Annotated in this window: 53 protein-coding genes and 1 pseudogene (1 of these 54 cut by a window edge); 10 read left to right on the top strand and 44 right to left on the bottom strand. The window is 71.2% G+C overall.

The features are described 5' to 3' along the window. The 14 genes and pseudogenes from K7G59_RS26735 to K7G59_RS26670 form a co-directional block, all read right to left on the bottom strand. Positions 1-1,576: the 5' portion of a YifB family Mg chelatase-like AAA ATPase gene (locus tag K7G59_RS26735; protein WP_225838549.1), read on the bottom strand. 44 nt of this gene lie to the left of the window's left edge; the window shows 1,576 of its 1,620 coding nt (coding positions 1-1,576); the start codon lies at positions 1,574-1,576; its stop codon lies off the left edge, out of view. Then, entirely contained in the window at positions 1,577-1,942 is a 366-nt protein-coding gene (locus tag K7G59_RS26730; protein ID WP_263976806.1) for a YraN family protein, read from the bottom strand. An 88-nt stretch (positions 1,943-2,030) separates the two neighbouring features. Then, on the bottom strand, positions 2,031-2,339 hold the full coding sequence (locus K7G59_RS26725) for a DUF2469 domain-containing protein (RefSeq protein ID WP_003965949.1): 309 nt from the start codon (positions 2,337-2,339) through the stop codon (positions 2,031-2,033). 75 nt (positions 2,340-2,414) lie between these two features. After that, the gene (locus K7G59_RS26720) at positions 2,415-2,939 is read right to left on the bottom strand and encodes an NUDIX hydrolase (RefSeq protein ID WP_225838545.1); all 525 of its coding nucleotides are present in this window, start codon (positions 2,937-2,939) and stop codon (positions 2,415-2,417) included. Then, positions 2,929-3,654 (bottom strand): signal peptidase I, encoded by a 726-nt coding sequence (gene lepB, locus K7G59_RS26715; RefSeq protein WP_225838543.1) that lies wholly within the window; start codon positions 3,652-3,654, stop codon positions 2,929-2,931. The genes K7G59_RS26720 and lepB (K7G59_RS26715) overlap by 11 nt, the downstream gene beginning before the upstream one ends. 141 nt (positions 3,655-3,795) lie before the next feature. Continuing rightward, complete coding sequence (gene lepB, locus K7G59_RS26710) at positions 3,796-4,824, bottom strand: signal peptidase I (protein WP_374114284.1); 1,029 nt, start codon at positions 4,822-4,824, stop codon at positions 3,796-3,798. Then, positions 4,730-5,803, bottom strand: a pseudogene (gene lepB / locus K7G59_RS26705) (signal peptidase I); the annotation flags it as partial. The pseudogene lepB (K7G59_RS26705) and the gene lepB (K7G59_RS26710), both read right to left, overlap by 95 nt. Further along, positions 5,796-6,497 carry a signal peptidase I gene (gene lepB, locus K7G59_RS26700; RefSeq protein ID WP_225838538.1) on the bottom strand — a complete coding sequence of 234 codons (702 nt, stop codon included), beginning with the start codon at positions 6,495-6,497 and terminating at the stop codon, positions 5,796-5,798. The gene lepB (K7G59_RS26700) and the pseudogene lepB (K7G59_RS26705), both read right to left, overlap by 8 nt. A gap of 45 nt (positions 6,498-6,542) precedes the next feature. Next, positions 6,543-6,893, bottom strand: a complete 351-nt coding sequence (gene rplS, locus K7G59_RS26695; RefSeq protein WP_055704359.1) for a 50S ribosomal protein L19 — start codon at positions 6,891-6,893, stop codon at positions 6,543-6,545. Positions 6,894-7,028: 135 nt separating this feature from the next. Beyond that, a complete protein-coding gene (gene trmD, locus K7G59_RS26690; protein ID WP_225838537.1) occupies positions 7,029-7,862 on the bottom strand; it encodes a tRNA (guanosine(37)-N1)-methyltransferase TrmD in 834 nt (277 codons plus the stop codon). After that, positions 7,862-8,449 (bottom strand): ribosome maturation factor RimM, encoded by a 588-nt coding sequence (rimM, locus tag K7G59_RS26685; protein WP_225838536.1) that lies wholly within the window; start codon positions 8,447-8,449, stop codon positions 7,862-7,864. Before rimM ends, trmD begins: the two co-directional genes overlap by 1 nt. Positions 8,450-8,564: 115 nt before the next feature. After that, positions 8,565-8,804, bottom strand: coding sequence for an RNA-binding protein (locus tag K7G59_RS26680; protein ID WP_003973401.1), 240 nt, complete (start codon positions 8,802-8,804; stop codon positions 8,565-8,567). 5 nt (positions 8,805-8,809) lie between these two features. Next, positions 8,810-9,229 (bottom strand): 30S ribosomal protein S16, encoded by a 420-nt coding sequence (rpsP, locus tag K7G59_RS26675; protein WP_225838535.1) that lies wholly within the window; start codon positions 9,227-9,229, stop codon positions 8,810-8,812. Between the two features lie 286 nt (positions 9,230-9,515). Next, positions 9,516-10,115, bottom strand: a complete 600-nt coding sequence (locus K7G59_RS26670; protein ID WP_225838534.1) for a hypothetical protein — start codon at positions 10,113-10,115, stop codon at positions 9,516-9,518. A gap of 461 nt (positions 10,116-10,576) precedes the next feature. On the opposite strand from K7G59_RS26670, the gene K7G59_RS26665 reads away from it, so the two are divergent. Continuing rightward, positions 10,577-11,488 carry a cyclopropane-fatty-acyl-phospholipid synthase family protein gene (locus K7G59_RS26665; RefSeq protein ID WP_225838533.1) on the top strand — a complete coding sequence of 304 codons (912 nt, stop codon included), beginning with the start codon at positions 10,577-10,579 and terminating at the stop codon, positions 11,486-11,488. Here K7G59_RS26665 and ftsH read toward each other — a convergent pair. The 6 genes from ftsH to K7G59_RS26635 form a co-directional block, all read right to left on the bottom strand. Next, complete coding sequence (gene ftsH / locus K7G59_RS26660) at positions 11,485-13,422, bottom strand: ATP-dependent zinc metalloprotease FtsH (protein WP_225838532.1); 1,938 nt, start codon at positions 13,420-13,422, stop codon at positions 11,485-11,487. The genes K7G59_RS26665 and ftsH overlap by 4 nt on opposite strands. 110 nt (positions 13,423-13,532) lie before the next feature. After that, positions 13,533-15,083 (bottom strand): signal recognition particle protein, encoded by a 1,551-nt coding sequence (gene ffh, locus K7G59_RS26655; protein ID WP_225838530.1) that lies wholly within the window; start codon positions 15,081-15,083, stop codon positions 13,533-13,535. A 106-nt stretch (positions 15,084-15,189) separates the two neighbouring features. After that, complete coding sequence (locus tag K7G59_RS26650; protein ID WP_225838528.1) at positions 15,190-17,700, bottom strand: [protein-PII] uridylyltransferase; 2,511 nt, start codon at positions 17,698-17,700, stop codon at positions 15,190-15,192. Positions 17,701-17,762: 62 nt separating this feature from the next. Then, complete coding sequence (locus K7G59_RS26645; RefSeq protein ID WP_086730248.1) at positions 17,763-18,101, bottom strand: P-II family nitrogen regulator; 339 nt, start codon at positions 18,099-18,101, stop codon at positions 17,763-17,765. Beyond that, on the bottom strand, positions 18,098-19,441 hold the full coding sequence (locus K7G59_RS26640) for an ammonium transporter (protein ID WP_225838526.1): 1,344 nt from the start codon (positions 19,439-19,441) through the stop codon (positions 18,098-18,100). The genes K7G59_RS26645 and K7G59_RS26640 overlap by 4 nt, the downstream gene beginning before the upstream one ends. A 344-nt stretch (positions 19,442-19,785) precedes the next feature. Next, complete coding sequence (locus tag K7G59_RS26635; protein ID WP_225838524.1) at positions 19,786-21,264, bottom strand: hypothetical protein; 1,479 nt, start codon at positions 21,262-21,264, stop codon at positions 19,786-19,788. A 458-nt stretch (positions 21,265-21,722) separates the two neighbouring features. On the opposite strand from K7G59_RS26635, the gene K7G59_RS26630 reads away from it, so the two are divergent. After that, positions 21,723-22,385, top strand: coding sequence for a bifunctional DNA primase/polymerase (locus K7G59_RS26630; protein ID WP_225838522.1), 663 nt, complete (start codon positions 21,723-21,725; stop codon positions 22,383-22,385). Positions 22,386-22,529: 144 nt separating this feature from the next. Here K7G59_RS26630 and ftsY read toward each other — a convergent pair whose 3' ends face one another. From ftsY to K7G59_RS26605, 5 genes are all read right to left on the bottom strand, one after another. Continuing rightward, positions 22,530-23,747 (bottom strand): signal recognition particle-docking protein FtsY, encoded by a 1,218-nt coding sequence (ftsY, locus tag K7G59_RS26625; RefSeq protein ID WP_225838520.1) that lies wholly within the window; start codon positions 23,745-23,747, stop codon positions 22,530-22,532. 296 nt (positions 23,748-24,043) lie between these two features. Continuing rightward, on the bottom strand, positions 24,044-25,462 hold the full coding sequence (locus K7G59_RS26620; RefSeq protein WP_225838518.1) for a sugar porter family MFS transporter: 1,419 nt from the start codon (positions 25,460-25,462) through the stop codon (positions 24,044-24,046). Between the two features lie 214 nt (positions 25,463-25,676). Next, entirely contained in the window at positions 25,677-29,231 is a 3,555-nt protein-coding gene (gene smc / locus K7G59_RS26615) for a chromosome segregation protein SMC (RefSeq protein WP_225838516.1), read from the bottom strand. A gap of 250 nt (positions 29,232-29,481) precedes the next feature. Then, complete coding sequence (locus K7G59_RS26610) at positions 29,482-29,685, bottom strand: hypothetical protein (protein ID WP_023546484.1); 204 nt, start codon at positions 29,683-29,685, stop codon at positions 29,482-29,484. 381 nt (positions 29,686-30,066) lie between these two features. Continuing rightward, positions 30,067-30,348, bottom strand: coding sequence for an acylphosphatase (locus tag K7G59_RS26605; protein ID WP_225838514.1), 282 nt, complete (start codon positions 30,346-30,348; stop codon positions 30,067-30,069). Between the two features lie 222 nt (positions 30,349-30,570). Between K7G59_RS26605 and K7G59_RS26600 the strand changes: the two genes are divergently transcribed. Beyond that, on the top strand, positions 30,571-31,812 hold the full coding sequence (locus K7G59_RS26600) for a CAP domain-containing protein (protein WP_225838513.1): 1,242 nt from the start codon (positions 30,571-30,573) through the stop codon (positions 31,810-31,812). Between the two features lie 33 nt (positions 31,813-31,845). Here the strand turns inward: K7G59_RS26600 and K7G59_RS26595 are convergent, their stop codons facing one another. Beyond that, on the bottom strand, positions 31,846-32,430 hold the full coding sequence (locus K7G59_RS26595) for a flavodoxin family protein (protein ID WP_225838511.1): 585 nt from the start codon (positions 32,428-32,430) through the stop codon (positions 31,846-31,848). Between the two features lie 124 nt (positions 32,431-32,554). Between K7G59_RS26595 and K7G59_RS26590 the strand changes: the two genes are divergently transcribed. Further along, a complete protein-coding gene (locus K7G59_RS26590) occupies positions 32,555-32,950 on the top strand; it encodes a helix-turn-helix domain-containing protein (protein WP_225838510.1) in 396 nt (131 codons plus the stop codon). Here K7G59_RS26590 and mutM read toward each other — a convergent pair. From mutM to K7G59_RS26545, 9 genes are all read right to left on the bottom strand, one after another. Continuing rightward, positions 32,923-33,783, bottom strand: a complete 861-nt coding sequence (mutM, locus tag K7G59_RS26585) for a bifunctional DNA-formamidopyrimidine glycosylase/DNA-(apurinic or apyrimidinic site) lyase (protein ID WP_225838508.1) — start codon at positions 33,781-33,783, stop codon at positions 32,923-32,925. The genes K7G59_RS26590 and mutM overlap by 28 nt on opposite strands. Positions 33,784-33,863: 80 nt before the next feature. Next, the gene (gene rnc / locus K7G59_RS26580) at positions 33,864-34,676 is read right to left on the bottom strand and encodes a ribonuclease III (RefSeq protein WP_374114283.1); all 813 of its coding nucleotides are present in this window, start codon (positions 34,674-34,676) and stop codon (positions 33,864-33,866) included. An 8-nt stretch (positions 34,677-34,684) separates the two neighbouring features. Then, a complete protein-coding gene (gene rpmF / locus K7G59_RS26575) occupies positions 34,685-34,858 on the bottom strand; it encodes a 50S ribosomal protein L32 (RefSeq protein WP_003951102.1) in 174 nt (57 codons plus the stop codon). Positions 34,859-34,860: 2 nt separating this feature from the next. Continuing rightward, positions 34,861-35,505 (bottom strand): DUF177 domain-containing protein, encoded by a 645-nt coding sequence (locus K7G59_RS26570; protein ID WP_225838504.1) that lies wholly within the window; start codon positions 35,503-35,505, stop codon positions 34,861-34,863. Positions 35,506-35,641: 136 nt separating this feature from the next. Then, positions 35,642-36,751 (bottom strand): cell division initiation protein, encoded by a 1,110-nt coding sequence (locus K7G59_RS26565; protein WP_225838502.1) that lies wholly within the window; start codon positions 36,749-36,751, stop codon positions 35,642-35,644. 57 nt (positions 36,752-36,808) lie between these two features. After that, positions 36,809-37,288, bottom strand: coding sequence for a pantetheine-phosphate adenylyltransferase (gene coaD, locus K7G59_RS26560; protein WP_225838656.1), 480 nt, complete (start codon positions 37,286-37,288; stop codon positions 36,809-36,811). Positions 37,289-37,314: 26 nt separating this feature from the next. After that, a complete protein-coding gene (gene rsmD / locus K7G59_RS26555; RefSeq protein WP_225838499.1) occupies positions 37,315-37,902 on the bottom strand; it encodes a 16S rRNA (guanine(966)-N(2))-methyltransferase RsmD in 588 nt (195 codons plus the stop codon). 112 nt (positions 37,903-38,014) lie between these two features. Continuing rightward, a complete protein-coding gene (locus tag K7G59_RS26550; RefSeq protein WP_225838496.1) occupies positions 38,015-41,239 on the bottom strand; it encodes a helicase-related protein in 3,225 nt (1,074 codons plus the stop codon). A gap of 897 nt (positions 41,240-42,136) precedes the next feature. Continuing rightward, positions 42,137-43,888 carry a DAK2 domain-containing protein gene (locus K7G59_RS26545; protein ID WP_225838494.1) on the bottom strand — a complete coding sequence of 584 codons (1,752 nt, stop codon included), beginning with the start codon at positions 43,886-43,888 and terminating at the stop codon, positions 42,137-42,139. Between the two features lie 258 nt (positions 43,889-44,146). On the opposite strand from K7G59_RS26545, the gene rpmB reads away from it, so the two are divergent. Next, the gene (gene rpmB, locus K7G59_RS26540; protein ID WP_003993230.1) at positions 44,147-44,332 is read left to right on the top strand and encodes a 50S ribosomal protein L28; all 186 of its coding nucleotides are present in this window, start codon (positions 44,147-44,149) and stop codon (positions 44,330-44,332) included. A gap of 138 nt (positions 44,333-44,470) precedes the next feature. On the opposite strand, the gene thiD is transcribed toward rpmB, so the two are convergent. Continuing rightward, entirely contained in the window at positions 44,471-45,256 is a 786-nt protein-coding gene (thiD, locus tag K7G59_RS26535; protein WP_225838492.1) for a bifunctional hydroxymethylpyrimidine kinase/phosphomethylpyrimidine kinase, read from the bottom strand. Continuing rightward, positions 45,253-46,218, bottom strand: coding sequence for a thiamine-phosphate kinase (locus K7G59_RS26530; RefSeq protein WP_225838490.1), 966 nt, complete (start codon positions 46,216-46,218; stop codon positions 45,253-45,255). Before K7G59_RS26530 ends, thiD begins: the two co-directional genes overlap by 4 nt. 252 nt (positions 46,219-46,470) lie before the next feature. On the opposite strand from K7G59_RS26530, the gene K7G59_RS26525 reads away from it, so the two are divergent. Continuing rightward, positions 46,471-46,704 (top strand): Lrp/AsnC family transcriptional regulator, encoded by a 234-nt coding sequence (locus tag K7G59_RS26525; protein WP_003997603.1) that lies wholly within the window; start codon positions 46,471-46,473, stop codon positions 46,702-46,704. A 20-nt stretch (positions 46,705-46,724) separates the two neighbouring features. Beyond that, positions 46,725-47,243: a DUF3515 domain-containing protein gene (locus K7G59_RS26520; protein WP_225838488.1), complete on the top strand. Its 519-nt coding sequence runs from the start codon at positions 46,725-46,727 to the stop codon at positions 47,241-47,243. Positions 47,244-47,262: 19 nt separating this feature from the next. On the opposite strand, the gene K7G59_RS26515 is transcribed toward K7G59_RS26520, so the two are convergent. The 3 genes from K7G59_RS26515 to K7G59_RS26505 form a co-directional block, all read right to left on the bottom strand. After that, positions 47,263-48,420, bottom strand: a complete 1,158-nt coding sequence (locus K7G59_RS26515; RefSeq protein WP_225838486.1) for a D-alanine--D-alanine ligase family protein — start codon at positions 48,418-48,420, stop codon at positions 47,263-47,265. Positions 48,421-48,500: 80 nt separating this feature from the next. Further along, entirely contained in the window at positions 48,501-49,511 is a 1,011-nt protein-coding gene (locus K7G59_RS26510) for an NAD(P)H-dependent glycerol-3-phosphate dehydrogenase (protein ID WP_225838483.1), read from the bottom strand. Continuing rightward, positions 49,508-50,278 carry a 1-acyl-sn-glycerol-3-phosphate acyltransferase gene (locus tag K7G59_RS26505; protein WP_225838480.1) on the bottom strand — a complete coding sequence of 257 codons (771 nt, stop codon included), beginning with the start codon at positions 50,276-50,278 and terminating at the stop codon, positions 49,508-49,510. The genes K7G59_RS26510 and K7G59_RS26505 overlap by 4 nt, the downstream gene beginning before the upstream one ends. A 187-nt stretch (positions 50,279-50,465) precedes the next feature. Here K7G59_RS26505 and cofC point away from each other — a divergent pair, with 187 nt between their 5' ends. Both cofC and K7G59_RS26495 read left to right on the top strand, forming a co-directional pair. Next, positions 50,466-51,104, top strand: a complete 639-nt coding sequence (cofC, locus tag K7G59_RS26500; RefSeq protein WP_225838478.1) for a 2-phospho-L-lactate guanylyltransferase — start codon at positions 50,466-50,468, stop codon at positions 51,102-51,104. A 161-nt stretch (positions 51,105-51,265) separates the two neighbouring features. Then, the gene (locus K7G59_RS26495) at positions 51,266-51,493 is read left to right on the top strand and encodes a hypothetical protein (protein ID WP_225838476.1); all 228 of its coding nucleotides are present in this window, start codon (positions 51,266-51,268) and stop codon (positions 51,491-51,493) included. A gap of 70 nt (positions 51,494-51,563) precedes the next feature. On the opposite strand, the gene K7G59_RS26490 is transcribed toward K7G59_RS26495, so the two are convergent. From K7G59_RS26490 to leuC, 4 genes are all read right to left on the bottom strand, one after another. Then, positions 51,564-52,205, bottom strand: a complete 642-nt coding sequence (locus K7G59_RS26490; protein WP_225838473.1) for an HU family DNA-binding protein — start codon at positions 52,203-52,205, stop codon at positions 51,564-51,566. 136 nt (positions 52,206-52,341) lie between these two features. Beyond that, positions 52,342-52,572 (bottom strand): hypothetical protein, encoded by a 231-nt coding sequence (locus K7G59_RS26485; RefSeq protein WP_225838470.1) that lies wholly within the window; start codon positions 52,570-52,572, stop codon positions 52,342-52,344. 263 nt (positions 52,573-52,835) lie between these two features. Beyond that, positions 52,836-53,429 (bottom strand): 3-isopropylmalate dehydratase small subunit, encoded by a 594-nt coding sequence (gene leuD / locus K7G59_RS26480; RefSeq protein WP_225838467.1) that lies wholly within the window; start codon positions 53,427-53,429, stop codon positions 52,836-52,838. 5 nt (positions 53,430-53,434) lie between these two features. After that, entirely contained in the window at positions 53,435-54,859 is a 1,425-nt protein-coding gene (gene leuC, locus K7G59_RS26475; RefSeq protein WP_225838465.1) for a 3-isopropylmalate dehydratase large subunit, read from the bottom strand. A 192-nt stretch (positions 54,860-55,051) separates the two neighbouring features. Here leuC and ndgR point away from each other — a divergent pair, with 192 nt between their 5' ends. Further along, positions 55,052-55,768, top strand: coding sequence for an IclR family transcriptional regulator NdgR (ndgR, locus tag K7G59_RS26470; protein ID WP_061925666.1), 717 nt, complete (start codon positions 55,052-55,054; stop codon positions 55,766-55,768). Positions 55,769-56,671 lie beyond the last annotated feature (903 nt).

Here is a 56,671-nt window from a genome sequence, read left to right as displayed (position 1 = left end):
CGGTGCGCAGTTGCAGGGCCAGGGCGACGTCGGTGGTGTCCGGGCGGTCGTGTCCGACGAGGTCCGCGACGGTCCAGGCGACGCGCAGGACCCGGTCGATGCCGCGGGCCGTGAGCACCCCGCGCTCCAGGTTGCGCTCGGCCTGGTCCATCGCGCCGGGCACGGCGCGGAAGCGGCTGCGCAGTTCCCGTCCGGGCACTTCGCTGTTGGTGCGCCAGGGAGTGCCGGCCAGCCGGGCGGCCGTGCGTTGCCTGGCCTGCCTGACCCGGTCGGCGACAGTGGCGGTGGACTCTCCCCGGGCGCCGGGTGCGGTGAGCTGGGCCCGGCTGACGGGGTCGACCTCGACCCGCAGGTCGACTCGGTCGAGCAGCGGGCCGGACAGCCGGGTCTGGTACCGGCGGATCGCCGACGGCGCGCAGTCGCACAGTGCGTCGCGCTGCGAGAAGCGCCCGCAGGGGCAGGGGTTGGCCGCGAGGACCATCAGGAACCTCGCCGGGAACCGCACCACGCCCGCGCTGCGCGCGATCACGACGTGCCCCGCCTCCAGAGGCTGTCGCAGGGCGTCGAGGACCTGACCGTGAAACTCGGGTGCCTCGTCCAGGAACAGCACGCCCCGGTGGGCGAGGGAGACGGCTCCGGGGCGTGCGACACCGGGGCCGCCGCCGACGAGAGACTGCATCGTGGCCGAGTGGTGCGGGGCGCAGTAGGGCGCGATGTCGATCAGGGGCTTGCCCGGGGGCAGCAGCCCGGCCACCGAGTGGACGGCCGTGACCTCCAGGGACTCCTCCCTGCTCAGGCGGGGCAGGACGGCGGGCAGTCGCTCCGCGAGCATGGTCTTGCCCGCGCCGGGCGGCCCCTCCAGGAACAGGTGGTGTCCGCCGGCCGCCGCCACCTCCACGGCCGTACGGGCTGCGGGCTGGCCCACGACGTCGGCCAGATCGTGATCGTGTTGCGCGGCCCCGGTGCTGTGCATGCCGGTGGCCGCTCCCGTGCCGGGCACTCGCAGGCCGGCCAGGAGGGGGTCCGGGCGTCCCTGCTCGTGCCGTTCCTCCTCGGGGACGGGTTCATCGGTCAGGATCGCGACGAGCTGACGCAGGCTGCGGACGCCGAGCACCGACACACCGGGGACCAGCGAGGCCTCGGCGGCGGCGCATTCCGGCACGACCACCTGGTCGTAGCCGGCGTCGGCGGCGGCCAGCACCGCGGGCAGGATGCCTCGTACCGGCCGCACCCGGCCGTCGAGCCCGAGTTCTCCGATCATGACGATGTCGGCCAGGACCCTGGGATCGATCCGTTCGGCGGCACCGAGCACCGCGCAGGCCACGGCCAGGTCGAAGCCGGAACCCGCCTTGGGCACCGACGCCGGGCTGAGACCGACGGTGAGCTTCTTCTGCGGCCACTCGCCGCCCGAGTTCACCACCGCCGCGCGAACCCGGTCCCGGCTTTCCGTCAGGCTCTTGTCCGGGAGGCCTACCAGGGTGAAGGCCGCGACGCCTGGTTCCAGGTCGGCCTGGACCTCCACGACCACGCCCTCGACGCCCACCAGCGCCACTGAACACGTACGGGCGAATCCCATTCAGGCCACCCCCCGCACGTGTTCGACGGCCGGGGCACCGCGGCGGGGCAGAAGGACGCCGACCAGGTCGATGCGGACGCCTCCGGGTGGGGCTCCTCCGTGGGTGTGGATCCAGCGTTCGGCCAGGCCCCGCAGCCGTTCGGCCTTCCCGGGTGTGACCGCGGCCATCGGATGCTCGAAGGCACCACCCCTGCGGGTCTTGACCTCACAGACCACCAGGACGTCGCCGTCCCTGGCCACGATGTCGATCTCACCGGTCCTGCCGCAGCGCCAGTTGCGCTCCAGGACCGTCATTCCGGCCTCGGCCAGCCGCCGTGCGGCCAGGCTCTCGCCGTACCTGCCGAGTGCACCGCGTGCGTTGTTCATGTCGGCACCACCTCCGGCGCCAACCGTCACGCATCCCGCCCAACCGAGTGGATCTTGGTGGACTACTCAGCGGTTGTGGAAAACCCCGTCACCCGCCCGGGAGCTCCAGATCACTCTTGTTCAACTCCTCGATGTTCACGTCCTTGAACGTGAGTACCCGCACCTGCTTGACGAAACGGGCCGGCCGGTACATGTCCCAGACCCAGGCATCGGCCATGGACACCTCGAAGAACACCTCGCCCTGGACGGAGTGCACCTGCATCTCGTAGTCATTGGTGAGGTAGAAGCGCCGTTCGGTCTCGATCACGTATTTGAACAGACCGACGACATCGCGGTACTCCCGGTAGAGCTTCAGCTCCATCTCGGTCTCGTACTTCTCGAGGTCCTCGGCGCTCATGGCATGTTCCCCTTCAGCCGTGCGATCCCCCCATTGTGCGCCAGTCCGACGGGCCTTCAGGCGATTTCCGGGTCGCTAGACGATTTCCGGGTCGAGGATCAGGGGACTGGCCGGGGGACCTTCGTCGAGCAGCGTGCGCAGCAGCCCGGCGAGTCTGGTCGGGTACACCGTCTCATGCGCACGGGTCAGTTCCCGGCACGTCCACCAACGCGCTCCGGCGACACTGCGCCGCTCCAGCTCCGTCAGGCCCGTCGCGACAGTCGCCGTCTGGGTCGTACGGGCCAGGTAGTACCACTCGTCCTGGTCCCAGCGGCGGCCCGCGAACGGGAAGGAGCACCTGCGCCGCCACAGCACCGGACCGAGTTCGACGTCGGTGATGCCGGTCTCCTCGGCGAGTTCCCGCAGGGCGGCCTGCTCACGGGTCTCGGCGCCCTCCAGACCGCCGCCCGGGGTGAACCACCAGTTGTCGGCGGGGTCGTCCGGCTCGTGGCCGTGGAGCAGGAGGATGCGGTCCTCGGGATCGAGCAGGACCACCCGCGCCACCTTGCGCAGACCGCCCTCATAGGCGTTCTGGCCGGGCTGCGTGGTCTCAGCGGGCACCTGCCGCCTCCGGACGGGTATGGGCCCGCGAGCGGCCCAGACGGCTCGCGACCGGGCCGTAGGCGCCTCCGACGAGGACCAGGACGGCGCCGGTGACGACCAGCAGCTCGAGGGTGCGCAGCGGACCCGGCTGGGACAGCGCGCCCAGGGACTCGAAGCCGGTGGGGCGCTTGAGCATGCCCTTCATGGGCCAGACGACGGCGTCGACACGTGCGGACACCGCGTTGCGGGAGACCGTGCCGCCGGCCGCGTCCGTGAGGTGGGCGGTGGAGTCCAGGGAGCCCTGGCGTTCGTCACCGAGGAGGAACAGGCGGCCCTTGGGGACGGTGACCGTCGGGAAGTTCTTGATCTCCGCCAGGCTGCCCTTGGTCAGGTACGGCTCGTCGATCTGCTTCCCGTTGACGGTCAGCTTGCCGTCGGTGCAACAGGAGACCGTGTCACCGCCGACCGCGACCACGCGCTTGACCACGTCCGCGTCGGTGACCCAGCTCTTGTCACGGAAGACGACCACGTCACCGCGCTTGACCTCGTCGCCGTCGACGCGCTCGGCCAGCACCCGGTCGCCCGCGCCGATCGTCGGGGTCATCGAGCTGGTCGGCACCGTGTACGGCCGGTAGACCACCGCTCCCCACGCGAATCCGCCGAGGAACAGCACCAGGCCCAGCGCCACGGCCAGACCGGACAGCCGGTGGCCCATCCTGCTCTCACCACTCATGGACCGGGACCCTACCCGGGAGTAGGGGGCCTTGCCCACCCACCGGCTGTCGCGAGCGGGCGGCACCGCCTCACTCCTGCGCCGCTCCCGCTCAGTACTGCGCGGTTCCCGCTCGGTCCCGAGCCGCCCTCGCCACCCGGTTCAGTCTCGCGTCGCCTTCACCGCACGCCTCCGCCGCCACACCGCCACCGGAAGCACGGCCGCCACGGCGACGCCCCCCGGTGCGACCGACAGGGACACCGCCGCCGTGGACTGCTGGCCGAGGCCCGGCTGGTCGAAGGTGCCCGGGACTGGGAGCGTGCCCCAGCGGTTGATCGGCCATGCCTTGACGATGGCGCGGCCGACGACCTTGTCGACAGGGACCATGCCGTGGTTCTTGTCCTGCTGGTGGTAGCGCGAGTCACTCGAGTTCTGGCGATGGTCGCCCATGACCCAGATGTAGCCCTGGGGGACCGTGACCTTGAACTGGCCGCTGCCGTCGTCGCTGCACGGCGTGTTGCCGGCGTAGACGTACGGCTCGTTCAGTGCCTTGCCGTTCACGATCAGCGGACCGGTGTTCTTGCACTCGACGGTGTCGCCGCCGACCCCGATGACCCGCTTGATCAGGTCCTTCTCATCCGCGGACGGCATCAGGCCGATCCAGCTGAGGACCTTCTGCACGGGGTTCGGGTGGGGCGTCGGCTCACCCGCAAGCCAGTTGTCCGGGTCATGGAAGACGACGACCTCGCCACGCTCGGGCTTGGAGCCGAACCACGGGGTGAGCTTGTCGACCAGGACGCGGTCACCCCGCTGGAGGGTGTTCTGCATCGAGTCGGAGGGGATCGAGAACGCCTGCACCAGGAAGGTCTTGATCAGCAGCGCCAGCACGAGCGCGATGCCGATCAGGATCGGCAGTTCCTTCCAGAAGGAGCGCTGCTTCTTCGGCCGACCGGCGTCGTCGTCCGCCCCGGCCTCGTCAGTGGGGTCCTGAGTCTGGTCCTGCGGCTCGCCGTCCGGCCGGCCGTCGTCGGCCGCCGCGGAGCCGTTGCCTGTGCTCCCCATAGTTCCCATGGTCTCTCGGTACCCCGGTGTCGCCGCGCCCTCCGGGGCGGAATCGTTCACTTCCCCGGGGTGCCCGCGGTGCTCCTCGCCGTCGTGTCCCGACCGTGCGCCAACCGCCACATCCCCCACGCCAACTCCTTACTCTGTGCCACCGCCTGCCCGATAGCCGGTGCAAGCCCACCACTCCCATAACGAGCGGGAGTTCCGCAGGGGTCGGGAGCCGGTCCTTTGCGTTCGGATCGTCGGGGGCAACCCTATGCGACGGCCGGGGACCGACAGCCGATCCCGACACGGAGTTCACCACGCTTGCGAAGGTTTTAGGTTCTTTCAGGCGCGTCCAGTGGCCGATGGGCCAGCCGATCACCATGGCCCGGCCGATCACGGAATCCTCGGAGACGGTGCCGCCGTAGGGAGTGTCCTGGTGGGCGCGGGAGTCCGCGGAGTCCTCGCGGTGGTCGCCCATCACCCACAGCCGGCCCTTGGGGACGGTGATGTCGAACGGGGTGGAGGCCGGGGAGGTGCCCGGGTACAGGTAGTCGCCCTCCGCCAGCGGTACGCCGTTGACGGTGACGCGCCCCTTGGCGTCGCAGCACTTGACGTGGTCGCCGCCGACCCCGATGACCCGTTTGATCAGGTCTTTCTCGTTGTCGGAGGGCAGCAGACCGATGAAGGTGAGGCCTTCTTTGAGCTGTTTGACGACGACCGGCTCGTGCTTCTTCGCGGTCTGCTCGTCCTTCAGCCAGCCGCCCGGGTCGTGGAAGACGACGACGTCCCCGCGCTCGGGCCCGGAGCCGAACCACGGGGTCAGCTTGTCGACCAGGACGCGGTCACCGATCCGGATCGTCTGCTCCATGGAGCCGGACGGGATCACGAACGCCTGGACGAGGAAGGTCTTGAGGACCAGCGCTATGAGGACGGCTACGCCGATCAGCAGCGGAATCTCACGAACGGCTGAACGACGGCGCTTCCGCTTGACCTTGCGCTGCAGTTTGCGGCGCTCCGTGCGTGTACGGCCGGTGCCCGCTGCGGAGGTGCGGCGGGTCCCGGTGGGCAGCAGTTGGTCGGCGGGTGTGCCGGGCGCCCCGCGCGGCTTGCCGCGATTACCCATGGGCGCCTGCCGGGAGGGCAGCGGGCACGTGCGCGTAGGTGGACGGGCGGGTCAGGTGCGTCCAGTGCGCGTACGGCCACACGATCCAGTCCGCCCGGCCGATCACATCGCCGACCGGGATCATGCCACCGCCGGGCGAACCGAGGTGGTCGCGCGAGTCGCTGGAGTCGGCGCGGTGGTCGCCGAGCAGGAACAGGTGCCCCTCGGGTACCACCACGTCGAAGGGCACGCTGGACGGACTGTCCCCGGGGAACAGGAACGCCGACTCGTCGACGGCGCGGCCGTTCACCTTCATCCTGCCCTCCTTGTCGCAGCAGACGACATGGTCTCCCCCCACCCCTACAACGCGCTTGACGTAGTCGCCGTGCCCGAAATAGCCGGTGCCGTCGAACACCACCACGTCGCCGCGGCGCGGCTGGGCCCCGAAGCGGTACGCCAGCTTGTTCACGAGAACGCGGTCCCCGATTCTCAATCCCCGCTCCATGGATCCGCTCGGGATCTGGAACGGCTGTACCACGAAGGCGTTGAGGAGCAGCAGGAAGGCCAGGCAGGCGAAGAGGGTGAGGGTGACCCGGCCGCCCGGCAGCCGGTCGGCGATCCGTGCCGGGAACGCGAAACGCGACCGTCCCTCCGCCCCCGGAGTTCCGGGGTGGGAGGAGCGGTCGCGTTCCGTAGGCTGTGCTTCGGTGTCCATCGGGGCCAGATGCTATCCGCCCCCGCTGTGAACGCCGGCGCGAGATCAGCTCTCGCGCTTCTCCTTGATCTTGGCGGCCTTGCCGCGCAGGTCACGGAGGTAGTACAGCTTGGCGCGGCGCACGTCACCCCGGGTGACCAGCTCGATCTTCTCGACGATCGGGGTGTGCACCGGGAAGGTGCGCTCCACGCCGACGGAGAACGAGACCTTGCGGACCGTGAAGGTCTCGCGGACACCGGAGCCCTGGCGGCGGATCACAACGCCCTTGAACTGCTGCACACGAGAGCGGTTGCCCTCGATGACGCGGACGTGGACGTTGACGGTGTCACCCGGGCGGAAGGCCGGGATGTCGCTGCGCAGCGACGCGGCGTCGACGGAGTCGAGCAGGTGAGACATTTCGTCTGCTTTCTTCGCTGATGCCACAGGTCATCAACGGCATCTAGGGATGTGCACGAAGCCGTGTGCGGGTCGGGGCGGACGTCGTGTCCCCCTGTGGCAGGGGCGCACGCCGGACGGACGCACAGCAGCGGTCTATTCTTCCACGCCCTCGACCCGGCGCCAAAATCGGCCGTGCGGTTCGCCGTCCGGGTCCGGCTCCCAGCCGAGGATGGAGAGCATCTCACGGTCCTTCTTGTCGAAGGCCTTGGGGTCGCAGCGCTCGATCAGGTCGGGCCGGTTGGCGGTCGTACGCCTGAGAGCTTCGTCGCGGCGCCAGCGGGCGATCTTGCCGTGGTGGCCGCTGAGCAGCACATCGGGGATGTCCCGGCCGCGCCAGACGGGCGGCTTGGTGTAGACGGGGCCCTCGAGGAGGTTGGCCATCGCGCCGGGCGCGAAGGAGTCGTCCCGGTGGGACTCGGCGTTGCCAAGGACGCCGGGCAGCAGCCGGGCCACGGCTTCGGTGACGACCAGGACGGCGGCCTCGCCGCCGGCGAGGACGTAGTCGCCGATGGAGACCTCGTAGACCGGCATGCGGGTCGCGTACTCGTCCGTGACACGCCGGTCGATGCCCTCATAGCGGGCCGGGGTGAAGATCAGCCAGGGCCGCTCGGACAGCTCGACGGCCAGTTCCTGGGTGAAGGGCCGGCCGCTGGGCGTGGGGACGATCAGCGCGGGCGCCTTGGCTCCGGTCTCGTAGCCGTCGGCGAGGACGGAGTCCAGGGCGTCGCCCCAGGGCTCGGTCTTCATGACCATGCCGGGGCCGCCGCCGTACGGCGTGTCGTCCACCGTGTTGTGCCGGTCGTACGTCCAGGAGCGCAGGTCGTGCACGTGCACGTCGAGCCGGCCGCGTGCGCGGGCCTTGCCGACGAGGGAGACGTTCAGCGGGTCCAGGTACTCGGGGAAGATCGTGACGACATCGAGGCGCATTACGCATCGTCCCCCGAGACGTCCCCCGAGTCGTGCCGCGAAGCGGCCCCGTCGTCCCGGGAGGAGACGACCTCGGCCCGGTCGTCGATCAGGCCGGGCGGGGGCGCGATGACCGCCTTCTGCTCGGCCAGGTCGATGTCGGTGACGATCTCCTCCACGAAGGGGATCATCACCTCGCTGCCGTCGGGACGCTCCACGATGAACAGGTCCTGGGAGGGCAGGTGCGAGATCTCGGTGATCCGGCCGACCTCCTGCCCGTCCTCGGTGACCACGTCGAGGTCGATGAGCTGGTGGTCGTAGTACTCGTCCTCGCCCTCGGGCAGTTCTTCGGGGTCGATCTCCGCGATCAGCAGAGTGTTGCGCAGGGCCTCGGCTCCGTTGCGGTCGCTGACGCCCTCGAAGCGCAGGAGGAGCCGGCCGCTGTGGACGCGGCCGGTGGCGATGGTGAGCGGCCCGGCGGAGGCCGGGTCGGTGGCCAGAACGGCGCCCGGGGCGAGCCGCAGCTCCGGCTCGTCGGTACGTACCTCGACGGTGACCTCGCCCTTGATGCCGTGGGCGCGGCCGATCCGTGCGACTACCAGCTGCACGTGTCCAATTCTCCTGTCATCCTGCTCGACGTCCTGCTCAAACGTCCTGCCATACGACTGCGGGCCGGGGACGGCCCAGTGGCCCTCCCCGGCCCGAGCCGGTTGCGATGAAGCGTCAGCGGACGTGGTCCACGTCGACGAGGTCGACGCGGACACCGCGACCGCCGATGGCGCCCACGACGGTGCGCAGAGCGCGCGCGGTACGGCCGTTGCGGCCGATCACCTTGCCGAGGTCGTCGGGGTGGACCCGAACCTCCAGCACGCGCCCGCGGCGCAGGTTGCGCGAGGCGACCTGCACATCGTCAGGGTTGTCGACGATGCCCTTCACGAGGTGCTCAAGCGCCTCTTCGAGCATGCTGCTCAGGCCTCGGTCGACTCGGACTCAGCAGCCGCCTCGTCCTTCTTCTCAGCCTTCTTCTTCTGGGTGATCGCCTCACCCTTGCCCTCGTCGTCACCGCCGAGAGCGTCGAACGACGGGCGCGCGGCCTTCGGCTCGGCGACGAGCAGCGGCGCCGGGGCCGGCTCGCCCTTGAACTTCTGCCAGTCGCCGGTCTTCTTCAGGATGGCGAGGACGGGCTCGGTCGGCTGCGCGCCGACACCCAGCCAGTACGCCACGCGCTCGGCGTCCACCTCGATGACCGACGGGTTGTAGGTCGGGTGGTACTTGCCGATCTCCTCGATGGCCCGGCCGTCACGGCGGGTACGGGAGTCGGCGACGACGATGCGGTAGTGAGGCGAACGGATCTTGCCCAGACGCTTCAGCTTGATCTTGACTGCCACGGGAGTGGATTCTCCTGGTTTTGACGTGGTTGGGCACGGCGAGCTGCCGCGTGGGGTTGCGGTACCCGAATGCCCGATGGACGCGTCAGCCGGAGGAGAGAGGGGTCCTGTGCGGCTGTCGAGTACAGCTAGCCATTCTGCCACACCGTATGGGGCGCTTCCGGCCGAGGGTGAGGCGGGGTGCGTCCGGGCATGCGCGTACGGCACCCGGCGTGGAGGGGAGTTACGTCGGGTGCCGCGCCCGGGCCCGGCGAGCGGGTCGCGGCTGCCACGAGCAGCCGCGGTCTCAGCTCGCCGCCCCCACGACCTCGGGGATCCGGAACGGCTTTCCGCAGCCGCCGCACACGATCGGGGCCTGGGCCAGGACCGACGGGACCACGCGGACGTTGCGGCCGCAGTCGCAGACCGCCTTGACGCGGACGCCGCCGCCGGAGGAGCCGTGCCGGGCGGCCGGGCCGCGGAAGGTGCGGGAGGTGTCGGCGGAGGTGGCCGCGGTGTGGGCCTTCAGCGCGCGCTGCAGCCGCTCGATGGTCGGGCGGTAGCGCCGCTTCGCCTCGGTGTTGAGCGTGACCAGCGAGAAGCCGCTGCTCGGGTGCGGTTCCTCGGGGTGGTCCAGGCCCAGCTCCTCGGCGATCGCGAGGAAACGGCGGTTGTGGTAGCGGCCGGCGCGGGAGGTGTCGCGGACACCGCGGGCGGCGGCGAGGCCGTGGACTGCTTCATGGAGCAGTCGTTCGAAGGAGAGTTCGTGCCCGCACGCGGACGACGACTCCCCGATCAGGGACTCTGGCGCGGCCAGATCCGGCAGCTCGGGGTGGTACCGCTGAATGTCGGACCACGCCTGCGCCAGCTCTGCGGCGAGGACAGGGGTTGTCTGTGTCGTGCTCACGTAATGACAACGAGCGTGGGTGCCGCTGTGTTCCTATTCCGGGGCATCCCAAATAATTTGCACGTACCCGTCAGTTGCCGCTGATGCGTCCTGACGAGGGCGGGTGCGCTGATCTGCGGAGAAGCGGCACAGCTCATACCAAGCTGGTGCGTAGTTCGACGTACGCCCCGGCGCGTAGCCCGGCCGCGGCGGCGGCCGGCGGATGCACAAGGGGCGTTTCGGCCGCTCTGGGGAGGAGACCTCACCTCAGTCAGCGTCCGTGACGATCGCGACGTTACCGTTCGACGGCCCGGCCCCCGACACCGGGCCGTCGGCAAACGGACCGCCACGACCCCTGGACGCCGCCGCGAGCCGGGAGTTACCTGTCAACCGTGGAGAGTGCGCACGCACCGGGGGCCACACGACGGGGGGACCCACGGGGGCACAGGCGGTGAACTGTCGGCGGATTGGGGCGTTTACCTATGACACCTACGCTCGTGCGGCACCACCCCTCCCGCGCGGATTCGGCACCCGATGCGCCGGACTGCGCGGACCTGGGCGCACGCGCGCGTGACTGGTCGGAGATCCAGGAGCGGATGCTGGTCCCGCTCCACGAGACCGTCTACGAGCGACTCGACGTGGGCCCCGGCACCCGGCTGCTGGGCCTGCGCTGCGGCTCCGGGCTGGCCCTGCTGCTGGCCGCCTCCAGAGGGGCCGCGGTCACCGGTGCCGATTCCTGCCCCGAGCGGCTCGCCCTCGCGCGTGAACGCCTGCTCCCGGACACCCCGCCCCCGCAGGGGGCACGCACGCGTGGGGCCGTACGCATCCTCGGGGACATCCGGGACGACTGCGGTGCAGCCGAGGCGGCCACGGACGCGGCCGACGACGCCGAGGCGGAGGCGGAGGCGTACACCGTGGTGACCGTCTTCGAGCCGATCGGCTGCCGCGCCGGCGACGCGGAGGACCTCGCCGAGCTGCTCGCCACCGCGCTGCCACAGGCCGCGCCCGGGGCCGCCGTGGTGCTGGCCGGCTGGGGCCCGCCGGAGCGCTGCGCCACCTCGGGGGTGCTGCGGGTGGCGACGAAACCGGCCGGTCCCCCGCGGGGCGCCCGCGCCTGGCGTCCGGCCCGGCACGACGACCTGGAGGAGGTCGCACAGCGGGCAGGACTGCGGCCGGACGGCTCCGGCCGGGTCGCCTGCCCCTTCGGCTACGCGGACCTCGGCAGCGCCGTACGCGGCCTGCTGTCCACGGGACTGTTCGACGGAGCGGTCGCGGCGACCGGTCGCAGACAGGTTGACAAGGAACTGACCGAGGCCCTGCGCCCACACCGGCGCGCGGACGGGACGGTGTGGATGCCGAACGTGTTCCGTTACCTGATCGCCCGCGTCCCCTAGGACTCGTCGAGGTCCTTGGCCAGGCGGGTGATCCCGGCGATCCGGTACGCGTCCGCCTCCTCCAGCGTCTCGTTCTCCAGCAGCGCCTGCGCCAGCGCGTCCAGTTGGTCGCGGTGGTCGCGGAGCTTGCGGCACGCCGCCTGGTAGCACTCGTCCACGATCCGCCGCATCTCGCCGTCGATCACGTCGAGGGTCTGCGGGGCGGCGGCGAGCCCGTACGCCTGCTGGGCGTCGTTGGGCAGGGCGGACAGCCGGCCGACCCGCTCGCTCATGCCCCAGCGGGAGACCATCCCGCGTGCGATGCCGGTGACCTGCTCGAGGTCGCTCTCCGAACCAGTGGTGATCACTCCGTAGACCACCTGCTCGGCGGCCATTCCGCCGAGCGCGCCGATGATCCGGCCGCGCAGGTACTCCTCGGTGTACGCGTACCGGTCGGCCTCCGGCGTGGACAGCGTCACGCCGAGCGCCCGGCCGCGCGGCACGATGGTGACCTTGCGCACCGGGTCGGCGCCCGGCTGGAGCATGCCGAGCAGGGCGTGCCCGCTCTCGTGGTAGGCGGTGCGCCTGCGCTCCTCGGCAGGGATCACCAGTGGGCGTTCCGCACCGAGCTGGACCTTCTCCAGGGCATCGGAGAGGTTGCTCTGGGTCACGGCGTCCTGCTTCCGCTTGACCGCGAGCAGGGCGGCCTCGTTGGCGAGGTTCGCCAGATCGGCGCCGGTCATGCCCGGGGTGGTGCGGGCCACCTGGGCGAGGTCGACGCCCGGGGCGAGGGGGATGTCCCGGGTGTGGATCTCCAGGATGGCCTCACGGCCGCCCCGGTCCGGCGGCGAGACCTGCACCACGCGGTCGAAACGGCCGGGGCGGGTCAGCGCCGGGTCGAGGATGTCGGCCCGGTTGGTGGCGGCGAGCACGATGACGCCCTCGGCGCCGGAGAAACCGTCCATCTCGGTGAGGATCTGGTTCAGGGTCTGCTCGCGCTCGTCGTGCCCGCTCACCGACGCGCCGCCGCCACGCGCCCGCCCGATGGTGTCGATCTCGTCGATGAAGATGATCGACGGGGCGACCTTGCGCGCCTCCGCGAACAGCTCCCGTACCCGGGAGGCGCCCACGCCGACGATCATCTCGATGAACTCCGAGGCGGACGCCGAGAAGAACGGCACTCCCGCCTCCCCCGCGACCGCCCGCGCGAGCAGTGTCTTGCCGGTGCCGGGCGGGCCCGCGAGGAGCACGCCGCGGGGCATCTTGGCGCCCATGCGGCGATAGGCGTCGGGATTCTTCAGGAAGTCGACGACGTCGTGCAGCTCGCCCTGGACCTCGTCGATGCCGGCCACGTCGTCGAACGTGGTGCGCTTCTGCCCCGGCACCAGCTCGACCGGCTTGGGCGGCGCCTTGCGGCCGAGCATGCCGCCCGGACCGCCGAGCCCGGCTCTCATCCGCCGCGCGACGAACACCCACACGGCGACCAGCAGCACCATCGGAGCCAGCGAGATCAACAGATTGGCGAGAAAACCGCGGTGCTGGACGACGGGCTCGGCCGTGACGGTGACGTGGTGCCGGGTCAGGTTCGCCCAGAGGTCGTCATCCGCGAAGGACGGACGCTCGGTGTTGAACTTGGTGTACGTGCCGCCGCCCGGCTTGGTCCGCTCCTTCTTGAGCTGGCCCTGGATCGAGTCGCCCTTGGCGTAGATCTTGGCGACATTGCCGTCGTTCACCTGTCTGCTGAACTCGGTGTACGCGATCGTCGGCTCGTTGGCCTGGTCGAAGTAGGACAGCACCAGGTTGGCGGCCAGGTACACCACCAGCGCGGCGACGATCAGCCCCCACCAGCCCCCGCGCAGCCGCCGCCCGCCGGGCGGCTTCGGCGGCTCCTCGGGAGCACCCTCGGTGCGCCAGGGCTGGTCCGGCGACTTGCGCGGCGGCGCAGGGTTGGTCATATCGGGACGTTACGACATGGACCAATCCCTGGCACGCGCAGCGGAACCCCTGACATACGCGGAGGGTGCCCTTCCGGAGAAGGACACCCTCAGAGACGTACGAGCGGGACTCAGCCCATGAACTTCTTGAACTCGTCCGGCAGCTCGAAGTCCTGGGCTTCCTGCTGCGGCAGCCCGAACGCGTTGCCGCCCTGCGCGGCCGCCTCACGGCGCTGCGCGGCCTCCAGCTCCTGCTGCTTGCGCTTCATCGGGTTGCCGGAGCGCTGCTTGCCCTTGGCCTGCTTCGGCTGCTTCTTCTGCCGGCCGGGGCCGCCGCCCATGCCCGGGATCCCCGGCATGCCGGGGATCCCGCCGCCCTGGGCCATGCGGGACATCATCTTGCGGGCCTCGAAGAACCGCTCGACGAGGTTCTTCACCGCGCTGACCTCGACCCCGGAACCCTTGGCGATACGGGCACGGCGGGAGCCGTTGATGATCGTCGGGTCCTGGCGCTCGGACGGGGTCATCGACTTGATGATCGCGGCGGTGCGGTCGACGTCCCGCTCGTCCAGGTTGTTGATCTGGTCCTTGATCTGGCCCATGCCCGGCAGCATGCCGAGCAGCTTGGAGATGGAGCCCATCTTGCGGACCTGCTCCATCTGGGACAGGAAGTCGTCCAGGGTGAAGTCCTGGCCCTTCTTGGACGCCAGCTTCGAGGCCATCTTCTGGGCCTCTTCCTGGCTGAAGGTCTTCTCCGCCTGCTCGATGAGGGTGAGCAGGTCACCCATGTCGAGGATGCGGGAGGCCATCCGGTCCGGGTGGAACGCGTCGAAGTCGTCCAGCTTCTCGCCGTTCGACGCGAACATGATCGGCTTGCCGGTGACCTGCCGGATCGACAGGGCCGCGCCGCCACGGGCGTCACCGTCGAGCTTGGACAGGACCACGCCGTCGAAGCCGACGCCGTCGCGGAAGGCTTCCGCCGTGTTGACGGCGTCCTGACCGATCATCGCGTCGACGACGAACAGGATCTCGTCGGGCTGGACCGCGTCCCTGATGTCCGCGGCCTGCTGCATCATGTCCTGGTCGATACCGAGACGGCCTGCGGTGTCCACGATCACGATGTCGTGGACCTTGGTCCTGGCGTGCTCGATGGAGTCCTTGGCGACCTTGACGGGGTCACCGACACCGTTGCCGGGCTCCGGCGCGAAGACGGCGACACCGGCGCGCTCGGCGACGACGCTCAGCTGGTTGACGGCGTTGGGACGCTGGAGGTCGGCGGCGACCAGCAGCGGCGAGTGCCCCTGCTCCTGCAGCCACCGGCCGAGCTTGCCCGCGAGCGTGGTCTTACCGGCACCCTGGAGACCGGCGAGCATGATCACGGTGGGAGGCTGCTTGGCGAAGCGGAGCCGCCGGGTCTCGCCACCGAGGATGGTGACCAGCTCGTCGTTGACGATCTTGAGGACCTGCTGGGCCGGGTTCAGCGCCTTGGACACTTCGGCGCCGAGTGCCCTTTCCTTGACGTTCTTGATGAACGTCCGGACGACAGGCAGGGCCACGTCGGCTTCGAGAAGCGCGATGCGGATCTCACGGGCCGTGGCGTCGATGTCCGCCTCGGACAACCTGCCCTTGCCGCGGAGGTTTTTGAAAGTCGCGCTGAGGCGGTCGGAGAGGGTATCGAACACGGTGGCGTCGGTCCTCGGAGTCGGAGTCGTTTTGGGCTGTCCTCCAGAGTATCTGGACCTGCGGCCAATTCGTCCCCGCCCACTGCGTTCAGGGCGGGGACGCCGGTCACGCCCGCAACGTCTGCTCCAGCGCCCGAGCCAGTGATCCCGCGTCCTGCTCCGGCAGCGGCGCGCCCGTACCGGTCGTCACGTAGAAAGCGTCCACGGCGTTGGAACCCAGGGTCGACACGTGCATGCTCCGCACCCGCACCCCCGCCTTCTCCAGGGCCAGGCCGATGCGGTGCAGCAGCCCGGGGGCGTCCTGGGCCCGCACCTCGATCACCGTCGCGTGATGGGAGGCGGCCGGCGCCACGGTCACCCGCGGCGGTGGGGCCGGCCAGCCCCGGCGGCGCGGGTAGGCGGCGTCGCGTTCGGCGAGGCGGCCCGTGATGTCCAGCGAGCCGTCCAGGGCGCGGACGAGGTCCGCGCGCAGCCGGGTCGCCTGGGGCAGGGAGCCGTACTCGGCGGCGACCCGCCAGTTGAGGAGGAGGACCGAGCCGTCGTCCACGTCCTCCGGCAGGCGCAGGGTGCGCAGCTCGGCCGTGCGGACGGTCAGGCGGTGGACGGCCAGGACGCCGGCGACCGCGGGCAGCACGCCCGGCTGGTCCGGTACGGCGATGAGCAGCTCGACGCCGAGCGGCTCGGGTTCCCCGGTGGGTTCCTCGCCCGTGACCGGTTCTCTCTGTGCGCGCAGGGCGAGGACCGGGGCGCCGGTGCGGAACGCCTCGACGGCGAGGCGCTCGTGATCGGCCGTGGGCGCGGCGGGTTCGGGCTGGTCCGGGGCGTCCCCGGCGAGGACCGCGGCCACCCGGCGTACGAGGTCGGTGACGAGGGAGCCGCGCCAGGAGGACCAGGCGGCCGGGCCCGTGGCGAGGGCGTCCGCCTCGGTCAGCGCGTGCAGCAGTTCCAGCGTGCTCTGGGTGCCGACCGCCTCGGCGACCGAGCGGACGGTGGCCGGGTCGTCCAGGTCACGGCGCGTGGCCGTCTCGACGAGCAGCAGGTGGTGGCGTACCAGCGTCGACAGCACGGCCGCGTCCGCCCGGTCGAAGCCGATCCGCGCGGCGACGTCCCTGGCGATGATCTCGCCGGCCACCGAGTGGTCGCCGGGCCAGCCCTTCCCCATGTCGTGCAGCAGGGCGGAGACCAGGAGCAGGTCGGGGCGGCTGACGCGGCGGGTCAGCTCGGAGGCGCGGACGGCGGTCTCGATCAGGTGCCGGTCGACGGTCCAGATGTGGACCGCGTTGCGCTGCGGTCGGCAGCGGACCCGCTCCCAGTCCGGCAGGAGGCGGCTGATCAGGCCCTCGGCTTCCAGTGCCTCCCAGACCTCGACGGTCGGGCGGCCCGAGCCGAGCAGGGTCACGAGCTGTTCGCGTGCCTCGGCAGGCCAGGGTGTGGGCAGGGGGCGTGTGGTGGCGGCCATCCGGCGCACGGCGTGCAGGGAGAGCGGGAGACCGGCCTGTGCGGCAGCGGCAGCGGCACGCAGGGGGAGCACGGGGTCGCGTTCGGGGCGGGCGGTGCGGGCGAGCACCACCTCGCCCTCCTGCTCCACGACTCCCTCGGCCAGCGGGGAGCGCTCGGCGACGGGCTTCCCGCTGCCCAGCGCCCTCCCACCGCCCAGCATGGCGCGCAGGCGCGGCCGTACGGCGCGCGAGCGCAGCACGCGCCCCACTTCGCGCCAGGTGACGTCGCTGGCGTACGAGATCACGCGTGCTGCTTCGTACACCTGCCGCAGCAGCGTGTCGGCGTCCAGCAGGCCCAGCTCGGACGCCACCTGGTCCTGCTCCTGGAGGGACAGGCGGTCGGTGGCGCGGCCCGTCGTCAGGTGCAGGGCGTCACGGACGTCCAGCAGCCGGCGCCGGGCCTCGTCGAGGCCCTCGCGCGGGGCGTCGGCCACCCAGGAGGCGGCGACGGCACGCAGCGCGGTGGCGTCGCGGAGGCCTCCGCGGGCCTCCTTGAGGTCGGGTTCCAGGAGGTACCGCAGCTCGCCCTGGCGTTCTGCGCGTTCGGCGCACAGTTCCTGGAGTTCGGGGAGACGTCTGGGTGCCTGGTTGCGCCAGTCGGCGAGAACGGCGGTGCGCAGGGCGGCGGTGAGCGCGGCGTCGCCGGCGAGGTGGCGGGCGTCCAGGAGGCCGAGCTGGACCTTCACGTCCTCGCCGGCGGTCTTGCGGGCCTCCGCCGGGGTGCGCACGGAGTGGTCGAGGGCGAGGCCGAGGTCCCAGACGGGGTACCAGAGGCGGTCGGCCAGGGTGGCGACCGCGTCGGGGTCACTGCCGTCGTGCAGGAGCAGCAGGTCCAGGTCGCTGCGCGGGGACAGCTCGCCGCGGCCGTAGCCGCCGACGGCCACGAGGGAGACCCCCTGGGGGCTGTCGGCCGGTGCTTGCGGGCCGCCGGCCGTGGCCTTCGGATCGTCGGCCGCGCCGGTGAACAGGCCGGCGAGCCAGTCGTCGGTCAGCTCGGCGAGCGCGGCACGGCGCGGCGGCCCGGACCGCGTCCCCTCGGTGAGGAGGCGCAGCCGGGCCGCCGCGTAGCCGCTGGGTCCCGAGTCATCCGCTTCGATTCGCACATCCGTACTTGTCACCCGGGAACTCCTGTCCTTCCGCGGTGTCAGAACGCTGCCTGGACCCTGCGCGTCCTGTCGGGTCAGAGGGCGTCCGGGCCGCGCTCGCCGGTGCGCACCCGTACGGCCGTGTCGACCGGCAGGGACCAGACCTTGCCGTCCCCGATCTTGCCGGTGCGGGCCGCCTTGACCACGACCTCGATCAGCTGCTCGGCGTCGTCGTCCTCGGCCAGTACCTCGATGCGGATCTTGGGGACGAGGTCGACGGTGTACTCGGCACCACGGTAGACCTCGGTGTGGCCGCGCTGACGACCGTAGCCGCTTGCCTCGGTGACGGTCAGGCCGTGGACGCCGAAGGCCTGGAGGGCCTCCTTGATCTCGTCGAGCCGGTGGGGCTTCACGACGGCGGTGATGAGCTTCATGCGTCCACCTTCTTGGTCCGGGCGGCGGCCAGGGTCGGGGTGTGGGCGGCGGAGCCGGTGACGCCTCCGCCGGCGCCGCTGAAGTCGTACGCGGTCTCGGCGTGCTCGGCCTGGTCGATGCCGGAGATCTCCTCGTCCTCGGTGACCCGCATCCCCATGGTCTTGTCGAGGAGGAAGGCGAGGACCGCGGAGACGACCAGGGAGTAGGCGAGGACCGCGCCGACACCGGCGCACTGCTTCCACAGCTGGGTCCAGGTGTGGTCGCCGTAGAAGACGCCGGTCGCGGTGGACTGGCCCTTGCCGGTGGCGAAGAAGCCGATGAGCAGGGAGCCGATGATGCCGCCGACCATGTGGACGCCGACGACGTCGAGGGAGTCGTCGTAGCCGAGCTTGAACTTCAGGCCGACGGCCGCGGCGCAGGCGACACCGGCGATGGCACCGACGGCGATCGCTCCGAGCGGGGAGACGGCGCCACCCGACGGGGTGATCGCGACCAGACCGGCGACCGCGCCGGAGGCGGCACCGAGGGTGGTGAACGCGCCGTGGCGGATCTTCTCGTAGGCGAGCCAGGCCAGCATGGCGGCGGCGGTCGCGACCTGCGTGTTGACGAACATCAGCGCGCCGACGCCGTCGTCGTTGCCGAGCCAGGAACCGGCGTTGAAGCCGAACCAGCCGAACCACAGCAGACCGGCGCCAAGCATGACCAGCGGAAGGCTGTGCGGGCGCATCGGGTCCTTCTTGAAGCCGACGCGCTTGCCGATGACCAGGATCACGCCGAGCGCCGCGGCACCCGCGTTGATGTGGACCGCCGTACCACCGGCGAAGTCGATCACGCCGAGCTTGTAGGCCCAGCCGTCGGCACCCCAGACCCAGTGGGCGACGGGGAGGTAGACGACCGTGACCCACAGGGCGACGAAGAGCGACCAGGCGGAGAACTTGACGCGGTCGGCGAGGGCACCGCTTATCAGGGCCGGCGTGATGATGGCGAACATCAGCTGGAAGACCATGAAGACGAAGATCGGGATGGTGTAGCCGTCCCACAGCTCCGTCAGGCCGATGTTGCTGAGCCCGAACCAGTCGGAGTTCCAGCCGATGAACCTGTCATGCGTGCCGAAGGCCAGGGAGAAGCCGTACAGCACCCACAGGATGGTGACGATCCCGAGGCTGATGAAACTCATCATCAGCATGTTCAGGGTGCTCTTGACGCGGACCATGCCTCCGTAGAAGAAGGCGAGGCCCGGCGTCATGAGCAGCACCAGGGCGGAACAGATGAGCATGAAGCCTGTGTTCGCGGACGACAGCTTGGGTGCCTCCGCGGCAAGCGTGATGGCTGGTGCCATCGGCGTCTCCTCGTCGGTGTGGTACGGCCCCGTGCGGGCGGTGCCTGAGCGGTCCGGTCGGTTGAGGGGTGGGCCGGTTATGCGCCAGAGATTGACGCAGCGCGGTTTCGGTGGACGCCCCTCGTTGTTTCGCTGGAGTGACGAAGGCGCCTGGAGTGTTACGCGTCGATGAACCGCCGGATCTGAGCCACGCCGATCGTTATCGTGGCGCAACCTTCCCTGGAGGACTCCGGCGGGGAAGCAGGCCGGCCGCGGCGGGCCTCTCCGATGACCTGGCATGGGGGGAGCCGAGTCGAGCAGATCGGGAGGTCCGGCCGCGGCCGGGGTCTTGTTCTCCTACGGGGTCAGACCGCCTGCGCGGTCTCCGGGATGTCGGCGGCGAGCTGTTCGCTGAGGTCGATCACGGCGGCGAGGTCGCCGTGGTCGCGCACGGCCGTGTCGACCGTCTTTCGGATACGAGTGTTCACGCGCTCGGAGCGGACCTTCGTGGCGATCTCCATGGCCCGTGAGGCGTACCTGGTGCTCTCCTCGGGCTCGCGCTGGAGGAGGTGGACGGTGGCCATGCCGATCAGGTTGAGCGCGTAGGACCGCTGGTGATCGGGGTCCTTGGCGAACAGGTCCACGGCCCGCTCCATGAGCGGCTGGGCGAGGGAGGCGTAGGTGGGGCTGCGGCCCGCGACGTAGGCCAGGTCGCGGAAGGAGTGGGAGTTCTCGCCGTACAGCTCGGCCTCGTCGAAGAAGCGGATCCAGTCGGGGTCGGGCTCGTCCCACTCGTCGACCTCGGCGAAGGTGTCCTCGGCCATGCGGACCGCGCGCTTGGTCCTGCCGGGCTGGCCCATGTTGGCGTAGGCGCGGGCCTCCATCGCATACAGCATGGACTGGGTGCGCGGGCTCGCGCAGTCACGGCTGCCGTACTGGGCGAGGTGGATCAGCTCCAGGGCGTCGTCGGGCCGGCCGAGGTGGATCATCTGGCGGCTCATGCTGGAGAGGACGTAGGAGCCGAGGGGCTTGTCGCCCGCTTCCTTGGCGGCGTGCAGGGCGAGGACGAAGTACTTCTGCGCGGTCGGCTGGAGGCCCACGTCGTACGACATCCAGCCGGCCAGTTCGGCGAGTTCGGCGGCGACCTTGAAGAGCTTGCGGGTGGTGGCCTCGGGCTGGGGTTCCTGGAGGAGGTCGGTGACCTCGTGCAGTTGGCCGACGACCGCCTTGCGGCGCAGGCCGCCGCCGCACTTGGCGTCCCACAGGCGGAACATCCGCGTGGTGGACTCCAGCAGCTCCAGTTCGGGCTGGGAAAGGCGGCCGGGGCGGCGGTGGTCGGCCTCGGGCCCTGGGCCGGGTGCGACCGGGGAGGCCGGGGCGGGGACGAGCCAGCGCTGCATGGGCTCGATGAGGGCCGGGCCGGCGGCCAGGCCGAGCGAGGTGCCGAGGAAGCCGCGTCGGGCGAGCATCAGGTCGCTGCGCGAGAACTCGCTGAGCAGCGCGACGGTCTGCGGACCGGTCCAGGGCAGGTCGACGCCGGTCGCGGAGGGTGCCTGGCGGGCGGCGCGCAGACCGAGGTCCTCGATGGACACGACACAGCCGAAGCGCTCGGAGAACAGCTCGGAGAGGATGCGCGGGATCGGCTCGCGGGGATTCTCCCCGTCCAGCCACCGGCGCACCCGGGAGGTGTCGGTGGAGATGTGGCCGGCACCCAGCTGGCGTGCCCTGCGGTTCACCTGGCGGGCCAGTTCGCCCTTGGACCAGCCGCTGCGCACGAACCATGAACCGAGCAGCTCGTTGGGGCGCTTGTCAGCGTTCGTCCCGCTACCGCCGTTGCCGCCCACTGGAACGCCCCCATCCCTGAGACCACTTTCACCGAGTGCGCAAAGCCCTATCAGAATGTCGGTGGATGCGGCCTGCCGTCCCCACACTCTCACCCTTCGAACGGGCTGACGACTTGCCTCCGGCATACCCACGAGTGCATGCGCCCCCAAGGCTTCACACACTCACAGTAATCCCACGATCACCCGCTCAGCCATGGCGTTCACGGAAACGCCACCATTCGCCACCCCTTCGAATGAACTCACGGTCGCCTCCGCGCGATTCACTTGACATAGGACGAACGGGGAGTGGGTGGAGTGATGCACGCAAGGGCGCGTGGCGCCCGCTGCACCACCCAGCACACTTCAAAGCGCCGCCTTCACCTCGCCGGGACGCGGGGAAGCGGAGCCATGACGTCACGTTCCGCTTCCGCCCCGTTCCGTGTCGTAACCACCGGCGCGCTGGACCCGTTGGAGGGGGCATGGGCTTCACGATCGGCGGCATCCGCGAGATCCGCTCCGGCACGCGCAGGCGCGGCCGACCCTCGGAGTGCACCACCGTTGCCGAGTTCACGGGGCTGTGGGGCTGGGACGTGGTGCCGGGCGCACGGGCCGCGGCGGGCGTCTGCTCGTGCGGGCGCGCCGACTGCCGGGCGCCGGGCGCGCATCCGCTGGAGTTCGCCCCGCAGACGCCGGCCGGGGCCACGCTGGACGAGGCGACCAGGGCCTGGGCCGAGTTCCCGGGCGCCTCGGTGATGCTCCCGGTCGGCCGCGCGTTCGACGTCATCGAGGTCTCGGAGCCCGCCGGCCGGCGCGCCCTGGTCCGCCTCGAACGGATGGGGCTGCCGCTCGGCCCGGTCACCGCCACCCCGGAGGGCCGCGCCCAGTTCTTCGTCGCGCCCGGCGCCGCCGCTGAGCTCCCCCGGCTGCTGTACCGCCTCGGCTGGGACGACCCCGCCGCCCTGGACCTGCGCGGCCTCGGCCCCGGCACGCACATCACCGCGCCGCCCTCGGACCGGGGCGGCCTGGGCCCGGTGCGCTGGCTGCGTCCGCCCGTCCTGGACACGACGGCCAGGCCTCCGGCGGCCCGGCTGCTGCTGGGCACACTGGCGTACGTGGCGCACCGGTCGCGGGCGCGGGCGTAGCCGCCGTACGAGAGCCAAGCGACGCCGTACCCGCCCGACCGCCGCCGCCGCCGCACAAGGCGAAGCGCCCGGTCCCCCACCGTACCCGGGGGCGGGCGCCTCACACGGTCCGAGCATCGCTTCGCAGGGCCGGTCCGGCTGTGCCTACTCCCCGATCAGCGCGTCCACGAACGCCTCCGGCTCGAACGGCGCCAGGTCGTCCGAGCCCTCGCCGAGGCCGACCAGCTTGACCGGCACGCCCAGCTCGCGCTGGACGGCGATGACGATGCCGCCCTTGGCGGTGCCGTCGAGCTTGGTCAGCACGATGCCGGTGATGTCCACGACCTCGGCGAACACCCGGGCCTGCACCAGACCGTTCTGGCCGGTGGTGGCGTCCAGGACGAGCAGCACCTCGTCCAGCGGCGCGTGCTTCTCGACCACGCGCTTGACCTTGCCCAGCTCGTCCATGAGGCCGGTCTTGGTGTGCAGGCGGCCGGCGGTGTCGATGAGGACGACGTCGACCCCCATCTCCTTGCCTTCCTTGACCGCGTCGAAGGCCACGGAGGCGGGGTCGCCGCCCTCCGGCCCGCGCACGGTGTAGGCGCCGACGCGCTCGCCCCAGGTCTGGAGCTGGTCGGCGGCGGCGGCGCGGAAGGTGTCGGCGGCGCCGAGGACGACGGTGCGGCCGTCGGCCACGAGCACGCGCGCGAGCTTGCCGGTGGTGGTGGTCTTGCCGGTGCCGTTGACGCCGACGACCATCACGATGCCGGGCTTGCGGTCCTCCGGCTCGGTCCTGACCGTACGGTCGGCGGCGGTGCCGATGAGCCCGAGCAGCTCCTCGCGCAGCAGGCCGCGCAGTTCCTGCGGGGTGCGGGTGCCGAGCACCTTGACGCGCTCGCGCAGCCGTTCGACCAGCTCCTGGGTGGGCTGCACGCCGACGTCGGCGGTGAGCAGCGTGTCCTCGATCTCCTCCCAGGTCTCGTCGTCGAGGTGCTCGCGGGAGAGCAGGGTCAGCAGGCCCTTGCCGAGGGCGTTCTGCGAGCGGGAGAGGCGGGCGCGCAGGCGGACGAGCCGCCCGGCGGTGGGCTCCGGGATCTCGAGCGCGGGCACCTCTTCGAGCAGAGAGGGGCCAGCGGGGGGCTCCTCGACGGCGACCGGGGCAGAGCCGTCGGGGAGATCCACCTCCTCGATCGTCCGGCGCGGTTCTTCGCGCGGTGTCTCGGCCTCTTCGCCGACGTGCGGCTCGGCCGGGGGCGCGGTGATGTCGGGCGCGGCGGGCGGTGGCGGGGGCAGCGACTTCGTGCGCCGGCTGGCGACGATGAGCCCGCCGAGCGCGCCGAGCACGACCACGGCGATGACTACAGCAAGGATGACGGTTTCCATAACGCGTCCAGTATCGGCCATCGCCTCCCGCAGGCCCGGTTTCCGGCCGCTTGTGGTTTCGTCCAGGACGCAAAGGCCTCGTAAGGCGCACAGGGGGAGCAAAGCACGGCGGCGATGCGTCGGTTGACGCGCGTAGAGTCATCGCGCGTCCCCTCCCCCACCCCCTGGGCGCCCTCTCCCCGAGAAAGCCCGACGCCCCCGCTCGGGCAGTGGCCGAGCGGGGGCGTCGGAAGGTGCGAGGAGAGGGGCAGCGGGGACTTGGCCCTTCTCCTCGGGTCGAGGGCCTCTTACGAGGCTCAGCCCATCTCCTCCAGCGCCTTGCCCTTCGTCTCCTTGACGAACTTCATGACGAACGGGACGGAGAGCGCGGCGAACGCCGCGTAGATCACGTACGTGCCGGACAGGTTCCAGTCGGCCAGCGACGGGAAGCTCGCGGTGATGGCCCAGTTGGCGATCCACTGCGCGGCGGCGGCCACGCCCAGGGCTGCGGCGCGGATCTTGTTCGGGAACATCTCACCGAGCATGACCCAGACGACCACACCCCAGGACAGGGCGAAGAAGAGGACGAACAGGTGGGCGGCGACCAGGGCGGTCCAGCCCTGGATGGCGGGCAGCTTGCCGTCGACCAGGTGGTGGCTGAACGCCCAGGCCTCCAGCGCGAGACCGACGGCCATGCCGACGGAGCCGATGAGCGCGAGCGGCTTGCGGCCGACGCGGTCCACGAAGATCATCGCGATCACGGTGCCGACGATGTTGATGATCGACGTCGTGAAGGAGTAGAAGAACGAGTCCGTCGGGTCGACGCCGACCGACTGCCACAGCGTCGAGGAGTAGTAGAACGCGACGTTGATGCCGACGAACTGCTGGAAGACCGACAGGCCGATGCCGATCCAGACGATCGGCTTGAAGAAGAAGCCGCCGCCGAGCAGGTCCCTGAAGGCGGAGCTGTGCTCGCTCTTCATGGCGTGCTCGATCTCGGCGACGCGGGCGTCCAGGTCGACGTCCTTGCCCTCGACCTCGGCGAGGATCTCCCGGGCGCGGTCGCGCCTGCCGACGGAGAGCAGGAAGCGCGGGGACTCGGGGATCGCGAAGGAGAGCATCCCGTACAGAACGGCCGGGACGACCATGACACCGAGCATGACCTGCCAGGCCTCCAGGCCCATCAGGTGGCCTCGCTGGTTGCCGCCGGCGGCGTTGAGCACGCCCCAGTTGACCAGCTGGGAGATGGCGATGCCGACGACGATGGCGGCCTGCTGGAAGGAGCCGAGCCGGCCGCGGTAGGCGGGCGGGGCGACCTCGGCGATGTAGGCGGGGCCGATGACGGAGGCCATGCCGATGGCGAACCCGCCGACGATGCGCCACAGGGCGAAGTCCCACAGCGCGAAGGGCAGCGCGGAGCCGACGGCGCTGACCGTGAACAGGACGGCGGCGATCTGCATGCAGCGGATGCGGCCGATCCGGTCGGCGATGCGTCCGGCGGTCGCGGCGCCGACGGCACAGCCGATCAGGGCGATGGCGATGACCTGGGCGAGGGCCGCGGAGCCGATGTCGTAACGGTCGCGGATCGCCTCGACGGCGCCGTTGATCACGGAGCTGTCGTAGCCGAAGAGGAAGCCGCCCATGGCAGCGGCAGCCGCGATGAAGATGACGTGTCCGAGATGTTCGGGCTGAGCCCTCCTGGCACCTGGCTGATGTGCCTGCACTGTGCTGGTCAACGTGTATCTCCTCGGGCCGCGGCAACGCTGCCGGGGTGGGGGTGAGCCCTCCCAGGTGGTGACACCTGAAGGTAAATGGAACGTTGCAGAGACTATGCCTTCAAGTTTCGAAGTCAATACCCCGACAGGTGTGAGTTTTGAGATACGGCCAGCCGCGCCATGTTCACTTCTTGAATGTGCGTTAAGTGATCTTGAGAGGGAGCACTGAGAGGGGCTAGCGAAGCCGCTGGGAGATGACCTTCGAGACGCCGTCACCCTGCATGGAGACGCCGTACAGTGCGTCGGCGACCTCCATCGTGCGCTTCTGGTGCGTGATCACGATGAGCTGCGAGGTCTCCTGCAGCTCCTGCATGATCCGGATCAGCCGCTGGAGGTTGGTGTCGTCCAGGGCGGCTTCGACCTCGTCCATGACGTAGAACGGGCTGGGCCGGGCCTTGAAGATCGACACCAGCAGCGCGACGGCTGTCAGCGACCGCTCGCCGCCGGACAGCAGGGAGAGCCGCTTGACCTTCTTGCCCGGGGGACGCGCCTCGACGTCGACGCCCGTGGAGAGCATGTTGCCGGGGTCGGTGAGGACGAGCCGCCCCTCACCACCCGGGAAGAGCCGGCTGAAGACGCCTTCGAACTCGCGGGCGGTGTCCCGGTAGGCCTCGGTGAAGACCTGTTCGACGCGTTCGTCGACCTCCTTCACCACCTGGAGCAGGTCGGCGCGGGTCTTCTTCAGGTCCTCCAGCTGCTCGCTGAGGAACTTGTGCCGCTCCTCCAGGGCGGCGAACTCCTCCAGCGCCAGCGGGTTGACCTTGCCGAGCTGCTGGTAGGCCCGCTCGGCGGTCTTGAGCCGCTTCTCCTGCTCGGCTCGTGCAAAGGGCTTCGGCTGGTTGCGCGGGTGCTCGGGGTCCTCGGGCAGCTCCTCGCCCTCGGCTGGCGGCGAGGGGGGCACGGGCTGGTGCGGGCCGTACTCGGCCACCAGCCCCGCCGGTTCGACGCCCAGCTCCTCCAGCGCCCTGGTCTCCAGCTGCTCGATCCGCAGCCGCTTCTCGGCGCCGAGCACCTCGCCGCGGTGCACCGAGTCCGTCAACTTGTCCAGTTCGGACTTCAGCTCACGCCCGGCCGTGCGCGCGGCGGCCAGCTCCTGCTCGCGCCTGGCCTTCGCGGACTCGGCGGCGGCCCGCTCCCGCTCGGCGCGGGCGAGCGAGACCTCGACGTGCGCGAGCAGCTGCCGGGCACCGGAGGCGACGGCCTCCGCGACGGCCGCCTCGTGCCGCAGCCGGGCCCGCCGCTGCTCGGCCCGCGCGCGTGCCTCGCGTTCGGCGCGGGCGGCCCGGTCGAGGGAGTCGGCCCGGCCGGCCAGCCCCTTGACCCGCTCCTCGTGCGTACGGACCTGGAGGCGGGCCTCCATCTCGGTCTGCCGTGCGTTGGCGCCGTCGGCCGCGAGCCGGTCGCGCGCAAAGGTGTCCGGCTCCTCCTCCACCGGCATCTCCTCGGCGACGGCCAGCCGCTCGGCCAGCTCCTCCGCCTCCAGTACGGCCTTCTCCAGCGCCTCCTGGGCTCGCGACGCAGCCGCGGCGGACCGCTCGGCCTCCCCGGCGGCCCCGCGCGCCTGCCCGGCGAGCCGCCCCAGCTGCTGTGCGACGGCGGACTTCTCCCGGTCGGCGGCCCGGCGCCGCTCCCCCAGCTCCTCCACCAGCGCGGCGGCCTCCGTGCGCCGTTCGGCCGCCGCGTGCTGCGCCTCGGCGAGTTCCTCGCAGCGCACGGCCAGTTCCGCGAGCTCCGCCGCGGCCTCGTCCACGGAGGCCTGCACCTCCAGCAGACTGGGCGCCCCGGCGGACCCGCCGTGCGCGAAGTGAGCGCCGAGCAGGTCGCCCTCGGCGGTGACGGCGGTCAGCTCGGGGTGCGCGTGGACCAGGTCCTCGGCGTCTTCGAGGGTGCCCACGACGACGATCCCGCGCAGCAGCCGCCGTACGGCGGGCATGAGCTCGTCGGGGCCGCGCACCAGGTCCGCCGCGAACGGGTGTCTGTCGGGGCGCCGGGGTTGCGTGACGTCGTCGGGAGCACCGCCGAGCACCAGGGCCGCCCTGCCCCCGTCCTCCTTGCGCAGGAGTCTGATCGCCTCGACCGCCGAGGCAGGGGTCGTCACCGCGACGGCGTCCGCCGCCGCGCCGAAGGCGGCGGCGAGGGCGACCTCGTGGCCAGGGCTCACCGTCAGCAGTTCCGCGGCCGGGCCCAGCACACCGGTGAGCCGGTCCCGTGCGCCGAGCAGTATTCCGCTGCCGTCCTTGCGGCGAAGGCCCAGCGCCAGCGCCTCGTGGCGGGCCTGGGTGGCCGCGCGGCGCCGTTCGGCCGCGGTGGCCGCCTCGCGGGCCGCGCTCAGCGTGGCTTCCGCCTCCGCGAGCCGCCGCCGGGCGGCCTCGTGCTGCTCGGAGAGGTCGGCGTCGTCGGCGTCCAGGCCGTCGACCTCGGCCTTCAGGACCTCGTACGCCTCCTGGGCCTGTACGGCTCGCTGCTGGGCCTCGTCGCGGGCGGCGGCCAGCCGGTCGATCTCGGCCTGGGCGGACGCGGCGCGCGAGCGAGCCGCGTTGACCTGCCCGGACAGACGGGCCAGGCCCTCGCGGCGGTCGGCGATGGCGCGGGCGGCATCCTTCAGCCGGCGCTCCTCGACGGCCAGTTCACGCTCCAGCTCGGCACGGTGGGCGACCGTGTCGTCCAGGGCGCGCTGGGCTGCCTCCAGTGCCGCCTCCAGCTCGGCCTCCTGCTCGCGGACGCGGGCGGCCTCGCGCTCCAGGTCCTCGGGGTCACGGCCGCGCCGTTCCTCCGGGGGCGCGGAGGTGGCGCTCTTGAGCCGGGCGTCGGCCAGCGAGACGGTGCCGCGTACGCGCTCGGCCAGCTGGGACAGCTCGTACCAGGTCTGCTGGGCGCGCTGGAGGCGGGGCGTGAGCCGCCGTACCTCGTCCTCCAGCAGGGCCTCGCGCTGGACGGCCTTCTTCAGCTCCTGCTCGGCGGCTTCCTTGCGGTCCTTGAGCACGGCCTCGTCGGCGATCTCGGCCTTGAGTGCCTCGCGCAGTCGTACCAGGTCGTCGGCGAGCAGCCGCAGGCGGGCGTCGCGCAGGTCGGCCTGGATGACGGCGGCCCGGCGCGCGACGGCGGCCTGGCGGCCGAGCGGCTTGAGCTGGCGGCGCAGTTCGTCCGTGAGGTCCTGCACGCGCGCGAGGTTGGCCTGCATCGCGTCCAGCTTCCGCAGCGCCTTCTCCTTGCGCTTGCGGTGCTTGAGGACACCGGCCGCCTCCTCGATGAAGGCGCGGCGGCCCATGGGATCGGCGTGCAGGACGGAGTCGAGCTGGCCCTGGCCGACGATGACGTGCATCTCGCGGCCGATGCCGGAGTCGGAGAGCAGTTCCTGGATGTCCAGCAGACGGCAGGTGTCGCCGTTGATCTGGTACTCGCTGCCGCCGTTGCGGAACATGATCCGCGTGATGGTGACCTCGGCGTACTCGATGGGCAGGGCGCCGTCGGAGTTGTCGATGGTCAGGGACACCTCGGCGCGGCCGAGCGGCGGGCGCCCGGTGGTGCCGGCGAAGATGACGTCCTCCATCTTGCCGCCGCGCAGCGACTTGGCGCCCTGCTCACCCATGACCCAGCTGAGGGCGTCGACGACGTTGGACTTGCCCGAGCCGTTCGGTCCGACCACGCAGGTGATCCCCGGCTCGAACCGGAGCGTGGTCGCCGAGGCGAACGACTTGAAGCCGCGCAGGGTCAGGGCCTTGAGGTGCACGCCGCTGGACTCTACCCGCCGCGCCTAACTCACTCCATGAATGCCCGCAACCCCGCGGTTTCACCGTTGAACATGCAGGGCACACCAGACGTTAAGAGAGTGAAAGGATGCGCGGGGGAAAGTGCGCGGGGGAAAGAGAACGAGCGGGGCAAAGAACGAAGGGACGCCGAAGCGTCCCTTGCAACTCTGGCAACTGTGCGGTTGATACGGGCAGCCCAACCGCTGCTGCTGTCGTGGAGCGATGCAGCGATCAGGTGAGCGCAGGCTCCGCCTGGTGTGCGTCGATGCTCTCCATGATCCTGTCCTGAGAGGCGGCAGCCGTCAGCGCGTCGTTCTCCGCCTGGATCCGTACCAGCTCGGATTCGAGGTCCTGGACGCGCTGCTGCAGCCGTCGCATCTCGGCGAGGAGTCGAGGGTCGGAGCCGCCGACGTAACCGAGAAGCGCCTTTGCCATGATGGATGGTCCTCCACAATGAGTGACCGACCGATGCGGTGTGGGTCGTGAGGGATTAGCACCCGCGGTGCTTGGCACATCCGAGTGTTGCTCTGCTGTTGCTCCATGCCAAACAGCTCAGGTGCGCGGGGCTTTCAGCGTCTCACCAAAAAGTTTGACGGTCAACACGATCACGCCCTGTATTGGGGGCGAACCCGGGTGCGCGGCCGGAGAAACGGCGGCGCTGCGACTCCAGCGGGGCCCGTAGGGCGTGGCGATCTTCTGTACCTGCGGAGCCTGCCACGCCGAGCTGTTCTTGGCAACCACCAGGCCATTTCCGCTCTCGGTGGGTACCCTCCGGCGGCCTTCGCACGACGGCTCGACGGGTCCGGCGGGGAAGGATCAGCGGATGGCGAAGCCGTCGTAGCCGCCCCGGGGTGTGTCCCAGATCTCGGTGACACCCTCCACGCGTCCGGGCGTGTCGCCGCACTGGAGCCAGTCGAGCAGCCCCTCGCAGCCCTCGCGGGCTCCCTCGGCGACCACCTGGACGCGTCCGTCGTCCAGATTGAGAGCAAAACCACTCAGACCGCCGATCTCCAGCGCCTTGGCACGCGTGAACCAGCGGAAACCCACGCCCTGCACGTATCCGCGGACCCAGGCGACCAGCCGTACTTCCTCGCTCATGGGTGCAACCTAACCGGCTGGTGTCGCTCGGCACACTTCCGGCCTCGGCACCATGCGGTACCGTCCCCATTCGATGCATCTCATATGAAACTCACTCGATCGAGTGAGCCGGGTCGGCCAGAAGGAGTCACTCGCCACGGAGCGCCGACCGCCGGACGCGAGCGTCGGGCGCCGGACGCCGGACGCCGGGTCGACCGCGAGCACGAGGAAAAGGGCAAGGACATGGGACGCCACCGACGCTCCGCCGCCGGCCGCCCCGCCAAGGGCCGCGCCGCGGGGGTGACGCGCACGCAGGTCCCCGGCACGGGGAGCGACGTCCCGCAGGACTCGTACGCGGGCGAGCACCGGCCCGTGGGCATCACGCCGTATCTGAACACCGGCGCGTACGCCGAGGCCAACGCCAGGAGCGCGGCGTACCTGTACGCGACGGCCGAGGACCCGGTCCCCGACGCCCCCGGAGCCGGCGGCCCGGCTCGCGCCCATGCCTCCTTCCGCGCTCAGTGGCGCAGGAAGAGGGGCGCGAAGCCGGTGCGCATGCGTCTGCTCGGCGCGTCCGTGGCGCTCGCCTTCGGCGCGATCGCCGTGACCACCGGCGTGGTGCCCGGGCTGGAGAGCTTCAGGCTCGGCGGTGCGACGAGCGCCGTCGGTGGTGACCGGGTGCGGGCCGAGGCCTCCGTCGGCAACAGGGCCACGGCGCAGGGCGGTACCTCCGGCGACGCCGGGAGCCGACGCGGCGGTACGACGGGCCGCGCGGGAACCCACCGCTCGACGAGTGCGCCGGCCCCGTCCGCTTCGGCGTCCGCTTCGGCGTCCACGGCGGCCGCCGCGTCCGCCTCCACATCCGCCTCCACGTCTGTCGCCACATCCGTCTCCACGGCCACCTCCGCCTCCGCGTCGGTCTCCGCGTCCGCCTCGCCGTCGCCAACCCCGTCGAAGCCGGCGCCCAGGAAGCCGACACCCAAGGCGCCCAATGCGCCCAAGAAGCCGACGGCGACGGCCCCGTCCCCGGCGAGGCCCGTCAGGCCCCCTTCGCGTCCGGCGACGACGGCACCCGCGCAGACCTCCGTGCCGGTGACGGTGTCGCCCCGGGCCGCTGTCGAGGCGCAGGTGCTGAAGCTGGTGAACGACGAGCGGGCGAAGGCCGGGTGCAGCCCGCTGGCGGCGAACTCCTCGCTGACCGGGCTGGCCGAGACGTTCAGCGACGACATGGCCGCGCGGAACTTCTTCGGCCACACCGGCCCGGACGGCCTCACCCCGTGGGACCGGGCCGCGAAGGCCGGCATAACCGGCCTCGGCGGCGAGAACATAGCCCGCGGCCAGGCGGATCCGGCGGCGGTGATGGCGGCCTGGATGAACAGCCCCGGAGACCGCGCGAACATCCTGAACTGCGGCTTCAAGACCCTCGGTGTGGGTGTGCACCTGGGGCCGGGCGGCCCCTGGTGGACACAGGACTTCGGCTCCTGAGACAGCCGCGGCCGGGCCTGAGCCGTACCGTCCTTACGCGGCCGCGCGACCCCGGGTGAAGATCTGCGCCGCCTCGGCCACTCGCCGGCCCAGGTGCTCGGCCGTGGCGATGTCGGACTTGTGCACGGCGTCCGGACCCTCGTCCACGTTGGTCTGGGCCGCCGCGCCCGCGAAGACGCCGAGGCGGTTGAGGTCGTTCTCGGAGCCCGCGCTGTTGTTCCAGCCGGGGTGCAGGCCGAGGTTGACCCAGTTCATGCCGTGCTGGGCGGCGAGGATCTGGAAGAACTGCAGGGTGTGCAGCTTGTCGCCGCTCTTGGAGCCGGAGTTGGTGAAGCCCGCGGCCAGCTTGTCCTTCCAGTCCTGCCCGAACCAGCGCTTCGAGGTCGCCTCGGCGAAGACGTGGAAGGCACCGGAGGCGGTGCCCATGTAGGTGGGCGAGCCGAAGACGATCGCGTCGGAGCGGTCCAGCGTCTCCCACTGCTCGTCGGTGATCTCGTCCACCTTGATCAGATGCACCTCGGCACCCGTGTCGGCGGCGCCGTTGCGGACGGCCTCGGCGAGGACGGCGGTGTGGCCGTAGCCGGAGTGGTAGGCGATGGAAACGACAGGGATGGTCACGGTTACTCCTCGACATCACGTCAGCACGCCGAACAGGCAGCTCAGCGGCAGTGACCACAGGAAAGCACTAACCATGAGTTAGTGCAACCTGGCGGTTAGCGCTGCGGTCGCCTACCCTGGGGTCATGACGGCCAGCACCCAGGACCAGGACGACCTCGCCTACGACGTCTTCGCCAAGGCATGCCCCTCGCGCAACACGCTGGAGCACGTCACCGGCCGCTGGGGCGGACTCACGCTGGGCGCGCTGTACGAGGGCTCGCTGCGCTTCAACGAGCTGCGCCGGCGGGTCGACGGGGTGAGCGAGAAGATGCTGTCCCAGACGCTGCACGCGCTGGAACGCGACGGCTTGGTGCACCGCGACGCGCAGCCCACCAACCCGCCCCGCGTCGACTACCAACTGACTCCCCTGGGCCGCTCGGTCGCCGAACGGCTGCTCGCGCTCATCCACTGCGTGGAGGGCGCGATGGACGACGTCCTCGCGGCCCGCGCACGTTACGACGAGACGCGTGGCGCCCTCTGACACCTCGGGCAGAAGTAGCTGGACCGGTTCATCCAGGGGCGGCGGCGTATGGGGGTCGCGCAGCGGCGGCAGGGAAGGTCCTCGCGGCCGTAGGCGTCCAGGGAGCGGTCGAAGTAGCCCGATTCACCGTTCACGTTGACGTACAGGCTGTCGAAGCTGGTGCCGCCGACGGCGAGGGCCGCGTTCATCACGTCCCGGACATGGCCGAGGAGCTGGGCGGTGACCGGGCGGGTGAGGTTCGCCGTCGGGCGTTCGTAGTGGATGCGGGCGCGCCAGAGGGCCTCGTCCGCGTAGATGTTGCCGACCCCGCTGATCAACGACTGGTCCAGCAGGGCCCGTTTGACGGTGGTCCGCCTGCGCCGCAGGGCCTGGTGGAAGGCCTCGTCGTCGAACAGCGGGTCGAGAGGGTCGCGGGCGATGTGCGCGATGACCTCCGGCAGTCCGTCGGGGGTGTTGTCGTGCAGCGACAGCCCGCCGAAGGTGCGCTGGTCGACGAAGCGGAGTTCCGTGCCCAGGGTGTCGGCGAAGCGGACACGGATGCGCAGGTGCTTCTCGTCCGGCGCCGCGTGCGGCTGCACCAGCAGCTGGCCGCTCATGCCGAGGTGGGCCAGGACCGACTGGCTCGTGTCCGTCAGCGGCAGCCACAGGTACTTGCCGCGCCGGCTGGGCGTGCCGATGCGGTGGCCCTTGAGGCGGTGTACGAAGTCGTCGGCACCGGCGATGTGCCGGCGGACGGCACGCGGGTGCAACACCTCGGCGTCGGCGACGGTGCGTTGGGCGATCCACCGCTCCAGTCCGCGCCGGACGACCTCGACCTCGGGCAACTCGGGCATCGGGACCCCCTACCGACCGTGGGACGAACCGAGCGCCCGCCCCGGCGCACAGGGCGGGGCGGGCGCTCGGTGGTGCTCTGTCAGGCGGTGGCAGGCGTGTCGTCGCCCTTGACGGCCTCGTCGGCCGTCTCCTTGATGGGCTCCTTGACCACCTTGGCACGCTCGTCCGCCGCCGCGCGGATGGACCGCCAGGCGGACTCGGCGGCCTGCTGCTCCGCCTCCTTCTTGCTGCGGCCGGTGCCGGTGCCGTACGAGACGCCTCCGACGCGGGCGGCAGCAGTGAAGGTCTTCTCGTGATCGGGGCCGGTCTCCGTGACCAGGTACTCGGGCACGCCGAGTCCTTCGGTCGCGGTCAGCTCCTGCAGACTGGTCTTCCAGTCCAGGCCGGCTCCGAGGTTGGAGGACTTCTCGATCAGCGGGTCGAAGAGCCGGTGCACCAGCTCGGACGCCGCGTCGAGGCCCTGATCGAGATAGACCGCGCCGATCACCGCTTCCAGGGTGTCGGCGAGGATGGACGCCTTGTCCCGGCCGCCCGTTCCCTCTTCACCGCGGCCGAGCCGGATGAAGGAGCCCAGGTCGAGGCCACGGCCGACCTCCGCCAGCGCACGCGAGTTGACCACCGCGGCCCGGAGCTTGGCCAGCTGGCCCTCGGGCAGGTCGGGGTGGATGCGGTACAGCGTGTCCGTGACGACGAGGCCGAGCACGGAGTCCCCGAGGAACTCCAGCCGCTCGTTCGTCGGCAGACCGCCGTTCTCGTACGCGTAGGAACGGTGGGTCAGCGCGCGCACCAGAAGGGCGGACTCGACCTGGTAGCCGAGCCGCCCTTCCAGAAGCGTGTGGGACGAGGCCTGGTTTTCCGTCGCCTTCTTGGGACTGGACACAGTGCCTCTCACCAGCCCGCTCAGACTTCGAGGACCTGGCGCTTGTTGTAGGTGCCGCAAGACGGGCACGCGATGTGCTGCTGCTTGGGCTCGTGGCAGCGCTCGCACGCAACCAGGGTGGGGACCGCAGCCTTCCACTGCGACCGGCGGTGGCGCGTGTTGCTGCGCGACATCTTCCGCTTCGGAACAGCCACGGCTACTTCTCCTGCTTCTCGTCGACGCCCGCTTCGGCGCCGCTCATCTCGTCCTTCTCGCCGTCCGTCATCGAACCGGCGAGTCCCTGCAAAGCCGCCCAACGGATGTCGACGGCGTCGTGGTGGTGGTCCGGGTCGTCCGCGAGCCGCGCTCCGCACTCGGAGCACAGACCCGGGCAGTCTTCCTGGCACACCGGCTGCATCGGCAGTGCGAGCACCACCGCATCGCGCAGCAGAGGTTCGAGGTCGATCAGACCGTCCTCGATGAAGAGCCTGCCCTCGTCGTCCTCGGCGTCGTCGCCCGGCTCCGCGATCACGCGGCCCCGGTCGTCGGCGTCAGGGTACGAGAACATCTCCTGGAAGTCCGCTTCGAGCGTCAGCTCGACCGGCTCCAGACACCTTACGCACTCCCCCTCGGCCCGTGCACGGGCGGTGCCTGTGACAAGCACCCCTTCCATGACCGACTCGAGGCGGAGTTCGAGTTCCACCGGGGTGCCTTCCGGCACTCCGACGACCCCGGCGATACCGAGGTCCGCGGGGGCGTCGACCGTGCGGGTCAGGCGCTGCAGCGCACCAGGACGCCGACCCAGCTCGTGCGTGTCGATCACGAGGGGGTTGCGGTGGTCGAGGCGGGCGTTGGAAGCCATTCCTGCTTTCGGTCTTCACACTCGGAGGGACACCGCCCAGGGGGTGTCACCCAGGCAGCGTTGATCGCGGACGTATGCGCGACCGAAGGGCCAGGATACTGGACCTTTTGCTCAGGGCCCAATCCGGTTCTCCCGGCTACAGTCCGCGACCCTGCTCGTAGGCCCGCAGCTGCTCCGCGCTGATCATGCTGGTGTCGAAGAGGCTGGTCTCGTCCAGGGCGTAGCCCTGCTGGGACGGCTGCTGGGGCTGCTGCGCCTGCTGAGCGGCCTGGTTCGGGTCGTAGGGGGCCTGCTGGGGGTCATAACCCTGGTAGGCGTACGGATCCGCCTGCTGGTAGCCGTAGGGGCTCTGCTGGGCGGCGTAGCCGGCGTACGGGTCGGGCTGCTGCTCGACGGGGGCGCCGCCCGCTGGAGCGTAGCCGGGGGCGGGGGGGTAGGCGGACTGCTGCTCGTACGGCGACTGCTGTGGCTGTTGCGGCTGTTGCGGCTGTTGCGGCTGCGACTGGGTCCGGCGCTCGTCCGGGGCGTCCGCCAGGGCCGCGAGGTCGGCGAGGTAGTCGGCGTCGCTGGAGTGCTGGAAGGTCGTGGTGTCCGCGGCGAGAGCGCCGAGGTCGTCCGTGGCGATCCGGCCGTGCAGCTTCTGCCGGCCCCGGCCGACGGCCTCCAGCGTCTTGGCGAGCACCGCCTCGAAGGCGCCGAGCTTGGCGTCCACGTACGCGTCGGCGTCGTGCCGCAGGGTCTCGGGGTCCTGGCTGCGCTCGGGGGCGTCCTCGTCCTCGTAGCCGTTCTCGTCGAGTCCGGGTCCGGTGCCGAGGAGCTTCTCCCGGCCGCGGCCGACCGAGCCGAGGGTCTTGGTGAGGACCACCTCGAAGTTGGCGAGCTTGGAGTCGACGTAGTCGTCGGCCTCGGCGCGGATCTCCTCGGCCTCCTTGCGGGCCTCGGCGAGGATCCGGTCGGCCTCGGCCTGGGAGCGGCGGGCGATCTCCGTGTCGGAGATCAGCGAGCCGCGCTCGACGTGCGCGTTCCCGATGATCCGCTCGGCTTCCAGGCGGGCCTGCTCGAGCGTCTGCTCACGATCGCCGATCAGCTCCTGTGCCTGCGCGAGGGAGCCGGGCAGGGCCTGGCGCACCTCTTCGAGCATCGCGAGCAGCTCGGCGCGGTTGATCACGCACGATGCCGACATCGGCATGGCCCGGGCGCTGGAGACCGCGGAGACGATCTCGTCGAGCTTCTTCTGCACGTCCACCTGTGCTCGCCACTCTCTACAGCTGTGTTGGAGACGGACGGGACGACTGTAGCCCCATCAGCCCTTGCGGAGGCGCTCGTTCAGGGCGTCCAGGACCACCGGCGGCACCAGGTGGGAGACGTCGCCGCCCCAGGCCGCGACCTCCTTGACCAGGGAGGAGGAGAGGAAGCTGTAGGTGGGGTTGGTGGGCACGAACAGCGTTTCGACGCCGGTGAGGCCGTTGTTCATCTGGGCCATCTGGAGTTCGTAGTCGAAGTCGCTGACCGCACGCAGGCCCTTGACGATGGCGGGGATGTCGCGCTGCTTGCAGAAGTCGACGAGGAGGCCGTGGAAGGACTCGACGCGGACGTTGCCGTAGTCGGCGGTGACCTCGCGGATCAGCTCGATCCGCTCCTCGATCCCGAACAGGCCCTTCTTGGCCTGGTTGATCATCACCGCGACGTAGACCTCGTCGTACAGGCGCGAGGCGCGGGCGATGATGTCGAGGTGTCCGTTGGTGATCGGGTCGAACGACCCGGGGCAGACGGCGCGGCGCACTTGTGTTCCCTCGCTCTCCGGTCCGGTCATCGTGCGTCTTCGCACGTAGCGGCGGCGCGACCGTACCAAAACGTTCCCTCGCCGTAGCGACGGGACCGGAGGGCCTCGAAGCCGTCCGGCCAGCGGAATTCACCACCTCTGGTGCTGCGCTCCACGGTGACGAGTGCTTCTTCCGCGAGCCAGCCCTCCGAGCGGAGTGTGAGCAGAATCTCCCGAAGATCGTCGTCGGAGACGGCGTACGGGGGGTCCAGGAAGACGAGGTCGTACGGCTCGGCGGGGGGCACGGTTCTGATGATCTGTTCCGCTTTGCCCGCTCGCACCTCGGCGCCGGGCAGGCCCAGGTTCTTCACGTTCTCCCGGACGACACGGGCCGCGCGGGCGTCCGCCTCGACCAGGAGGGTGTGGCCGGCGCCCCGCGACAGCGCCTCCAGCCCCACGGCTCCGGAGCCGGCGTAGAGATCGAGGACCCGCTCGCCCTCCAGAGGGCCGCCGAGGAGGGACTGCCAGGTGGAGAAGAGCCCCTCGCGTGCGCGGTCCGATGTCGGCCGGGTGCCGGTCCCCGGCGGGACGGCGAGGCGGCGTCCGCCGGCTGCGCCGGCGATCACGCGGGTCATGTGGGGTCCTTCTTCGTGGGTGGCTTTCTGTAGCCAGTTTGGCAGGCTGGTCGCGCCCGCGCGGCGGAGCCGCATACGGACACAGCCCCCGCACCCCTGGGGAGTTCCGGTTTCATCCCTTTTCCAGGTACTGCTCCCTCTCCTCGTCCACAAGGGCGTCCAGCGCGATACGCAGGCCGGGCAGGCCGGTCAGCTCGGGGTCGGCGGCCACCACCGCCGTCGCCTCCTGCCGCGCCTGCGCGATGACCTCCTCGTCCTCGATGACGGCGAGGACCCGGAGGCTGGAGCGGGCGCCGGACTGGGCCTGGCCGAGGACATCGCCCTCACGGCGTTGTTCCAGGTCGATGCGGGAGAGCTCGAAGCCGTCCAGGGTGGAGGCGACGGCGTTGAGGCGCTGGCGGGCGGCGCTGGCCTCGGGCATCTCGGTGACCAGGAGGCAGAGGCCGGGGGCGGAGCCGCGGCCGACCCGGCCGCGGAGCTGGTGCAGCTGGGAGACGCCGAAACGGTCGGCGTCCATGATCACCATGACGGTGGCGTTGGGGACGTTGACGCCCACCTCGATGACCGTCGTGGCGACCAGGACGTCCGTCTCGCCGGCCGCGAAGCGGCGCATGACGGCGTCCTTGTCGTCGGGGTGCATACGGCCGTGGAGGAACTCGACCTTCAGGCCCTGGAGCGGACCGCGGGCCAACTGGCCGGCCACGTCGAGGACCGCGAGCGGGGGGCGCTTGTCGGCCTCGTCCTCGGGGGACTTCCCAGCCTTCTTCCGGTCGGCCGCCTCGTCGACGTCGTCGCCGATGCGCGGGCAGACCACGTATGCCTGGTGGCCCTTCGCCACCTCTTCACGGACCCGCTCCCAGGCGCGGGCGAGGAAGTGGGGTTTGTCGGCTGCCGGGACGACGTGGCTGGCGATCGGCGAGCGTCCGGCCGGGAGTTGGTCCAGGACCGAGGTCTCCAGGTCACCGAAGACGGTCATGGCGACCGTGCGCGGGATGGGGGTGGCGGTCATGACGAGCAGGTGCGGGGGCTGTTTGCCCTTGCCCCGCAGGGCGTCGCGCTGCTCGACGCCGAAGCGGTGCTGTTCGTCCACGACGACCAGGCCGAGGTCGTGGAACTGGACCTTGTCCTCGATCAGCGCGTGCGTGCCGATCACGATGCCGGCCTCGCCGGTGGCCAGGTCCAGCAGGGCGTGGCGGCGGGCGGCGGCGCCCATGGAGCCGGTCAGCAGCACCACCTTGGTGGCGTGCTCGGTGCCGCCCAGCATGCCGCCCTCGGCCAGCTCGCCCATCATCTCGACGATCGACCGGTGGTGTTGCTGGGCGAGGACCTCGGTGGGCGCGAGCATGGCGGCCTGGCCCCCGGCGTCGACGACGGCGAGCATGGCGCGCAGGGCCACCATCGTGTTGTGGGTCACCGTGAAGTTGTCGGTGACATAGGCGTGGCTCGGATGAGCGACGCTGATGCACTGGACGGGCATGCGGCCCACGTACTCGACCGCACGGACACCGCGCCGGAAGGTGTCGTGATGCGGCCTCGGCCGCATCTGTTCGGATGTGCGGGCCAGTCTGAACGGCGCGTACTCACCAGGCAGGGCCACCGAGACGTCGAAGGCGGCCTCCTCGGGAAGGACTTGTGCCGAGCCGCCGAGCGAGCGGACGAGCCATGCGATGTCGTCCGCGAGCCTGCGTGAGGCCGAGCTGAGCGAGATGCTCATGCCGTCCGGCTGGACGGTGCCACCGGTGTCCAGAAGGCCTTGCAGCAGCGCCAGACGGTCCTTGACCGAGGTGTTCTTGAACTCCTCGGGAACGAAGCTTCCGTCCGACGTCACGTCCAACAGGTTCAGCTCACGCAATGCCTGCATCACAGGATTGCGCGCTCCTCCCGCAGGATCCGCCGGCCCGGTCGCGCAGCCGCGACGGGACCCCTCGACCGGAACCGGACGGCACTCTGGCGCGACGGCTGCCGCCACAGCGTCACGGATCGCCTTGTCCTCGGTGGCCGGACGCAGGTGGTGGCGGAGCGAGCCGTCTCCCAGGAGAAGGCCGAAGAGATACGGATCGAGGGGCAGGCCCGAGTCGTCTCCGAGATCGACCGGGGTGGCCGCCGGGAGGTACCACTTGGAGTCTCCGTCCGCCTCGAAGGTGTCGAGACGGATCTCCCGGGTCGTCATGATGCTGGGTGTCTGGCCACGGTGCCATCCGGCGCTGGTACCGACGATCCACAGGTGCTCGTCGTCGCACTCGACGGAGCTTCCGTCGGACAGGACCATGCGCCAGACATCGCGCTCTCCCTGCGGGAAGACACCGTCGATCAGGGCGATCCCGCCATCCGGGACGACGACTTCGTCCCCGACCCTCATGTCACCCATGCGACGGAAACCGGCCGGGGTCAGCACGAGCGAGTGGAGCGGCTGGGCCTTGCCCGAACCCACCTCTCCCTGCAGCAGCCGGTGCATCGGGTGCTCGGTGGCCAGGTCGGCGAAGATCTCCTCGGAGACCTTCCGCTGGCCCTCGGTGAGGGTGAAGGGCAGGCGGGCGTCGAAGGCGGACAGGAGGCCGTCGGGCTTCGGGGTGCGGGGGACGGCCGGGAGCAGGCCGTCGGCGTACCGGCGGCGGGCCAGGGCGACCTGGAGGACGAACGCCTCGTCCCATTTCAGGCGGGCGCGGGCGTCGGCGACGTCGGCCTTGGTGTGCGGGCGGTGGATCTTGAGCAGGGCCTCGGGGAGGGGGAGCAGGCCGCGGCCCGCGCGGAGGGTGTCCGGGAGGGGGTCCTGGGCCTCCTGGGCGCTCGGGAGGACCGTCTGGACGGCCTTGGCGATCTTCCAGGACTCCAGTCTGGCGGTGGCCGGGTACAGGGGGATCAGGGCACCGGCCCAGGTCTCGACCGTCTCCTCGGCGTCGCCGTGCAGCAACTCGTAGGCAGGGTGGGCAAGCTGGAGGCGGCGGTTGAAGACGGAGACCTTGCCGGCGAACATCGCGCGGGTGCCCGGCAGCAGTTCCTTGTGGGGCTTGTGAACCCCGTTGCCGAAGAAGACGAGTTGGAGCCGGCCGCTGCCGTCGGTGATCGTGACCTCGAGGCGCTGGCCCTTGCCTCGGGGGGCTTTGGCGGAGGCGAAGCTGTGCAGGCGGGCGTCGGCGACCTGGGCGACCACTGTGACGTGCTCGTCCATGGGGAGGTCGGCGAGGTGCGTGAGCTGTCCGCGCTCCTCGTATCTGCGCGGGTAGTGGTGCAGGAGGTCACCGACGGTGTGCAGGCCGAGGTGCTCGGCCATCACCTTCGCGGTGGCGGGGCCGAGCACCTTCTTGAGCGGTTCTTGCAGTGCGGGCACGGGATCCATTGCACACCACACCACTGACAATGCCGCAGACGCTGGGCTGGGCGTTCATCGCCCAGCCCCTGATGATGCCCCTCCCGCACCTCCCCTTCGAATCAGGAAAAAGCTGGTCAGATGAGACTTTCCGGGCCTGGGGCGATGCGCTCGGGGCATCCCCGCGGTCACCGGCCCGGCCCGGGACCGCCCGACCCCGCGCCGCACGTTCTCCCCGCTCCGGCGCAGTGACGATGGATTCCCAGGCAAGCTGTGGCGCTCGCTCGGCAACGCCCCGTTCCTCGTCCGCGCGTGGAGTCGGGCGCACGCGATCCGCCGCTATCGCCCGGCACTGGCCCGAGCAGGACCACGCCACGCCGGCCCACCTCGCCGCCGAGTCCCTGGGCAACGCCGGGCTGCTGGAGGAGGCGGACCGGGCCCACGCGCGCACGAGCCGGTGTTCGGCGGCGGCCCGGTGCTCGCCCAGCTCGCTCCGACAGTCCCCGAGCCACCACCGCGCCTGCACGATCGCGGGACCGGGCGGCGGAGGCGGTGCGTGCCTGCCAACGTGCGCTGGAGACCGCCGCCGACCCGACCGCCCGGGACCGGTTCACCGCCGAACTCGGCGCCACCCGAGGCCGGTTCGGCGACCTGCTGGTCCGTTCGGCGCTCTCGGCGCCGACGGGCGGTACGACCGTACCGGCGCCGAACTCGCCGCGAGCCGGCTGGAGGCCGGTCTGGGCCGGACCGCCGACGCCGTGGCACGCGCGCGTGGCGTCCTCGCGGCCTACGAGAGCGCCGACGCGGCGGGCGAGACCGTCCAGGCGCGACGGGCGGAGGCGACGCAGACGCTCCGTCTCGCGCAGGAGCGGGGGTGAGCAGGAGCGAGCAAAAGAAGAGCGGGGGACGGGAGCGGAGCGGGGGTGCTCACTCCACGCCGATCAGCAGCAGTGCCCCCTGCCGGCCGCCCCGGTACACCACCGTGTCCACGGCCAGATAGGACTCGCGTACACGTGTCTGCAGGTGTTCGGTGACGGTCTTCGGCGCCTCGTCGCCGATGACGAGGGTGACCAGTTCGCCGCCCGCCTGGAGCATGCGGTCCAGCACGGTCTCGGCGGTGGCGGTCACGTCCGCGCCGATCACCGCCACGTCGCCGTCGATCAGGCCCAGGACGTCCCCGGCCTGGCAGATGCCGGCCGTCGTGAAGGACTGGTGTTCGGCGACGACGACCTCGGCGTACCGGGTGGCGCCGGCCGCCGAGGTCATCTGGACGACGTCCTCGTCGAACCGGCGGTCCGGCTCGTGCACCGCCAGCGCTGCGATGCCCTGGACCGCCGAGCGGGTCGGGATCAGGGCGACGCGGACGCCCTCGGCGCGGGCCTGCTCGGCCGCCGCCGCGGCCGTGTGACGCAGTTCGGCGTCGTTCGGCAGCAGTACCACCTCGCGCGCGTGGGCACGCCGCAGGGCCTGCACCAGCTCCCCGCTGGCCGGCGGCTCCCCCGGGCGCGCGAGGACCGTGGTCGCCCCGGCCTCGGTGTAGAGCCCGGCCAGGCCCTCGCCCGGTACGACGGCGACGACGGCCCGCTGGGCGCGCTCGCGCGGGGGTCGCTCGCCACCGGTGTGCACGGCGCCGCGCCCGAAGTGAGTGATCCGGATCCGGTACGGCCGCCCGGCCTCGACGCCGGCCTCCACGGCGGCGCCCGCGTCGTCGACGTGCACATGCACGTTCCACAGCCCGTCGCCGCCGACCACGACCAGGGAGTCCCCGAGGGCGTCCAGCCGCTCGCGTAGCCGGGCCACGGCCGTGTCGTCGGCTTCCAGGAGATAGATCACCTCGAAGGCGGGGCCTTCGCTCACACCGCCGTCGGCGCACTGCTGGCCGGCCCCGGCGCACAGGTCGCCGGCCCCGGAAAGGGCGGGCACACGCACGAGAGCACCGGCGCCGGGGACGGGTGTGGGGGCAGAGGTGGGCGCAGAGGCGGGGGCAGGGACGGTCGTCCGCACCGCTTCCCCCGGCACCGCCTGCCCCGTGAACGCCTCCACCAGCGCCCCGAGCACCGCCACCAGCCCGCGTCCGCCCGCGTCGACCACGCCCGCTCGCGCCAGCACGGCCAGCTGGCCGGGAGTGGCCGCCAAGGCCGTGCGGGCACCCTCGTACGCCGCCCGCGCGACCGTGCCGCAGTCGCCCGGGGCGTCCCCCGCCCGCTCGGCGGCGTCGGCGGCGGCCGAGGCGACCGTCAGCACGGTGCCCTCGACCGGGTGGGCCACGGCGTGCCGGGCGGAGTCGGCCGCGTGCCGCAGGGCCAGTCGCAATCCGGGGCCGTCGATGTGCGGGGCCTCCCCCTCGGCGAGCACCTGGGCCATGCCGCGCAGCAGCTGCGCCATGATCGTCCCGGAGTTGCCCCGGGCCCCGATGAGCGCCCCGTGGGCCATGGCGCGCACGGCGTCGGCGAGCGACGGCTGCTGCGCACCGGTCTCGTACCCGGCGAACACCGCCTCCACGGCCGTGGCCGCCGACTCCAGGGTCAGGTAGAGATTGGTCCCGGTGTCCCCGTCCGCCACCGGATAGACGTTGATCGCGTCGATCTCCTCGCGGGCCCGTCCCAGGGCCCCCAGCGCCAGACCGCACCAGGTGCGCACCGCGACCGCATCGAAGAATGTCTGCGGCACCTGCGCCACCTGTGCCTCCCTGAGCCGGCTGGACGGTGGACGCAGCGTAGACCTTGGCCTGGTGTCCACCGGAAGAGGGCCGGGAGCGGGGCCCTGAGCCGCCATGATAGTTTCGTTGTACCGACGCAGCCGTTGTATGCTGCTCCGGTTGCCCGATCTGATCGGGCCGTTCCCCTGGCAACGCCACTCAAGATCTCAGGTATTAGGATCTCGATCCCGGCATGCCGGGATTAACCGTAAGTGCATCTGAAGTCTTTGGAGTGACCCGTGGCTGCCAACTGCGACGTCTGCGGCAAGGGGCCGGGCTTCGGCAACAACATCTCGCACTCGCACCGCCGTACGTCCCGCCGCTGGAACCCGAACATCCAGCGTGTGCGTACCGTGGTCGGCGGGACGCCGAAGCGCGTGAACGCCTGCACCTCGTGCATCAAGGCCGGCAAGGTCTCGCGCTGACGCACCCTCCCCCAGGCTCCGAGGAGCAGGGGGGAACCCCATCCGCGCGCGGCCACTGTCTGGTTCGCTGCACAGAGCCGGTCCACCTCCGGGTGGGCCGGCTTTTTGCCGTGCCCACTGCGGTTCGGCTCCCGCGGTTCAGTTCCTGAACCGCCACCCGTGATCCACCGGCCCGATCCCCGCTCCCAGCGGGAACCCGGCGGCGATCGCCCCGGTGACGTACTCCTTGGCCTCGGCCACCGCCTCCGGCACGGGCAGCCCCTTCGCCAGGCCCGACGCGACCGCGGAGGCCAGGGTGCAGCCCGTGCCGTGGGTGTGCCGGTTGCCGTGGCGGGGGGCGCGCAGCCAGTGCTCCTCGGAGCCGTCCGTGAGCAGGTCCACGGCGTCCCCCGCCAGGTGGCCGCCCTTGATCAGCACCCAACGTGGCCCGTACGCCAGCACGGCCGCCGCGGCCCGCCGCAGATCGCCCTCCGATTCGACCCGTACGCCGGTGAGTTGGGTCACCTCGTCCAGGTTCGGCGTCGCCACGGTCGCCGCCGGCAGCAGTTTCGTACGCACCGAGTCCAGCGCGGACGCGGCCAGCAGCGGGTCGCCGTGTTTGGAGACGCCGACCGGGTCCACGACCGCCGGGGCCTGGGTGCCGGAGATCAACTCGGCGACCGTCTCGACCAGTTCCGCCGAGGACAGCATCCCGGTCTTCACGGCCTGGACGCCGATGTCGTCGACGACAGCGCGGTACTGCGCCCGCACCGCCTCCGCGGGCAGTTCCCAGGCGCCCCGCACACCCAGGGTGTTCTGCGCGGTCACGACGGTGATCACGCTCATGCCGTGCACGCCGAGCGCCAGCATCGTCTTCAGGTCGGCCTGGATACCGGCCCCGCCGCCGGAGTCCGAGCCCGCCACGGTCAGGGCCCTGGGGATCATGACTCGATGTCCCCGAAGTGGTCCCAGCCGCCCTTGCTGGTCCAGGGCGCCCCGTCGACCGTCACCTGGGGCAGCGCGGAGGGGTTGAGGACCTCGCCGATGACCTTCCAGCGGGCCGGGAGCTTGGCGTCCGGCGGGAAGGTCGCGACGATCGCGTGGTCCTCTCCTCCGGTCAGCACCCACTGGATCGGGTCGACACCGACGGCCTGCCCGATGTCGTTCATCTGGGTCGGGATGTCGATGGCGCCGGAGCGGATGTCGATGCGGACCTTGCTGGCCTCGGCGATGTGCCCGAGGTCGGCGATCAGGCCGTCGCTGACGTCGCACATCGCGGTCGCGCCGAGCGCGGCGGCGGCCGGACCCGCGTGGTACGGCGGCTCGGGGCGCCGGTGGGCCTCCACGAAGGCCCGCGGGGAGCGGAAGCCCCGCGAGAGCACCGCGAAGCCGGCCGCGGACCAGCCCAGCCAGCCCGTGACGGCCACGAGGTCGCCGGGCTGGGCTCCCGCGCGGGTCACCGGCTCCTGGTTGCGCAGATCACCGAGCGCGGTGATCGACACCATGATCGTGTCGCCGCGTACGACGTCCCCGCCGACCACGGAGGCACCGGCGACCTGGCACTCGTCGCGCAGGCCGTCCATGAGCTCGCTCGGCCAGGTGACCGGGAGTTCGGCGGGGACGACCAGGCCGAGCAGCAGCGCGGTGGGTACGGCGCCCATGGCGGCGATGTCCGCGAGGTTCTGCGCCGCCGCCTTGCGGCCCACGTCGTAGGCCGTGGACCAGTCGCGGCGGAAGTGCCGCCCCTCCAGCAGGATGTCGGTGCTCGCCACCACCCGGCGGTCGGGGGCGGCGACCACCGCGGCGTCGTCGCCGGGGCCGACCCGGACCGCCGGGGTGGTGGTGAGACGGGAGGTGAGCTCCCTGATGAGCCCGAACTCCCCTAGCTCACCGACAGTGCCCTTCATGACCCTTTACTCCCCTTCTGGCTCTTGCCTTGCCCGCTCGCGCTTCATCAGTGTCCTCGATACGGTCGGCACGACCGTCGGGTACGGTCAGGATGACCGTCCGATACGGTCCGGACGATCGTCAACTTCTGTCGTGCCTGCACCCTGGCGCGCAGGCCCGGTTGCCGTGAGTTCTCCCGCGGAACGCGGCGACGCGGTACCGTGGCGTTCCTTTTCCCCCCACATGATCCTCGTGGCCGCCCTGGAGGTTCCGTGGTACAGGCGTACATCCTGATCCAGACGGAGGTCGGCAAAGCGTCGACCGTCGCAGAGACAATCAGCAAGATCCCTGGAGTGATCCAGGCGGAGGACGTGACGGGTCCGTACGACGTCATCGTGCGCGCCCAGGCCGACACGGTCGACGATCTCGGCCGCATGGTGGTCGCCAAGGTCCAGCAAGTGGACGGCATCACCCGCACCCTGACCTGTCCGGTCGTGCATCTGTAGCCCCCGTCTACGCTTGGCCGGTGAATATTTTCCGTCACCGGCCCCTCGGCCTGCTCGCGCCCGCTGTGCTGCTCGCGGTCGCGGGCTGCTCCTCGGCAGACGACAACTCGGCGGTCGCGGTTCCCACCCCGGACGCCAGGACGGCGAAGGCGTGCCGCACGCTGCACCCGGTGCTGCCCGAGAAGCTGGACGGGCGGAACCGCAACGACCCCACGCCCCGGTCCGCCTACACCGCGGGCTGGGGAAACCCGGCGATCATACTGCGCTGCGGGGTCGTACGGCCGCCGAAGATGGTCGACCCCAAGGTCGCCGAGGGCGGTGACCGGAACGCGATCGCGGGCGGGGTCGACGGCGTCAACTGGCTCATGGAGAAGCAGAGCGACGGCACCTGGCGGTTCACCACGGCCAGGCGCGTGGCCTATGTGCAGGTGAGCCTGCCCAAGGGCATGTCGGCGCAGGAGGAGGGCGCCTCGGTCCTCGCGGACCTCGCCCCCTCCATCAAGAAGGCGATCCCGAAGGGGATCGCCTCCATGCGGTGACCGGCCTCGCGGCGGGGCGCTAGCGCAGCCCGGTCGAACGGCGCAGCGCCGCCTGTACCAGGCGGTCCACCAGCTCCGGGTAGCTGACGCCGGTGGCCTGCCACATCTGCGGGTACATCGAGATGGGCGTGAAGCCGGGCATGGTGTTGATCTCGTTGATCACGAACTCGCCGTCCTCGGTGAGGAAGAAGTCCGCGCGGACCAGTCCCTCGCAGGAGGCCGCCTCGAACGCCTCCACCGCGAGACGGCGCACCTCGGCGGTCTCCTCGTCGGTGAGCGGGGCCGGGACGATGCCGGGCGTGGAGTCGATGTACTTGGCCTCGAAGTCGTAGTACGCGTGGGTGTCCGGGGGCGGGATCTCGGCCGGGACGGAGGCACGCGGCCCGTCCTCGAACTCGAGGACGCCGCACTCGATCTCACGGCCCCTGACCGCCGCCTCCACGAGGATCTTCGGGTCGTGCTGCTGGGCCAGGGCGATGGCCTCGTCCAGGCCGGAGAGGTCGTCGACCTTGGTGATGCCGATGGACGAACCCGCGCGCGCGGGCTTCACGAACAGCGGCCAGCCGTGCTCGCCGGCGAAGTCGATGATCTTCTTCCGGGCGGCGGACTCGTCCTGCTGCCACTCACGGGGCCGGATCACCACGTACGGGCCCACCTTGAGCCCGAAGGAGGTGAACACCCGCTTCATGTACTCCTTGTCCTGGCCGACGGCCGAGGAGAGCACGCCCGAGCCCACGTAGGGCACTCCGGACAGTTCCAGGAGGCCCTGGAGGGTGCCGTCCTCACCGTAGGGGCCGTGCAGCACCGGGAAGACCACGTCGACCTCGCCGAGCGCCTTGGGCACGGAGCCGGGCTCGCTGTAGACGACCTCACGGCTGGCGGGGTCCACGGGGAGCACCACGCCGCCCTCGGGCGATTCCGCCAGGTCCTCGACCTCGGGGGTGCGGCGGTCGGTGATGGCCATCCGCTCCGGCTCGTCGGCGGTGAGCACCCAACGGCCCTCCCGCGTGATGCCGATCGGCAGGACATCGTACTTCGTCCGGTCGATGGCGCTCAGGACGGCGCCGGCGGTGACCGCGGAGATCCCGTGTTCGGAGCTGCGCCCGCCGAACACGACGGCCACGCGCGGCTTACGGGACGGCTGCTCAGGGCTCTGGGGGAGGTTCTCGGTGCTCATATCGCGTTGAGAGTACCCGGTGGTAGAGCCCGGATACAGCGTCGACGGGCCGCCGGCAGGGGGGCGTCGTCCAGCGTCGCTCAGCGTCGTTCGGGCTTCGCGCTGCGCGACATCAGCTCCTTCAGGGCGACCACCGGCGGCTTGCCCTCGTGGACGATGCCGACCACCGTCTCGGTGATGGGCATGTCGACGCCGTGCCGGCGGGCCAGGTCCAGCACCGACTCGCAGGACTTGACGCCCTCGGCGGTCTGCTTGGTGACCGCGATGGTCTCCTCCAGGGTCATGCCCTTGCCGAGGTTGGTGCCGAAGGTGTGGTTGCGCGACAGCGGCGAGGAGCAGGTGGCCACCAGGTCGCCCAGGCCGGCGAGTCCGGAGAAGGTCAGCGGGTCGGCGCCGAGCGCGACCCCGAGCCGGGTGGTCTCGGCGAGACCGCGCGTGATGAGCGAGCCCTTGGCGTTGTCGCCGAGCCCCATGCCGTCGGCGATGCCGACCGCGAGGCCGATCACGTTCTTGACCGCGCCGCCGAGTTCGCAGCCGGCCACGTCGGTGTTGGTGTACGGCCTGAAGTAGGGCGTGTGGCAGGCGGTCTGGAGCCGCTGGGCGACCGCCTCGTCGGTGCAGGCGACCACGGCGGCGGCAGGCATGCGGGCGGCGATCTCGCGGGCCAGGTTGGGGCCGGTGACCACGGCGATACGGTCGGCGCCGACCTTGGCGACGTCCTCGATGACCTCGCTCATCCGCATGGTGGAGCCGAGTTCGACGCCCTTCATGAGGGAGACGAGGACGGTGCCGGGGGCGAGCAGCGGGGTCCACTCGGCGAGGTTGTCGCGCAGGGTCTGGGAGGGGACGGCGAGGACGGTGAAGTCGGCGTTCCGCAGGGCCTCGGCCGCGTCGCCGGTGGCGCGCAGGTTCTCCGGGAGTTCCACTCCGGGCATGTAGTCGGGGTTGGTCCGCGTGGAGTTGACCGCGTCGGCCAGCTCGGGGCGGCGGGCCCACAGGGTCACCTGGCAGCCGGCGTCGGCGAGGACCATACCGAAGGCGGTGCCCCAGGAGCCGGTGCCCATGACGGCCGCCCGGACAGGCGTGCTCACTTGCTCTGCCCCTCTTCCTGCTTGTGCTTGGTCTGCGCCTGGGTACGGCGGCGCTGCTCGATCCGCTCCAGGCGCGGGTCGTACGGCGTCGCCGGCGCCTTCTCGCCGCGGATCTCCTCCAGCTGGCGGGTGATGGCCGCCATGATGACCTCGGTGGCCTCCTTGAGCAGCTCGGCGGTCATCTCCTTGTCGTAGAAGCGGGAGAGATCCACCGGCGGGCCCGCGAGGACGTGGTGGGTCTTGCGCGGGAAGAGGTGGGGCTTCTTGGCGTAGGGCGGCAGGAGTTCGTTGCAGCCCCACTGCGCGACCGGGATGACCGGGCACTTGGTCTGCAGGGCCACGCGCGCGGCACCGGTCTTGCCGGTCATGGGCCAGCCGTCCGGGTCGCGCGTGAGGGTGCCCTCGGGGTAGAAGGCGACGCACTCGCCGCGCTCCACGGCGTCGATCGCGGCACGGAAGGCGCTGAGCGCGTCCGTGCTCTCGCGGTAGACAGGGATCTGTCCGGTGCCGCGCATCGCGGCACCGACGATTCCCTTCCGGAAAAGTCCGCTCTTCGCCAGAAAGCGCGGAACCCGTCCGGTGTTGTACTGGTAATGGGCATACGCAAAAGGATCGACGTGGGAATTGTGGTTCACCACGGTGATAAATCCGCCCTCGGCCGGAATGTGCTCCATTCCACGCCAGTCCCGCTTGATCAGAACCACCAGTGGCGGTTTGCAGATCACCGCGGCGAAGCGGTACCAGAAGCCGATTCTGCGGCGGGGCACGCGGACACCTTCCTCTAGGCCTGTAAGGCGCTGCCACCTGGGCCGGGGGCCGCACAAGTGTCACCCCAGGCCGCCGGTCTGTCGAGAACACCGTACGCCCGCCCGTCACCGGGCACTGCCCTCCAAAGGGCTTCGCGTCCTTCCCCCGACACGACGGCCGCCGGATGCCCCGGGGGACAATGAGCCGGTGCAGTGGACCTTGGTCATCCCCCTGAAGCCTCTGACACGGGCCAAGAGCAGGCTCTCGGACACCGCCGCGGACGGGGTGCGCCCGGGACTGGCACTCGCGTTCGCGCAGGACACGGTGGCCGCTGCGGTCGCGTGCGAGGCGGTCGCGGATGTGGCGGTCGTCACGGACGACGAGCTGGCCGGGCGGGAACTGGCGGCGCTCGGCGCGCGAATCGTCCCAGATACACCGGGAAGGGGCCTGAACGCCGCTCTCGCGCACGGAGCCGCCGTCGTCCGGCAAAGTCGCCCCCGCGCCCCGGTCGCGGCCCTGAACGCCGATCTGCCCGCACTGCGCCCGCTGGAATTGTCCCGGGTGCTTCGGGCGGCGACGGAATTCCCGCGGGCCTTTCTTGCGGACGCGGCAGCGCTCGGCACCACGCTGCTGGCCGCGGCGCCTGAGCGGGAATTGCTCCCGGCCTTCGGCACCGGATCCCGTGCCCGGCACGGCGCCTCGGGCGCCGTGGAACTGCGGCTGACGCGGGTGGATTCGGTACGGCAGGACGTGGACACCGGTGCCGACCTGCGCGCCGCGCTGACGCTCGGGGTGGGGCCGTACACGGCGGCGGCGTCGGCGGGCCTGCTGATCCCGGGGTCGTGAGGCGCCCGGCCTGATCCCGGGGTCGTGAGGCGCCCGGCGGGGGCGCCGCACCCTCGGTGGTGCGGGGAACCGCGCGGCCGGCCACGGCGTACCGGCACCCGGCAGACGGCCCGCGCCCCGGCGGCGGGACCCCCACCGCGCCGGGCATTAGGCTGGCCGTCATGCAGGCGACCGCTTACACGTACGACCCCGAGACCCGCAGCGGGCAGGTGCTGCTGGACGACGGCACGCCGGTGCCCTTCGACGCCGCCGCGTTCGACGCGGGCGGGCTGCGGCTGCTGCGGCCGGGGCAGCGGGTGCGGATCGAGACCGAGAGCGAGAAGGCGGGCGGGAAGGCGGGCGAAAAGGGCCCTCTCCGGATCACCCTCGTCACCCTTCAGACCCTGTAACTGCCTTGCACACGCCGCGGGCCGGGCTCCCCAGGGGAGTCCGGCCCGGCGCGTGAGTGCCCTGGCGTTCTTACGACGTCGCCTTGCGAGCGGTGGTCTTCTTGGCGGTCGTCTTGCGAGCCGTCGACTTCTTGGCCGGGGCCTTCTTGGCGGTGACCTTCTTCGCCGGGGCCTTCTTGGCCGTCGCCTTCTTGGCGGTGGTCTTGGCGGCGGTGGTCTTCGCGGCGGCCGTGGTCTTCTTGGCGGCCGTCTTCTGCGCCGTGGTCTTCTTCGCGGTGACCTTCTTCGCCGGTGCGGCCTTCTTGGCCGTGGTCTTCTTCGCAGCAGCCTTGGTGGTCTTCTTCGCGGCGGCCTTCTTGACCGTCGCCGCGGCACCACCGGTGAGGCTGCCCTTGGGAGCCTTCTTGACGGACACCTCGCCGCCCCGCGGGAGCTTCTTCGAGCCGCTCACCAGGTCCTTGAAGCCCTGACCGGCGCGGAAGCGCGGCACGGAGGTCTTCTTGACCCGAACCCGCTCGCCCGTCTGGGGGTTGCGGGCGTAGCGGGCGGGGCGGTCCACCTTCTCGAAGGACCCGAAGCCGGTGACCGAGACCCGCTCGCCCGCGACGACGGCGCGGACGATGGCGTCCAGGACATGGTCGACAGCGTCGGCGGCCTGCTGGCGGCCACCCAACTTGTCGGCAATCGCTTCTACGAGCTGCGCCTTGTTCACGTCTTCCCCTTCGGAGACATCGCTAGAACGAAAGTGTTCAAGCTTTTTCGCACGTTAGGCAGATATATACCGCAAATCAAACACGAAACGGGCTTATCACCCTTGTGCCGCAACAGACTCGGCTGCCTCGGACTGTTCAGCTGTCCTCTTCGGGGATCCGACCCTCGTCGAGGTCCGCAGCGAACCGTTCGAGCCGCCTTGCCGCACCGGCGAGATCGTGCTTGGCCACGGCCGTAATGACCAGCAGCTTCCGGGTCAGCGCCACCCGTACGCCCTCCGGGACTTGCAGTGCGCGCACCCGGGAGTGCGCTTCCTTGAGTTGGTCCGCGACTGCCGTATAGAGCTCGAGTTGGCCGTCGTGTTCCATGCACAGATTGTGCCATCTGGGGCGAGTTGTCGCCCGCCCAGGGGGCAACTGCCGGGCCTGGCAGCTTTCTCGACCGCTCGGCAGGCCCAGGTCTGCCGGTGCACGGGACCCGCCAATTCCCTTCCTGACGTGGGAGGTTGAGCGCCGGGGCGGGAGGGCGGGGGGCCGTTCGGCCGCTGACATGGCTGTACCCCCGATCGTGGCGACCGGGGGTACAGAGGGGATATCGGGGTGGCCGAAAATCGACCTTCCCGGGTGCCGGGTCAGGCCTGGAGCGTGCGCGGCTTGTACGAGGGGCGCTTGGCCTCGTAGGCGGCGATGTCGTCCTCGTTCTGGAGGGTGATGGAGATGTCGTCCAGGCCGTTCAGCAGCCGCCAGCGGGAGTTCTCGTCCAGCTCGAAGGATGCGGTGACGCCCTCGGCGCGCACCTCGCGCTGCTCGAGGTCGACGGTGATCTCCGCCTGCGGGTCCCGCTCGGTCAGCTCCCACAGCGCGTCCACGATCTTCTGGTCGAGGACGACCGTGAGCAGGCCGTTCTTCAGCGAGTTACCGCGGAAGATGTCCGCGAAGCGAGAGGAGATCACGGCCTTGAAGCCGTAGTTCTGCAGCGCCCAGACCGCGTGCTCGCGGGAGGATCCGGTGCCGAAGTCGGGTCCGGCGACCAGGACGGTGGCGCCCTGCCGCTCGGGCTGGTTGAGGACGAAGGACCCGTCCTTGCGCCAGGCCTCGAAGAGCCCGTCCTCGAAACCGTCCCGGGTCACCTTCTTGAGCCAGTGAGCAGGGATGATCTGGTCGGTGTCGACGTTGCTGCGGCGCAGCGGGACGGCCCGGCCGGTGTGGGTGGTGAAGGCTTCCATGATTCTCAGACTCCAGCGGGCACAGGGGCGTCGGACAGATCGGCGGGCGAGGCCAGGTGGCCCAGGACGGCGGTCGCGGCCGCGACCTGCGGCGACACCAGGTGCGTACGGCCGCCCTTGCCCTGCCGACCCTCGAAGTTGCGGTTGGAGGTGGATGCGGAGCGCTCGCCCGGGGCCAGCTGGTCGGGGTTCATGCCGAGGCACATCGAGCAGCCCGCGTGCCGCCATTCGGCGCCGGCCTCCTTGAAGACCGCGTCCAGGCCCTCGGACACGGCCTGCAGACCCACGCGCGCGGAGCCCGGGACGACCAGCATCCGTACGCCCTCGGCGACTTTGCGGCTGCGGAGGATCCCGGCGGCGGCACGCAGGTCCTCGATGCGTCCGTTGGTGCAGGAACCTACGAAGACGGTGTCCACCTTGATGGAGCGCAGCGGCTGTCCGGCCTCCAACCCCATGTATTCCAGGGCCTTTTCGGCGGCGAGGCGCTCCGAGGCGTCTTCGTACGAAGCCGGGTCGGGGACGCGCGACGAAAGCGGCGCGCCCTGGCCGGGGTTGGTGCCCCAGGTGACGAACGGGGACAGCTCGTCGGCGTTGATCACGACCTCGGCGTCGAACTCGGCGTCGTCGTCGGTGTGCAGCGTCTTCCAGTACGCGACGGCGGCGTCCCAGTCGGCGCCCTCGGGGGCGTGCGCACGGCCCTTGAGGTACGCGAAGGTCGTCTCGTCCGGGGCGATCATGCCCGCGCGGGCGCCGGCCTCGATGGACATGTTGCAGATGGTCATCCGGGCCTCCATCGAGAGCTTCTCGATGGCGGAGCCGCGGTACTCCAGGACATAGCCCTGGCCGCCGCCCGTACCGATCTTCGCGATGATCGCCAGGATAAGGTCCTTGGCGGTGACACCCTCGGGCAGCTCACCCTCGACGGTGATGGCCATGGTCTTGGGCCGGGCCAGGGGCAGCGTCTGGGTGGCCAGCACGTGCTCGACCTGGGAGGTGCCGATGCCGAAGGCCAGGGCGCCGAACGCGCCGTGCGTGGAGGTGTGGGAGTCGCCGCAGACCACGGTCGTACCGGGCTGGGTCAGGCCCAGCTGGGGGCCGACGACGTGCACGACGCCCTGCTCGACGTCGCCCAGCGGGTGCAGGCGCACCCCGAACTCGGCGCAGTTCTTGCGCAGCGTCTCCAACTGGGCACGGGAGACCGGGTCGGCGATCGGCTTGTCGATGTCGAGGGTCGGGGTGTTGTGGTCCTCGGTGGCGATGGTCAGGTCCAGGCGGCGCACCTGGCGCCCGCTCTTGCGCAGCCCGTCGAAGGCCTGCGGGCTGGTCACCTCGTGCAGCAGGTGCAGATCGATGTAGAGGAGGTCGGGCTCGCCCTCGGCGCGCCGGACGACATGGTCGTCCCAGACCTTCTCCGCGAGTGTCCTACCCATCGCTTTCCCTTCGGCCGGCAAGCGTCCACCGGCCCAACTAGAGATCTTGAGGAGGCAGCTCCCGCGCCCCTGTGATTCCGGGCGTCCGCCGCCAGGCCCTATTGGTCCACGGGCCGCTGTGTGACTCCAGGGTGGCGCTTTCCACGGAAAATTGAACTTGCGTTTCACAGAGTGAGACGTGAGTATCGTTGCATGGACAACAGTAGCGGCGTCGGCGTTCTGGACAAGGCGGCCCTCGTCCTCAGCGCTCTGGAGTCCGGTCCGGCCACCCTCGCGGGTCTGGTCGGAGCCACCGGACTGGCACGACCCACGGCTCACCGCCTGGCCGTGGCTCTGGAACACCACCGCATGGTCGCACGCGACATGCAAGGGCGGTTCATCCTCGGCCCGCGCCTGGCCGAGCTGGCCGCGGCGGCGGGCGAGGACCGCCTGCTGGCGACGGCGGGCCCGGTGCTCACCCATCTCCGGGACGTCACGGGCGAGAGCGCGCAGCTCTACCGTCGCCAGGGCGACATGCGCATCTGTGTGGCCGCGGCCGAGCGCCTGTCCGGACTTCGGGACACGGTCCCGGTCGGCTCCACGCTCACGATGAAGGCCGGTTCCTCGGCGCAGATCCTGATGGCCTGGGAGGAGCCGGAACGGCTGCACCGGGGGCTGCAGGGGGCCCGCTTCACGGCGACGGCCCTGTCGGGTGTCCGGCGGCGTGGCTGGGCCCAGTCGATCGGTGAGCGGGAGCCCGGCGTCGCGTCCGTCTCCGCTCCCGTACGCGGCCCTTCCAACCGTGTGGTGGCCGCGGTGTCCGTCTCCGGCCCGATCGAGCGCCTGTCGCGCCACCCCGGCCGTATGCACGCCCAGGCGGTCATCGACGCCGCTGCACGCCTGTCCGAGGCACTGCGCCGCTCCGGCTGAGCGCCTGCCGAACCACCGGGGACCTTTCGACAACACCGAGGAGGGGCGGCCTCAACGCCGCGGCAGCCCCTCCTCGCCTGCCGTCCCCGGTACCCCCGCAGCCCCCACCCACCGGCCCCGCCCGGACGGGCTTCCCCGGCCCGGTTCCCCGCCGTCCGACGGGCCCGCACGCGGGACCCCGCACACCGACTCTCCCCAAAACCGGCCCCTGCGCACCGGCCGCGCCACCCGGCCCCCACGTCCCGGCCAGTCGGCACCGGCTCCCCCCGCAGCCGGCCCCCAGCCGACCCCGCCCCCACACCGGCTCCCCGCGGCCGACCTCACGGACAGCGGTTCCCCCACGCGAGCCCACCCCTGGTCACCGGCCTCCCCCAGACCGCTGCCCGTCGGGCGAGCTTCCCGTGCACCTGTCCGCGTCGGCCCCCTTCCCCTCGGCGGGTCCTCTGCGAGCGGCCCCCGTATGCGGGCCCCACCAGCAGGCCGCTCAGCTGTTCCCCCGCAGCGGGTTCCCCGTCGACCCGCCCCGCATCAGCCCCCTTGCGGCCCGGTGAGCCGCCCCACAGACCCGCTCCCCCGAGCCGGTCTCCCCCCACGGTCGGCTCCTCCCGGCGACCCGATCGCCGTGTACCGGCTCCCCATGGGACGGCCCCCCTCAGCCGGTCTCCCCCTCAGCCGACCTCCCCACACGCCGCCCCCCGTCAGTCGGCGCGTCCGCATGCCCCCTGTGAGCCGCCCCGTGCACCAGCCCCCTGGCAGCCCACCCTCTCCGGCCACGGCACCCCCCCCCCCCCCCCCCCCCTCCCCCCCCCCCCCCCCCCCCCCCTCCCCCCCCCCCCCCCCCCCCCCCCCCTCCCCCCCCCCCCCCCCCCCCCCCCCCCCCCCCCCCCCCCCCCCCCCCCCCCC

Origin of the sequence: Streptomyces sp. NK08204 (genome assembly GCF_020400585.1) — a bacterium.
Lineage (GTDB): Bacteria > Actinomycetota > Actinomycetes > Streptomycetales > Streptomycetaceae > Streptomyces.
This window is presented reverse-complemented; position numbering and strand designations above follow the sequence as displayed.

Coding starts and splice junctions, on each gene's coding strand:
- K7G59_RS26730 (WP_263976806.1), bottom strand. CDS start 1,942: ATGAACAACGCACGCGGTGCACTCGGCAGGTACGGCGAGAGCCTGGCC.
- K7G59_RS26725 (WP_003965949.1), bottom strand. CDS start 2,339: ATGAGCGCCGAGGACCTCGAGAAGTACGAGACCGAGATGGAGCTGAAG.
- lepB (WP_225838543.1), bottom strand. CDS start 3,654: ATGAGTGGTGAGAGCAGGATGGGCCACCGGCTGTCCGGTCTGGCCGTG.
- lepB (WP_225838538.1), bottom strand. CDS start 6,497: ATGGACACCGAAGCACAGCCTACGGAACGCGACCGCTCCTCCCACCCC.
- rplS (WP_055704359.1), bottom strand. CDS start 6,893: ATGTCTCACCTGCTCGACTCCGTCGACGCCGCGTCGCTGCGCAGCGAC.
- trmD (WP_225838537.1), bottom strand. CDS start 7,862: ATGCGCCTCGATGTCGTCACGATCTTCCCCGAGTACCTGGACCCGCTG.
- K7G59_RS26680 (WP_003973401.1), bottom strand. CDS start 8,804: ATGCTCGAAGAGGCGCTTGAGCACCTCGTGAAGGGCATCGTCGACAAC.
- K7G59_RS26665 (WP_225838533.1), top strand. CDS start 10,577: ATGACACCTACGCTCGTGCGGCACCACCCCTCCCGCGCGGATTCGGCA.
- ftsH (WP_225838532.1), bottom strand. CDS start 13,422: ATGACCAACCCTGCGCCGCCGCGCAAGTCGCCGGACCAGCCCTGGCGC.
- K7G59_RS26645 (WP_086730248.1), bottom strand. CDS start 18,101: ATGAAGCTCATCACCGCCGTCGTGAAGCCCCACCGGCTCGACGAGATC.
- K7G59_RS26640 (WP_225838526.1), bottom strand. CDS start 19,441: ATGGCACCAGCCATCACGCTTGCCGCGGAGGCACCCAAGCTGTCGTCC.
- K7G59_RS26630 (WP_225838522.1), top strand. CDS start 21,723: ATGGGCTTCACGATCGGCGGCATCCGCGAGATCCGCTCCGGCACGCGC.
- ftsY (WP_225838520.1), bottom strand. CDS start 23,747: ATGGAAACCGTCATCCTTGCTGTAGTCATCGCCGTGGTCGTGCTCGGC.
- K7G59_RS26610 (WP_023546484.1), bottom strand. CDS start 29,685: ATGGCAAAGGCGCTTCTCGGTTACGTCGGCGGCTCCGACCCTCGACTC.
- K7G59_RS26605 (WP_225838514.1), bottom strand. CDS start 30,348: ATGAGCGAGGAAGTACGGCTGGTCGCCTGGGTCCGCGGATACGTGCAG.
- K7G59_RS26600 (WP_225838513.1), top strand. CDS start 30,571: ATGGGACGCCACCGACGCTCCGCCGCCGGCCGCCCCGCCAAGGGCCGC.
- K7G59_RS26590 (WP_225838510.1), top strand. CDS start 32,555: ATGACGGCCAGCACCCAGGACCAGGACGACCTCGCCTACGACGTCTTC.
- mutM (WP_225838508.1), bottom strand. CDS start 33,783: ATGCCCGAGTTGCCCGAGGTCGAGGTCGTCCGGCGCGGACTGGAGCGG.
- K7G59_RS26570 (WP_225838504.1), bottom strand. CDS start 35,505: ATGGCTTCCAACGCCCGCCTCGACCACCGCAACCCCCTCGTGATCGAC.
- rsmD (WP_225838499.1), bottom strand. CDS start 37,902: ATGACCCGCGTGATCGCCGGCGCAGCCGGCGGACGCCGCCTCGCCGTC.
- K7G59_RS26550 (WP_225838496.1), bottom strand. CDS start 41,239: ATGGATCCCGTGCCCGCACTGCAAGAACCGCTCAAGAAGGTGCTCGGC.
- thiD (WP_225838492.1), bottom strand. CDS start 45,256: ATGATCCCCAGGGCCCTGACCGTGGCGGGCTCGGACTCCGGCGGCGGG.
- K7G59_RS26530 (WP_225838490.1), bottom strand. CDS start 46,218: ATGAAGGGCACTGTCGGTGAGCTAGGGGAGTTCGGGCTCATCAGGGAG.
- K7G59_RS26515 (WP_225838486.1), bottom strand. CDS start 48,420: ATGAGCACCGAGAACCTCCCCCAGAGCCCTGAGCAGCCGTCCCGTAAG.
- K7G59_RS26495 (WP_225838476.1), top strand. CDS start 51,266: ATGCAGGCGACCGCTTACACGTACGACCCCGAGACCCGCAGCGGGCAG.
- K7G59_RS26485 (WP_225838470.1), bottom strand. CDS start 52,572: ATGGAACACGACGGCCAACTCGAGCTCTATACGGCAGTCGCGGACCAA.
- leuD (WP_225838467.1), bottom strand. CDS start 53,429: ATGGAAGCCTTCACCACCCACACCGGCCGGGCCGTCCCGCTGCGCCGC.
- leuC (WP_225838465.1), bottom strand. CDS start 54,859: ATGGGTAGGACACTCGCGGAGAAGGTCTGGGACGACCATGTCGTCCGG.
- ndgR (WP_061925666.1), top strand. CDS start 55,052: ATGGACAACAGTAGCGGCGTCGGCGTTCTGGACAAGGCGGCCCTCGTC.